52 protein-coding genes (2 of these 52 running past the window's edge) are annotated in these 57,671 nt (G+C 32.4%); 30 read left to right on the top strand and 22 right to left on the bottom strand.

Annotated elements, in window-relative coordinates; genetic code table 11:
• On the top strand, positions 1-1,009 hold the 3' portion of the coding sequence (gene dltD, locus KA856_RS09800; RefSeq protein WP_107386375.1) for a D-alanyl-lipoteichoic acid biosynthesis protein DltD. It extends 137 nt beyond the left edge of the window; only the last 1,009 of its 1,146 coding nucleotides appear in the window; the start codon falls outside the window, past its left edge; the stop codon is at positions 1,007-1,009.
• A gap of 364 nt (positions 1,010-1,373) precedes the next feature.
• On the opposite strand, the gene KA856_RS09795 is transcribed toward dltD, so the two are convergent.
• The gene (locus KA856_RS09795; RefSeq protein ID WP_019469675.1) at positions 1,374-1,616 is read right to left on the bottom strand and encodes a NifU family protein; all 243 of its coding nucleotides are present in this window, start codon (positions 1,614-1,616) and stop codon (positions 1,374-1,376) included.
• A gap of 106 nt (positions 1,617-1,722) precedes the next feature.
• Between KA856_RS09795 and KA856_RS09790 the strand changes: the two genes are divergently transcribed.
• A complete protein-coding gene (locus KA856_RS09790) occupies positions 1,723-2,034 on the top strand; it encodes a YuzD family protein (protein WP_107386374.1) in 312 nt (103 codons plus the stop codon).
• Positions 2,035-2,125: 91 nt separating this feature from the next.
• Here the strand turns inward: KA856_RS09790 and KA856_RS09785 are convergent, their stop codons facing one another.
• Complete coding sequence (locus KA856_RS09785) at positions 2,126-3,190, bottom strand: NAD(P)/FAD-dependent oxidoreductase (protein WP_107384599.1); 1,065 nt, start codon at positions 3,188-3,190, stop codon at positions 2,126-2,128.
• Positions 3,191-3,629: 439 nt separating this feature from the next.
• Between KA856_RS09785 and KA856_RS09780 the strand changes: the two genes are divergently transcribed.
• The 6 genes from KA856_RS09780 (at position 3,630) to KA856_RS09755 (ending at position 9,305) form a co-directional block, all read left to right on the top strand.
• Positions 3,630-3,866 (top strand): YuzB family protein, encoded by a 237-nt coding sequence (locus KA856_RS09780; protein ID WP_019469672.1) that lies wholly within the window; start codon positions 3,630-3,632, stop codon positions 3,864-3,866.
• 13 nt (positions 3,867-3,879) lie between these two features.
• Positions 3,880-4,239 (top strand): HesB/IscA family protein, encoded by a 360-nt coding sequence (locus tag KA856_RS09775; RefSeq protein ID WP_107384600.1) that lies wholly within the window; start codon positions 3,880-3,882, stop codon positions 4,237-4,239.
• A 236-nt stretch (positions 4,240-4,475) separates the two neighbouring features.
• The gene (locus tag KA856_RS09770; RefSeq protein WP_107384601.1) at positions 4,476-5,684 is read left to right on the top strand and encodes an NAD(P)/FAD-dependent oxidoreductase; all 1,209 of its coding nucleotides are present in this window, start codon (positions 4,476-4,478) and stop codon (positions 5,682-5,684) included.
• A 183-nt stretch (positions 5,685-5,867) separates the two neighbouring features.
• A complete protein-coding gene (locus KA856_RS09765; RefSeq protein ID WP_107386373.1) occupies positions 5,868-7,343 on the top strand; it encodes a M17 family metallopeptidase in 1,476 nt (491 codons plus the stop codon).
• Positions 7,344-7,577: 234 nt separating this feature from the next.
• Complete coding sequence (locus KA856_RS09760; RefSeq protein WP_019469668.1) at positions 7,578-8,894, top strand: Na+/H+ antiporter family protein; 1,317 nt, start codon at positions 7,578-7,580, stop codon at positions 8,892-8,894.
• Positions 8,895-8,924: 30 nt separating this feature from the next.
• Positions 8,925-9,305 (top strand): PaaI family thioesterase, encoded by a 381-nt coding sequence (locus KA856_RS09755; RefSeq protein ID WP_107384604.1) that lies wholly within the window; start codon positions 8,925-8,927, stop codon positions 9,303-9,305.
• A gap of 943 nt (positions 9,306-10,248) precedes the next feature.
• Here the strand turns inward: KA856_RS09755 and KA856_RS09750 are convergent.
• From KA856_RS09750 to kapB, 9 genes are all read right to left on the bottom strand, one after another.
• Positions 10,249-10,401 (bottom strand): hypothetical protein, encoded by a 153-nt coding sequence (locus KA856_RS09750; RefSeq protein WP_157947960.1) that lies wholly within the window; start codon positions 10,399-10,401, stop codon positions 10,249-10,251.
• A gap of 73 nt (positions 10,402-10,474) precedes the next feature.
• Positions 10,475-10,831 carry a Na+/H+ antiporter subunit G1 gene (locus tag KA856_RS09745; RefSeq protein ID WP_107386492.1) on the bottom strand — a complete coding sequence of 119 codons (357 nt, stop codon included), beginning with the start codon at positions 10,829-10,831 and terminating at the stop codon, positions 10,475-10,477.
• Positions 10,809-11,102: a Na(+)/H(+) antiporter subunit F1 gene (locus tag KA856_RS09740; protein ID WP_046208018.1), complete on the bottom strand. Its 294-nt coding sequence runs from the start codon at positions 11,100-11,102 to the stop codon at positions 10,809-10,811. Before KA856_RS09740 ends, KA856_RS09745 begins: the two co-directional genes overlap by 23 nt.
• Positions 11,102-11,581, bottom strand: a complete 480-nt coding sequence (locus tag KA856_RS09735; protein WP_107384606.1) for a Na+/H+ antiporter subunit E — start codon at positions 11,579-11,581, stop codon at positions 11,102-11,104. The genes KA856_RS09740 and KA856_RS09735 overlap by 1 nt, the downstream gene beginning before the upstream one ends.
• 1 nt (position 11,582) lies before the next feature.
• Positions 11,583-13,079, bottom strand: coding sequence for a Na+/H+ antiporter subunit D (locus tag KA856_RS09730; RefSeq protein ID WP_107386491.1), 1,497 nt, complete (start codon positions 13,077-13,079; stop codon positions 11,583-11,585).
• A complete protein-coding gene (mnhC1, locus tag KA856_RS09725; RefSeq protein ID WP_040030166.1) occupies positions 13,066-13,413 on the bottom strand; it encodes a Na+/H+ antiporter Mnh1 subunit C in 348 nt (115 codons plus the stop codon). Before mnhC1 ends, KA856_RS09730 begins: the two co-directional genes overlap by 14 nt.
• Complete coding sequence (locus KA856_RS09720) at positions 13,413-13,841, bottom strand: Na(+)/H(+) antiporter subunit B (RefSeq protein ID WP_080760407.1); 429 nt, start codon at positions 13,839-13,841, stop codon at positions 13,413-13,415. Before KA856_RS09720 ends, mnhC1 begins: the two co-directional genes overlap by 1 nt.
• Positions 13,822-16,239, bottom strand: a complete 2,418-nt coding sequence (locus KA856_RS09715; protein ID WP_107386490.1) for a Na+/H+ antiporter subunit A — start codon at positions 16,237-16,239, stop codon at positions 13,822-13,824. Before KA856_RS09715 ends, KA856_RS09720 begins: the two co-directional genes overlap by 20 nt.
• Positions 16,240-16,367: 128 nt before the next feature.
• On the bottom strand, positions 16,368-16,748 hold the full coding sequence (gene kapB, locus KA856_RS09710) for a sporulation phosphorelay system protein KapB (RefSeq protein ID WP_107386489.1): 381 nt from the start codon (positions 16,746-16,748) through the stop codon (positions 16,368-16,370).
• Between the two features lie 67 nt (positions 16,749-16,815).
• Between kapB and KA856_RS09705 the strand changes: the two genes are divergently transcribed.
• From KA856_RS09705 to KA856_RS09685, 5 genes are all read left to right on the top strand, one after another.
• A complete protein-coding gene (locus KA856_RS09705) occupies positions 16,816-17,412 on the top strand; it encodes a peptidylprolyl isomerase (protein WP_107386488.1) in 597 nt (198 codons plus the stop codon).
• Positions 17,413-17,843: 431 nt separating this feature from the next.
• The gene (gene ygs, locus KA856_RS09700; RefSeq protein WP_046208025.1) at positions 17,844-18,245 is read left to right on the top strand and encodes a S1 domain-containing post-transcriptional regulator Ygs; all 402 of its coding nucleotides are present in this window, start codon (positions 17,844-17,846) and stop codon (positions 18,243-18,245) included.
• Positions 18,246-18,431: 186 nt separating this feature from the next.
• A complete protein-coding gene (locus KA856_RS09695) occupies positions 18,432-19,565 on the top strand; it encodes an NADH-dependent flavin oxidoreductase (RefSeq protein ID WP_107386487.1) in 1,134 nt (377 codons plus the stop codon).
• A 562-nt stretch (positions 19,566-20,127) separates the two neighbouring features.
• Positions 20,128-21,318: an ornithine--oxo-acid transaminase gene (locus KA856_RS09690; RefSeq protein ID WP_210138653.1), complete on the top strand. Its 1,191-nt coding sequence runs from the start codon at positions 20,128-20,130 to the stop codon at positions 21,316-21,318.
• 107 nt (positions 21,319-21,425) lie between these two features.
• Entirely contained in the window at positions 21,426-22,670 is a 1,245-nt protein-coding gene (locus tag KA856_RS09685; protein WP_107384486.1) for a Glu/Leu/Phe/Val family dehydrogenase, read from the top strand.
• Between the two features lie 66 nt (positions 22,671-22,736).
• Here the strand turns inward: KA856_RS09685 and KA856_RS09680 are convergent, their stop codons facing one another.
• The 6 genes from KA856_RS09680 to KA856_RS09655 form a co-directional block, all read right to left on the bottom strand.
• Positions 22,737-23,720 (bottom strand): glycerophosphodiester phosphodiesterase, encoded by a 984-nt coding sequence (locus tag KA856_RS09680; protein ID WP_107386655.1) that lies wholly within the window; start codon positions 23,718-23,720, stop codon positions 22,737-22,739.
• A gap of 285 nt (positions 23,721-24,005) precedes the next feature.
• Complete coding sequence (gene arsC, locus KA856_RS09675; RefSeq protein ID WP_107384484.1) at positions 24,006-24,401, bottom strand: arsenate reductase (thioredoxin); 396 nt, start codon at positions 24,399-24,401, stop codon at positions 24,006-24,008.
• Positions 24,402-24,418: 17 nt separating this feature from the next.
• The gene (gene arsB / locus KA856_RS09670) at positions 24,419-25,708 is read right to left on the bottom strand and encodes an arsenite efflux transporter membrane subunit ArsB (protein WP_107384483.1); all 1,290 of its coding nucleotides are present in this window, start codon (positions 25,706-25,708) and stop codon (positions 24,419-24,421) included.
• 2 nt (positions 25,709-25,710) lie between these two features.
• Complete coding sequence (locus KA856_RS09665; RefSeq protein ID WP_107384482.1) at positions 25,711-26,025, bottom strand: ArsR/SmtB family transcription factor; 315 nt, start codon at positions 26,023-26,025, stop codon at positions 25,711-25,713.
• Positions 26,026-26,442: 417 nt separating this feature from the next.
• On the bottom strand, positions 26,443-27,825 hold the full coding sequence (gene argH / locus KA856_RS09660; RefSeq protein WP_107386632.1) for an argininosuccinate lyase: 1,383 nt from the start codon (positions 27,823-27,825) through the stop codon (positions 26,443-26,445).
• Entirely contained in the window at positions 27,818-29,020 is a 1,203-nt protein-coding gene (locus KA856_RS09655) for an argininosuccinate synthase (RefSeq protein ID WP_107384479.1), read from the bottom strand. Before KA856_RS09655 ends, argH begins: the two co-directional genes overlap by 8 nt.
• Before the next feature lie 354 nt (positions 29,021-29,374).
• On the opposite strand from KA856_RS09655, the gene KA856_RS09650 reads away from it, so the two are divergent.
• From KA856_RS09650 to KA856_RS09610, 9 genes are all read left to right on the top strand, one after another.
• Complete coding sequence (locus tag KA856_RS09650) at positions 29,375-30,706, top strand: glucose-6-phosphate isomerase (protein ID WP_107386134.1); 1,332 nt, start codon at positions 29,375-29,377, stop codon at positions 30,704-30,706.
• Between the two features lie 236 nt (positions 30,707-30,942).
• Complete coding sequence (locus KA856_RS09645; protein WP_107384477.1) at positions 30,943-31,518, top strand: TVP38/TMEM64 family protein; 576 nt, start codon at positions 30,943-30,945, stop codon at positions 31,516-31,518.
• A 4-nt stretch (positions 31,519-31,522) separates the two neighbouring features.
• A complete protein-coding gene (gene lepB, locus KA856_RS09640; RefSeq protein ID WP_107386135.1) occupies positions 31,523-32,041 on the top strand; it encodes a signal peptidase I in 519 nt (172 codons plus the stop codon).
• An 18-nt stretch (positions 32,042-32,059) separates the two neighbouring features.
• Positions 32,060-32,632 carry a signal peptidase I gene (lepB, locus tag KA856_RS09635; protein WP_107384475.1) on the top strand — a complete coding sequence of 191 codons (573 nt, stop codon included), beginning with the start codon at positions 32,060-32,062 and terminating at the stop codon, positions 32,630-32,632.
• 230 nt (positions 32,633-32,862) lie between these two features.
• Positions 32,863-36,327: a helicase-exonuclease AddAB subunit AddB gene (addB, locus tag KA856_RS09630; RefSeq protein ID WP_107386136.1), complete on the top strand. Its 3,465-nt coding sequence runs from the start codon at positions 32,863-32,865 to the stop codon at positions 36,325-36,327.
• The gene (gene addA, locus KA856_RS09625; protein ID WP_107386137.1) at positions 36,324-39,995 is read left to right on the top strand and encodes a helicase-exonuclease AddAB subunit AddA; all 3,672 of its coding nucleotides are present in this window, start codon (positions 36,324-36,326) and stop codon (positions 39,993-39,995) included. The genes addB and addA overlap by 4 nt, the downstream gene beginning before the upstream one ends.
• A 25-nt stretch (positions 39,996-40,020) precedes the next feature.
• Positions 40,021-41,160: a DUF418 domain-containing protein gene (locus KA856_RS09620; protein ID WP_210129395.1), complete on the top strand. Its 1,140-nt coding sequence runs from the start codon at positions 40,021-40,023 to the stop codon at positions 41,158-41,160.
• Positions 41,161-41,280: 120 nt separating this feature from the next.
• Positions 41,281-42,186, top strand: coding sequence for a fumarylacetoacetate hydrolase family protein (locus KA856_RS09615; RefSeq protein ID WP_107504543.1), 906 nt, complete (start codon positions 41,281-41,283; stop codon positions 42,184-42,186).
• A gap of 230 nt (positions 42,187-42,416) precedes the next feature.
• On the top strand, positions 42,417-42,806 hold the full coding sequence (locus KA856_RS09610) for a YisL family protein (protein ID WP_019469044.1): 390 nt from the start codon (positions 42,417-42,419) through the stop codon (positions 42,804-42,806).
• A 279-nt stretch (positions 42,807-43,085) separates the two neighbouring features.
• On the opposite strand, the gene KA856_RS09605 is transcribed toward KA856_RS09610, so the two are convergent.
• Together KA856_RS09605 and KA856_RS09600 are read right to left on the bottom strand one after the other, a co-directional pair.
• Positions 43,086-44,408 carry a CoA-disulfide reductase gene (locus tag KA856_RS09605; RefSeq protein ID WP_107386140.1) on the bottom strand — a complete coding sequence of 441 codons (1,323 nt, stop codon included), beginning with the start codon at positions 44,406-44,408 and terminating at the stop codon, positions 43,086-43,088.
• Positions 44,409-44,436: 28 nt separating this feature from the next.
• Positions 44,437-45,279 carry a Cof-type HAD-IIB family hydrolase gene (locus tag KA856_RS09600; RefSeq protein WP_107386141.1) on the bottom strand — a complete coding sequence of 281 codons (843 nt, stop codon included), beginning with the start codon at positions 45,277-45,279 and terminating at the stop codon, positions 44,437-44,439.
• Positions 45,280-45,392: 113 nt separating this feature from the next.
• On the opposite strand from KA856_RS09600, the gene KA856_RS09595 reads away from it, so the two are divergent.
• Together KA856_RS09595 and KA856_RS09590 are read left to right on the top strand one after the other, a co-directional pair.
• Positions 45,393-45,701 carry a metal-sulfur cluster assembly factor gene (locus KA856_RS09595; protein ID WP_019469047.1) on the top strand — a complete coding sequence of 103 codons (309 nt, stop codon included), beginning with the start codon at positions 45,393-45,395 and terminating at the stop codon, positions 45,699-45,701.
• 231 nt (positions 45,702-45,932) lie between these two features.
• Entirely contained in the window at positions 45,933-47,756 is a 1,824-nt protein-coding gene (locus tag KA856_RS09590; RefSeq protein ID WP_107386142.1) for an acyltransferase family protein, read from the top strand.
• Between the two features lie 275 nt (positions 47,757-48,031).
• Here KA856_RS09590 and KA856_RS09585 read toward each other — a convergent pair whose 3' ends face one another.
• Positions 48,032-48,451 carry a nuclear transport factor 2 family protein gene (locus tag KA856_RS09585; RefSeq protein WP_107504545.1) on the bottom strand — a complete coding sequence of 140 codons (420 nt, stop codon included), beginning with the start codon at positions 48,449-48,451 and terminating at the stop codon, positions 48,032-48,034.
• 317 nt (positions 48,452-48,768) lie between these two features.
• Between KA856_RS09585 and clpB the strand changes: the two genes are divergently transcribed.
• A complete protein-coding gene (clpB, locus tag KA856_RS09580; RefSeq protein ID WP_107386144.1) occupies positions 48,769-51,378 on the top strand; it encodes an ATP-dependent chaperone ClpB in 2,610 nt (869 codons plus the stop codon).
• A 272-nt stretch (positions 51,379-51,650) separates the two neighbouring features.
• Here the strand turns inward: clpB and KA856_RS09575 are convergent, their stop codons facing one another.
• Positions 51,651-51,845, bottom strand: coding sequence for a YjzD family protein (locus KA856_RS09575; protein WP_046208047.1), 195 nt, complete (start codon positions 51,843-51,845; stop codon positions 51,651-51,653).
• A 229-nt stretch (positions 51,846-52,074) separates the two neighbouring features.
• On the opposite strand from KA856_RS09575, the gene KA856_RS09570 reads away from it, so the two are divergent.
• From KA856_RS09570 to KA856_RS09560, 3 genes are all read left to right on the top strand, one after another.
• Positions 52,075-53,016 carry a beta-ketoacyl-ACP synthase III gene (locus tag KA856_RS09570; RefSeq protein WP_107384885.1) on the top strand — a complete coding sequence of 314 codons (942 nt, stop codon included), beginning with the start codon at positions 52,075-52,077 and terminating at the stop codon, positions 53,014-53,016.
• Between the two features lie 11 nt (positions 53,017-53,027).
• Positions 53,028-54,272: a beta-ketoacyl-ACP synthase II gene (gene fabF, locus KA856_RS09565; protein WP_107386145.1), complete on the top strand. Its 1,245-nt coding sequence runs from the start codon at positions 53,028-53,030 to the stop codon at positions 54,270-54,272.
• Between the two features lie 241 nt (positions 54,273-54,513).
• A complete protein-coding gene (locus KA856_RS09560) occupies positions 54,514-55,764 on the top strand; it encodes an MFS transporter (protein ID WP_107386146.1) in 1,251 nt (416 codons plus the stop codon).
• A 36-nt stretch (positions 55,765-55,800) separates the two neighbouring features.
• Here KA856_RS09560 and KA856_RS09555 read toward each other — a convergent pair whose 3' ends face one another.
• Complete coding sequence (locus KA856_RS09555) at positions 55,801-56,175, bottom strand: DUF3899 domain-containing protein (protein WP_107386147.1); 375 nt, start codon at positions 56,173-56,175, stop codon at positions 55,801-55,803.
• 244 nt (positions 56,176-56,419) lie between these two features.
• Here KA856_RS09555 and opp3b point away from each other — a divergent pair, with 244 nt between their 5' ends.
• Both opp3b and opp3C read left to right on the top strand, forming a co-directional pair.
• The gene (gene opp3b, locus KA856_RS09550) at positions 56,420-57,346 is read left to right on the top strand and encodes an oligopeptide ABC transporter permease (RefSeq protein ID WP_107384881.1); all 927 of its coding nucleotides are present in this window, start codon (positions 56,420-56,422) and stop codon (positions 57,344-57,346) included.
• Positions 57,346-57,671 carry the 5' portion of an oligopeptide ABC transporter permease gene (opp3C, locus tag KA856_RS09545; protein WP_107384880.1) on the top strand. It continues 742 nt past the right edge of the window, so only the first 326 of its 1,068 coding nucleotides appear in the window; the start codon lies at positions 57,346-57,348; its stop codon lies beyond the right edge, outside the window. The genes opp3b and opp3C overlap by 1 nt, the downstream gene beginning before the upstream one ends.

Raw genomic sequence — 57,671 nt, 5'->3', positions numbered from 1 at the left:
AGTGTTAAAAGGTACGTTAATACAAGATAAGATGTTTAAATCGAATCATTTTTATCCTATTTATGGTTCTAGTGAACTTGGAAAGGATGATCCGTTTAATCCATCTATGTTATTGCGCAACAAAAATACGTATGCTAAACAACCATTTCTAATTGGCACAGGTGGTTCTACAGATTTGATTAATGCTGTGGAATTAGCTTCACAATATGATCATTTAAAAGGAAAGAAAATGGCACTTATCATATCACCACAATGGTTTACGGACCATGGATTAACTAATAAAAATTTTGATGCACGTATATCTAAAGCACAATTGAATCGTTTATTTAATCAAAATTATTTAAGTCCAGAGCTTAAACAACGCTATGCAAAGCGTTTATTGAGATTTAAAAATGTAGAAAACCGAAAATATTTAGAAAAAGTAGCTAAAGGTAAAACCAACAATAAAGACCAATATTTATCACCGTTTAAAATGAATCAATTTGAAAAAATTGAAGCGATAAAGTCGAATTTCCCACTTTCAAATACTGAGCTAGAAGATATTAAACCAGTAACAGCTCAAGATGAAAGTTGGAAAATGCTTCTCAATAAATCTGAACAATATGGCGCTAAACATTCAAAATCAAATATGTTTAAAATTAGAGATGAGTATTGGCAATTAATAAAAAAACATAAGCGTAAAGTGAATAGAGATTATGAATTTAATAGTAATTCTCCAGAGTTTAAAGATTTGGAGTTATTGGTAGATACTATGCGAGAAGCTGGTGCTGATATAGAATATATCAGTCTTCCATCAAATGGAAAGTGGTACGATCATATAGGTGTAAATAAAGAAAAACGTCAGAAAGTATATAACAAAATTAGAGAAACTGTTGTTAATCGTGGTGGGAAAATTTATGATATGACAGATAAAGATTATGAACCTTATGTTATCAGTGATGCCGTCCATATAGGATGGAAAGGCTGGGTTTATATTAGTGAGCACATTGCGCAGCACATGCGTAAATAGTTATTTTAAAATTGAACGTGGATGATTTGAAAAATATATGAAATGTAGCATATGATAGGAAATCGCAACAATAGATTTCCTATCATTTTTTTATGGACGTGATTCATGAATCCAATCTTTACATAAGTCCAGACAGTATATTGTTCAGGAAAAAGATGACTTAAATAAAATTAACTAACAAAATCAAATGTATTTCACATCGTGCATACATCGATTTTATTACTGATTTGAATATAAAAATGCACCTTCATTGAACATGAAAGTGCATTTTGTTATGAATCGGTTATTATATAACAAATTCATAAACAAAGAATTCTATAAAATTTGACGCTTTTGTTGTTTAATTTATATTTAAGTTGATCAACTAGAATACTTGTTCTACTTCTACTACTCCAGGTACTTCTTCATGTAAAGCGCGTTCGATGCCTGCTTTTAATGTGATTGTTGAACTTGGGCATGTACCACATGCACCGTGCAATTGAAGCTTAACAATTCCATCTTCTACATCTACTAACGAGCAATCGCCGCCATCACGTAGTAAGAATGGACGTAGTTTTTCAATTACTTCTGCTACTTGATCAAACATTGTTACGTTTTCAGTTGGCATGGAAATGCCTCCTTTCAAGTATATTATTTCATTTTCTGTCTATCTTTTTATTATAATAGATATATAAAGAAAAATCTATCAATCAAGACAAAAGGGGATAGTTAAAATGAATAAAGTAAGTGTAGTCGTTTATGGTGCAGATGTTGTTTGTGCAAGCTGTGTTAATGCACCAACTGCTCGAAATACTTTTGATTGGCTGCAACCATTGCTCAAAAGAAAGTATCCAGATACACAATTTGAATTTACGTATATCGATATCGAGAAGGATACTGAAAATTTAACTGATCATGACCAACAATATATTGAGCGTATTCAGGAAGATGAATTGTTCTATCCACTTGTAACGATGAATGATGAATATGTTACTGATGGATATGTACAATTGAGAGATATTACTAAATTTATGGATGCGCATTAATTTAATCATTTAGAAAAAGACACGTTCATATACTTTTAACAGAAGTTAGTAAAGTATATGAAGACGTGTCTTTGTTATTTTTGTTTAAGATTTATCCATTGTGATATTTGTATAACCATAGCACACCAGATTTTAAGATTGAAGCTAAACGACCAGTAACTGTTCTGTCCATGATGTAGGCAAAACCTTTTTTATCGCCAAGAGAACCTAAGAAACCTTGAACTTTAAGTTCTGGCATTTTTTCTGGTAGAGGCTTGCCTTGCCATTGTAGTTTCATAACATCTGCAATTTGGTCTCCTTGAACCTCAGCAAGTTGTGCACTAGGTGCATGAGGCAAATCTGCACAGTCTCCTACTACGTAAACATTTTTATAGGTTGGAACTTGATGGTATTGGTTAAGGATGACACGGCCATCTCTACTAATATCAATTGGTAAATTTCTAACAATTTCCACAGGTTGAATTCCAGCTGTCCAAACGATTAAATCTAATGGTTCAGGTACATCATTATTGAAAATCTTACCAGGTTCCACACGATTAATATCAGAGTTTGGTACTACTGTTACATCGTTCTTTCTAAACCAATTTTCTATATAACGACTTAATTTTTCAGGGAAACGTCGCAAGATGCGTTCTCCACGATCATATAAGTATATTTGTAAGTCTTTACGACTTTCACGGAGTTCACTCGCTAATTCGATGCCACTTAAACCTGCACCTACAATACCTACTTTTGCTCCGTTGGGTAGTTCACTAATATGATGAAATGTTTCCCGTGAACTTGATAACGTTTGGATACTGTGAGTATATTCTGCAGCCCCTGGAACATTATGATATTTGTCTTCACAACCAAGTCCAATAACCAATTCATCATAATCTACTTTTGTGTTGCCAACTGAAATAATTTGATCTTCCAAATTAATATCATTAATTTCTCCATACACAATATTGATACGTTCTGAATCAGGGAAATTCATACGAATATCTTTGTCTGATTTAGTACCAGCAGCTAATTCATAGAATTCTGGTTTTAAACCATGATAAGGCATACGATCAATTAATGTAATAGAATAATTTTCAGGAAGTGCAGATGGTAAAATATGAGACATAATGCGCATATTTCCGTATCCGCCACCCAATAGAACTAAATTTTTCATTTATGATACCCCTTTAGTAAAAATGTATTGAGCAATTTGATAAAAATACAACTTATTTTCGTTAATAAATAATATCTTTATCTCTTGTCGTCAATGTAAGTCAATAAATATAATGTGGTTAAATCATATTCGTCTTCATTGAACGAAATACCATTTCATAATAAGCTTACTTAGATATATTATATGCTTTTTTATATACTTCTACAAATAAACATGATGAATTGTAATTTGTAAATATATATCTTTTAAATGCAATATGATTATAACAATATAAAAATATTGTGTGAATGACATTTCATACGAAAATAAGTTTTGTTTTAATTGATTTGTAACAAAAAACGGCAAAATAACTGAATAAATAATATAAGCTAGTCATTGGTCAAAAGCGGTGTGATTTTGTTATAATTGATAAACTGATAATTAATTGAGAGGGTGTAATATGAATCCAATAGTTGAGTTCTGCATTTCGAATTTAGCGAAAGGTGGAGATTATGTATATAATCAACTTGAAAATGATCCAGGTGTAGACGTTTTAGAATATGGTTGTCTACAAAATTGTGGTATTTGCTCAAGTGGCTTGTATGCATTAGTAAACGGTGATATTGTTGAAGGAGAATCACCAGACGACTTATTACAAAATATTTATTCACATATAGAAGAAACATGGATTTTTTAGGGAGGTAATTTTAATGGCAGTAGTTGAACTGACAGAAGCGGCAGCATACGAAGTTAAAGATATGATGGAACAAAATGATATGCCGAATGGCTTTTTGAAAATTAAAGTCAATGGTGGTGGCTGTACTGGATTAACGTATGGTATGTCTGCAGAAGCTGAACCTAGTGAGAATGATGAAATATTTGAATTTCACGGTGTGAAAGTGCTGATTGATAAATATGACATACCAGTATTGGAAGGTACAAAAATTGATTTTAAACAATCGTTAATGGGCGGTGGCTTCCAAATCGACAATCCAAATGCAATTGCATCTTGTGGTTGTGGTAGTTCATTCAGAACTGCAAAAGTTTCTGGGTCACCAGAAGATTGTTAATAATTGTAAATAGAGTTTTTATAGACTATAGTTCGACTAAGTGAGGTGAGAACTATAGTCTTTTATCTGTTTATGTGAAAAAACAAACAATATATGCGTTTCGGCTTGAAAATAAACTATAAAAACTATAAAATTAGTGTTGGATGAAAAATGTCTTTTTTGTGAATTTCTATGAAAATCAGTATATTAAAAAAGACGATCGCAACAAAAAAATTATGAAAGCTTAGGTGAATGAAATGGCTCAAGAACGTAAAAAAGTTTTAGTTTTAGGCGCTGGTTACGCTGGGTTACAAGCTATTACCAAATTACAAAAGCAACTTTCGGCTGATGAGGCTGAAATTACATTAATTAATAAGAATGATTATCACTATGAAGCGACTTGGTTACATGAAGCTTCAGCTGGAACAATTAGTTATGAAGATGTTTTATACCCAGTTGAAAGTGTGATCAATAAGAATAAAGTAAACTTCATCAAAGCAGAAGTTACAAAAATCGATCGCAATGCTAAAAAAGTAGAAACTGATGCGGGCATTTTTGATTTTGATATTTTAGTTGTTGCTTTAGGTTTCGAAAGTGAAACATTTGGTATTAAAGGTATGAAAGATCATGCTTTCCAAATCGAAAATGTTTTAACTGCTCGTAAATTAGCGCGTCACATTGAAGATAAATTTGCTAACTATGCTGCATCAAAAAATAAAGACGATAAAGATTTAGCTATTATCGTTGGTGGTGCAGGATTTACAGGTGTTGAATTCTTAGGTGAATTGACTGATCGTATCCCTGAGTTATGTAACAAATATGGTGTAGATCAAACAAAAGTTAAAATTACTTGTGTAGAAGCTGCTCCAAAAATGTTACCTCAATTCTCTGATGAATTAGTAAACCATGCAGTAAGTTATTTAGAAAGCAAAGGTGTTGAATTTAAAATTGCTACACCAATCGTTGCTGCAAATGAAAAAGGTTTCGTAGTTAAGGTTAACGATGAAGAACAACAATTAGAAGCGAATACAGTTGTATGGGCTGCTGGTGTTCGTGGTAGCAAATTAATGGAAGAATCATTTGAAGGTGTGAAACGTGGCCGTATCGTTACTAACCAAGATTTAACAATCGATGGATATAATGATATTTTTGTAATAGGTGATTGTTCTGCATTTATTCCAGCTGGGGAAGAACGTCCATTACCTACAACAGCACAAATTGCTATGCAAGAAGGCGAGCACACTGCTAAGAACATTAAAAATATCCTAGAAGGTCAACCAACTCAAGAGTTTGAATATGTTGATCGTGGTACAGTTTGTTCTTTAGGTGCTAACGATGGCGTTGGCGTTGTTTATGGTAAAGATATCCAAGGTAAAAAAGCTGCATTTATGAAAAAAGTTATCGATACACGTGCGGTATTCAAACTTGGTGGCGTAGGCTTAGCATTTAAAAAAGGTAAATTTTAATAACTGATAAATACTAGATGTATATCTAGTAGTATAAATATTGAGGCTGAGACTATTTTATGTCTCAGCCTCAATTATTATATGTATGTTTTTATAAGTATAGACTGTAAATCATTTTTAATAATGGATAGGGATTAATAAATGATACAATGTGACTGAATAAACTGAAATGAGGGATGATTGATGAAAGCAATTATAAATAACACTGCTAAGGTTGAACAAGATACAATCATTGTTGGTGTACCTGAACACTTAAATCAATTAGAGGCAATAAAAATAGGTGAAGAAGATTTAAAAGACTTATTATCACCTTTAAAGGAACATCAAGTCTTTAGCACAAATGTTGGAATAATATCGACTACATTTTTTAAAGTAGAAGAGAAAGCACATAAGTTGATTACTGTAGGATTAGGAAATACTAAGGAATTAGGATACAATGATTATTTAAAAATATTTGGTAATTTATTTCAAGCTTTAAATAGCAGTAGAATCACTGAAGCTTCACTGTTATTTAATTCATTTAAATCTCAAAAAGTCGAAAAGGAAATAATCGCTGAAATTCTTGGTCAGCAAAGTGAACAATCAATTTATCATTTTGATGGTTATAAATCCAATAAATCAGCGCCTTATCAATTAAAATTAGAGATACATACAGAAGAAGATGATATTGCAAAATCTATTGAAAATGGTGAAGCAATTGCAACTGCTGTTAATTTAGCTCGTGATTATAGTAATATACCACCTAATATATTAACACCTGCTTATTATGCAGAACTGATAGAAAACCAATTTAATGACACTAATGTATTTGTTGATATCAAAGATAATAAGACTTTACAAAAAGAAGGTTTTGGGTTAATTCATGCAGTTGGTAAAGGTTCTAAAAATGGACCACGTGTAATTACATTGACTTATAATGGTGGCAAACCAGGAGAAAATCCTATTGCACTTGTAGGTAAAGGCATTACTTATGATTCAGGTGGTTATTCAATTAAATCTAAAACAGGTATGCAGACCATGAAATTTGATATGTGTGGCTCAGCAAATGTAATAGGAATGATCGAAGCTGCTCGTAAATTAGCGCTGCCATTAAATATTGTTGGTATTATTGCTGCTGCTGAAAATATGGTGAATGAAGAAGCGATGAAACCAGATGATGTTTACACAGCGCTAAGTGGGGAGTCTGTAGAGGTTTTAAATACAGATGCAGAAGGACGTCTTGTTTTAGGTGACGCTGTATTCTATGCTAATCAATTTCAGCCAAATATAATATTAGATTTTGCAACTTTAACTGGTGCTGCTGTAGCTGCGTTAGGTGAAGATAAAGCTGCCGTTTTTAATCAAAATGCTGAAGACACTTTAAAATCTATTCTAAGTCAAGCAGAAATTATGGATGAAAAAGTCTTTGAATTACCGATTACTGCTACAGAACAAGGACTGATAAGAAAAAGTGAGGTAGCTGATTTAGTCAACCATACCAATGGTCAAGGTAAAGCATTGTTTGCGGCAACATTTATCAATCATTTTGCAGGTAATACACCACATTTACATTTTGATATCGCAGGGCCTGCTACTACGAATAAACCAAGTTATAAGGGGCCAGTTGGGCCTACAGGTTATCTAATATCAACAATCGTACAATGGTTACGTAACCTGTAAAATAAACAATATTGAAGTTAAGAAAACATATGCTTCAAGTTAATTTTTAGTAGATTAACTTGAAGCTTTTTTAACTTATATAAAAAGGTTGGCAAGTTTATGAAGCATGTCTCATTTTAGTATAAAGTTTTGAATAAATATATCTAAAGATAGGATTGACAATTTGATAAGCAATTGTTATTATAAATCTCGTGATACTTTAGTTCGATAACGTAATAAAGGAGTTGTGCTTTTGTGATAAATGCAGTTGTTATAGCAGTGGTACTGATGATTGTACTCTGTTTATGTAGATTAAATGTTGTTATAAGCTTATTTATCAGTGCACTAGTTGGTGGCTTAATCGCAGGTATGAGCGTCACAGACATTGTATCTGTATTTGGTAAAAATATTGTTGATGGTGCTGAAGTAGCATTAAGTTATGCTTTATTAGGTGGATTTGCTGCGTTGATTTCTTATAGTGGTATTACAGACTATTTAGTAAATAAGATTATCAATGCGATTCATGCAGAAAACAGTAAAATGTCACGTATTAAAGTTAAAGTTATTATTATCGGTGCACTATTAATTATGAGTGTAATGAGTCAAAACTTAATACCTGTACATATTGCATTTATCCCAATTGTAATACCTCCATTAATAAGTTTGTTTAATGAACTTAATATAGATAGAAGACAAATTGCAATAATTATTGGATTTGGTTTATGTTGGCCATATGTTTTATTACCATATGGTTTCGGTCAGATTTTCCACCAAATCATTCAAAGTGGATTCTCTAAAGCAGATCATCCAATTGAAATGGGTATGATATGGAAAGCAATGCTGATTCCATCATTAGGCTATATTGTTGGCTTAATCGCAGGTATTTATTATTATAGAAAACCTAGAAAATACTCTGAACATAAAGACATTAAAGATATGAGTGAAATTGAAATTAGACCTTATGTTCTCGTAGTAACGATTATTTCTATTATTGCTACTTTTTTAGTACAGATGTTCACTGATTCTATGATATTTGGGGCTTTAGCCGGCGTACTTGTTTTCTTCATTTCACGTGCTTATAAGTGGACTGAGTTAGATCAAAAATTTGTAGATGGTATTAAAATCATGTCATTTATAGGTGTTGTGATTTTATCAGCAAATGGTTTTGCAGGTGTAATGAATGAAACAGGAGATATAGGTAATTTAGTAAGTGGGCTTAGTGGTGTTATTGGAGAAAATAAATTAGTTAGTATTATTGTAATGTACATTATTGGTTTGGTCGTGACTTTAGGAATTGGCTCATCATTTGCAACAATACCTATTATTGCAACGTTGTTTGTGCCATTAGGTGAATCTTTGGGACTAAGTACCATGGCATTAATTGCTTTGATAGGAACGGCGAGTGCATTAGGAGATTCGGGGTCACCTGCGAGCGATTCAACATTAGGTCCTACAGCAGGTTTAGATGTTGATGGTCAACATGATCACATTCGTGATACATGTATTCCAAACTTTGTTTTTTATAATATTCCTCTAATCATTTTTGGCACTATTGCGGCTATGATATTATAGACCTAAGAATAAGAAAAAGAGGTGTCTTCAATGGCAAATATGCTTGATGCTTTAAAAATAAAGGTAGAGCGACAAGAACATGGACTTATGGTTATGTCTATGCCAGTCACAGATGAAGTAAAACAACCATTTGGCTTTTTACATGGTGGTGCGAGCTTAGCGCTTGGAGAAACAGCATGCTCAATGGGAGCTGCTGACATTATTGACACAGAGCATTTTATTCCTTTAGGTCTCGAAATGAATGCAAATCATATAGGTTCGACGACTGAAGGAACGATATTTGCGACTGCTACAATCATTCATGAAGGTAGTACAACCCAAGTTTGGAACATAGATATCAAAGATCAAAATGATAGACTGATATGTGTTATGAGAGGTACAATTGCCATTAAACCACGTAAACGACAGTAAGGCATTGAAGTATTAGATTAATGATATTTACTTTAATGAAATCAGATTTTTAAATGCTAATTAAGTCTTAAAATAAATCATATAAAAAGGACTCATTCACAGTTAGCGGATGAGTCCTTTCAGAAAGTAGACAAACCCTTCGCATTAATTTGCGAAGGGTTTGTATATTTTCTATTTATATCGTTTTTTCAAATAGGACTTTTCCCCTTGAACTAATCTTTATTCGTTAATTTCATTATTTAATGCTTCTTGAAAATGGAGTGTGTCCTTCTCAGCTAATTCAGTAGTATACTTATTCTTATTTGCATTTGCTTTAATATGCGTAGCATCAATAAATAAAGATGACTGATCTATTAAATTATTTTTAATATTTTCTTAAATATTTGTCTTCGACAAGTTCATATACAAATTTCAAATCTAATATCGGATCGACTTTACGCAATAAATGATTATTAAGGACTCATTAAGAGATAGAAATCATTTCATATTGATCTCTTTTATCAATTGATTTATTCAACACAATAAACACCACCACTGCTTAATTTACATATATTATAATATTGGCAGTGATTTATGCCGACCCCTGCGGGAATAGCACTAGTCGAAGACTACAGGCTAAGGCAGTGCCCGCGGAAAGCGTGCACAAAGAAACTGCCAACAAAGTCAGAGACTTTGTCGACAGTCTTAGCCATTTCAATTTTTAGAAATTCAAATCAATGAGACAAGATAGTCTCTGAATTAGTAGTATTTTAGTGTGATATTGGCAGTGATTTATGCCGACTCCTGCGGGAATAGCACTAGCCGAAGACTACAGGCTAAGGCAGTGCCCGCGGAAAGCGTGCACAAAGAAACTGCCAACAAAGTCAGAGACTTTGTCAACAGTCCTTTTTGATAACATAGTATTTGAAATTTTTGATGCTGCTTCACAGGCACCCATGATATTTCATTCAAAAGGGCTGAGTTTTAAGTCGGCTAGACCACCCGATACAAATAAATAGGGTAACCATTCTAAATGAGCAGAAGTAGAAGGCAGCCCTGAATCTGACACAGATGCGTCATCATTTGTAATGATTTGTTTGATAATCAGCTGTTGCATTAATGTATCTTTGAAACCTGTTATGGAATAAAAAATACGCATTCCTGATATTGGAATGCGTAATTAAATGATATTACAATTTTGTGTCTTTTAAGTCTTTTTGTATGTCATCACGTTTTGTTCTTTTTGAAGCGGGTGTCTTCAAATTATATGCTGATTTAATAATAAGGTGACTTGCTAACGGCCCCGTGATCAAAATGAATAATATACCGATAAGTAATTGCATATTTACATAACCTTCACGACCTATGAAATATAAGAAAACACCACTTATAAGTAACATTGCTCCTAATGTAGCAGCTTTACCAGCAGCATGCGCACGTGCATATACATCATCTAAACGTAAGAGGCCAATCGCAGCTAGTGCACTTATGAGTGAGCCAAGGATAACCAAAATAAGAGCTATACTAATGATGATCGTTGTTATCATGCTCAATCACCTTACCTTTATCCATATATTTTGCAAACACTGCAGTTCCTAAAAACGCTAAAATACCAATTAATAAAATGGCAACCATCATATATTTAGTACCCAAGAAAATACTAAATAGTGCTACAATCGCCATCAGTTGGATACCCATTGCATCAAGTGCCACAACCCTATCAGCAAGAGAAGGGCCGATAATGACACGAACAAGCATACCAAACATTGACAATGTTACAATAACTAATGCCACGATTAATATCACGTTGTAGTTCATTAATACTCGCCTACCTCTCTTACCACTTTTTCAAGTGATGATTTAATACTTTCTATTTCTTCTTCTTTAGTACTGAAATCAATACTGTGAATATATATTTGTTTGCGATCATCACTGATACCTAGAACAATCGTACCAGGTGTGAGTGTAATCAAGTTTGATAACAACACAATTTGCCAATCTTTTTTCAAATCTGTTGGATACGTAAAAAAGGCGGGTTCATTGTTAATTTTAGGTTTAGTAACGATTCTAATAACATCAATATTTGCTTTAACCAATTCTACTAAAAAGACGATAAATAATTTTATAATTTTATAAATAGTAATAATATAAAATCTACCGGGTAAGACACCACGCATCAGGAATACTAACAATAGACCAAATATATAACCTAATAGGAAATTATTAAATGTATAGCTACCTGTTACAAATAGCCAAAACACTGATAAAATTAAATTTACTAATATTTGAATTGCCATATTATTTGCCCCCCAATACGCTGTCTATATAAACACTAGGATTATAGAATGTTTCGGCAGCATCTTTTATGATTGGTTGTAAAAAGTCAGCGGATAGGCCAAATATTACTGATATAGCAACTGCAATAACAGCTACTGTTAAAATACCTTTGTATTGCAGTTTAGGATTGACTTCATAACCTTCAGATTCTCCGAAGAAACCTTTTAAGAAAATACGAATAACTGAGTAAAGTACAACTAAACTAGATAATAAAACAATCATACCACTTAAATAAAATCCTTTTTCGAAAGTAGCTTGAACAATGTAATATTTTCCATAAAAACCGCTTAACGGTGGTATACCGGCTAAACTCAAAGCAGCGATAAAGAAAGACCAGCCTAATACAGGGTAATGTTTGATTAAACCACCATACTTACGTAAATCGTGTGTCTTGGTGATTTTATACATGACACCAATTAAGAAAAATAGTGCTGCTTTAATCAACATGTCATGTAATGTATAATAAATTGCTCCCATCATACCGGCCTGATTCATCATTGCTACACCTACTAAAATGACACCAACAGCAATCATAATATTATAAATTATGATTTTTTTAGTATCAAAGTAGCTAACTGCGCCTACACAACCAAAAATAATTGTAAGTAAGGCTAAGAATAAAATGGTGTACAGTGAAAAGTTAGAAGAATCACCAAAGAATAAGCTTGCTGTTCTAGCTATTGCGTAAACGCCAACTTTTGTTAACAATGCACCAAAGAAGGCAATAATTGCTATAGGTGGCGCATAATAAGCGCCTGGTAGCCAGATATACATTGGGAACACACCAGCTTTTGTAGCAAAGACAAAGATAAACATAATAAATATAATACTGATAATTCCTTTATCTTGTGTTGACAGTTGACTTAATTTTTCACTAATATCTGCTAAATTCAATGTGCCTACAACAGAATAAAGCATTGCGACGGCTATAACAAAGAAAGCAGAAGATGTCACATTCACAAGTACATATTTTATCGTTTCACTCAATTGAACTTGTGTGCCACCAATAACTAATAAAATATAAGATGCCATTAAAAATACTTCAAAGAATACGAAAAGGTTGAAAATATCACCAGTTATAAATGACCCTATAACACCAGTGAGCATAAACATTATGGCAAAATAATAGTAATATGTTTCACGCTCGATACCTACAGATTGATATGAATATAAAATAATCAACATCGTTACAATTAAACTTGTAATCACAAGTAAAATACTAAAAATATCTGTAACAAAAACAATACTATATGGTGCATCCCATGAACCAAGTTCGAGTTTTATAGGTCCGTCTCTGAGAATATTTTTTAAATTTATAAAAGCAAAAATTAATGTAATTGCAGTACCTGTTAATGCAACGTAGCGTTTAATTTTAGGGCGTTTACCAATAAAAATTAATGCAATAATTGTTAACATTGGTATGACGAGTAATGAAATAATAAGATTACTCTCTATCATTATCTAGCACCCCTTTCATACTTTCTACGTTGTCTGTACCTAGTTCTTTATAGCTTCTAAAAGCCAATACTAAGAAAAAGGCTGTTACAGAAAATGAAATTACTATTGCTGTTAATATGAGTGCTTGTGGAATTGGATCCACATATGAAGTGAACCCTTTTTCATAAATAGGGACTTCACCTTTCTTAAGACCACCCATAGTTATTAAGAATAAATTAGCTGTATGTGTTTGTAATGTAGTCCCAATAATGATGCGTATCAAACTTTTAGAAAGAATGAGATAGACGCTCATTGCAGTGAGAATACCACAAACAAAAATCATCACTATTTCCATTACTCATTCTCTCCAATCGCTAATATTATAGTCATTATTGTGCCAACAACCGCACATAAAACACCTAAATCGAAAAATGTGGCAGTGTGCATTTCTATAGGTTTTAAAATACCTAATGGAATCTCAAATGGCGTATGCGTAAAGAAGTTTTTATTGTATAGCCAACTCGCCATAGGTGTAGCTAAACAAAAGAATAACCCGATACCAATGAGTTTCTTGAAGTCCCATGGGTATATTTTACGCATAGTCTTAATATCGTAAGCCACTGCTACAATCACAAGTGAACTTGATAGTAGTAGGCCACCGACGAAACCGCCACCAGGTGTATAATGTCCTGTTAAAAATAGGTGTAAACCAAACATAACGATTAAGAAGAAAATCACGATAGCTGAGTATTGGAAAATTAAATTATTTTTCTGTCTTTTCAATGTGAGTTCCTCCTTCATCATTTGGTTTGTTTTTATAACGAAGTTTAATCATTGTGTAAACACCTAAACCTGCAATACCTAGTACAGAGGATTCGAATAAAGTATCGGTACCACGGAAATCAACTAGAATAACGTTGACCATGTTTGTACCATGTGCTAAATCATATACATGCGCTTTATAAAATTCTCCAATTGAGCCAAAGTGTCTATTACCGTAAGTGATTAAACCTAATACTGTTACAACGGTACCAGCACCGATGGCAATAATAATGTTCAGCCATTTATATGAAGTTGATTCGTTGTGTCGATTTAAATTTGGCAAATGATAGAAACATAATAAGAACAATGCAGTAGAAATAGATTCTACAACAAATTGCGTCAATGCTAAGTCTGGTGCACCAAAGAAAATAAAGAAGATCGCTACTGCATATCCTACTGCACTTGCCATGATGATACTGAATAGGCGAGAGCGTGCAAATATAATCATAGATGCTGCTGTAATGATAATGACTACGATGATCAATTCAAATGGTCTGATTTCACTAACATCTTTGAAGTTAACACTGAATGGTGTTACTAATAATGTCACAAGTGTGATTACGATTAAAGACGCGAAGATGATTAATAAGTTATTACGAGTAAACCCAGTAACGTAAGTGTTAGTAAATTGACTTGAATAGCCTGGGAATACCGTTCCAAATTTATCATACCAATAATTGATTGTTAGTTTTGTAGGTTGTGCTTTTAATAAGCTAATCCAATAACCAAAGCTAAGTATTAACAAAATTCCAGCGATATAAATGCCTAATGTTGAGAAAAAGGCTGGTGTAAATCCATGGAACATATGAAACTCAGCTGTTGCGTTAGTATTATGACTGATTGCGTTTACTGCTGGTTCAATGATTGTCCCAGTCAATATTGAAGGGAAGAACCCAAAAACAATGACGAGTATTGCTAATATACCTGGAGAAATTAGCATTAATTTTGAAACTTCATGAGCTGATTTTGGTAAATTATTTGGTTTATAGCTACCTAAGAATATTTGACCAATAAACCTAACAGCATAGACAAAAGTGAATACGCTACCTAAAATTGCCACGATTGGTATGAGTATACCAATACTATTTAAACTGAAGATATTAGCGTGCGTAACTTCAATCATACTTTCAAGAAATTTCTCTTTTGATAAGAAACCATTAAATGGAGGAATACCTGCCATACTCAATGATGTAATTAACGTAATGGTAAAAGAAATTGGCATGATGGTTACTAAGCCACCCAATTTATTGACATCACGTGTTCCCGTACTGTGATCAATCGCACCAGTTACCATAAATAATGCACCTTTAAAAGTAGCATGATTTATAAGGTGAAACACAGCTGCCGTAAAGGCAGCAACGTAAATTTGACTGTCTGAGCCTTCGAAATGATAACTAACTGCTCCGATACCTAACATTGACATAATCATGCCAAGTTGTGAGACAGTTGAAAAAGCTAAGATACCTTTTAAGTCTTGTTGCTTTGTTGCATTTAACGATGCCCAAAACAGAGTGATTAACCCCACTGCAGTAATCGTCCAAATCCAACCTTGTGAAAGCGCGAATATTGGTGTCATACGTGCAACTAAATAAAGACCAGCTTTAACCATTGTTGCTGAATGCAAGTAAGCACTAACTGGCGTTGGCGCTTCCATTGCATCTGGTAACCAAACATAGAATGGAAACTGAGCTGATTTAGTCATCGCTCCTATGATTACAAAGATCATAGACAATATAAAGTAAGGGCTTGTTTGGATTTCAGACGCATGATTAATGAGCGTTTGAATACTAGTAGAATTACCTGCAAGTGATAGTAAAATAAGTCCACCTAGCAGAGAAAGACCACCCAACACAGTTATGAGCATTGATTTTTGTGCACCATAAATAGATGCTTGTTTTGTTCTCCAAAATGAAATGAGTAGAAAACTTGAAAAGGAAGTTAACTCCCAAAACAGATATAAGATAATGATATTATCTGATAATACGACCCCTAACATGGCACCCATAAAAAGCAAAAGGTAACAATAAAAATGACCTAATTGCTCTTGTCGACTTAAATAACTAATGGAATATAATACAACCAAGCTTCCGATACCAGTTATTAGTAAACTGAATAATAAGCCTAAGCCATCAACGTATAAATCGAAATTCATGCCAAAATGAGGCATCCAATTTACTTTATGTACTACGCTTTTGCCTGACATTGTTGTCGAAATGAGTGATAGAAAATATATAAATAAGACGACGGGGATAGGTAACACAAACCATCCTAAATGTATACGCTTATGTATGCGATATACAATTGGAATAATGAGTGCAAATATTAACGGTAATAATACCGCTATATGTATCAAACTCATTATTTTATCCTCCTTTTTAAAATAGTATAAGGTCATTATACATGAATAAGACTATTCTGAAAAACCACGTTAACCCTTGTGGAGCTTTAATTTAAAGTTTGTTTTAAATAAGAAGAAACACGGTATTTTTATTCAAAATTTTGTTTATATTGAATTGAATAATCTTTTTTTAATTGTGCTAAATTAGCAAGTGAGCAATTAGCATATTCAGTATTTTCTTCTTTTAATTTATTCTCTAAATTTGTAATTGCAATTTGTAAAGATTGTATATAATCCAGTTCTTCTACATTAAATGGTCTAAGTTTGGATTTTGACGTATAACGTTTTTCAAATTGACTTAAAGCTTTGCGCTCGTGAAAAAATACATTCTTAGTTTCATTTGGATGGTGCAAGTCACCTTGCTTTGGATGTTTAATGACCTGTTCAATTTGAACAAGTACTTGATTGTCATCCTCTTCTATAACAGATACACCATAACTTCCAGTTTTATGTGCAAAACGATATAACATAATTCAATACACCCCTCATTTTATGTTAGAATACATATATCATCTTAACATGAAATGGAGAATAAAAATGTCGAACTATCCTCAGCTAAATTCAGAAGTAAACGAAAATGAAATAAAAATGGTTATGCATACGAATAAGGGTGATATGGCTTTCAAATTATTACCTAATATTGCACCTAAAACAGTAGAGAACTTTGTTACACATGCGAAAAATGGCTACTATGATGGTATTTCTTTCCATCGTGTCATCAATGACTTCATGGTACAAGGAGGCGACCCAACTGCAACTGGTATGGGTGGTGAAAGTATTTATGGAGGTCCGTTTGAAGATGAATTTTCACTTGAAGCATTCAATCTATACGGTGCTTTATCAATGGCAAATTCTGGTCCGAATACTAACGGTTCACAATTCTTTATTGTTCAAATGAAGGAAGTACCAGAATCTATGCTTAGCCAACTTGCAGATGGTGGTTGGCCGGAACCAATTGTCAAAGCTTATGGTGAAAAGGGTGGTACACCTTGGTTAGATCAAAAACATACTGTTTTTGGTCAATTATTAGAAGGTGAATCTACGTTAGAAGATATTGCTGCAACAAAGGTAGGACCGCAAGATAAACCTTTACATGATATCACGATTGATTCGATAGACATTATTGAAAAATAATATAAAACGTAGTTTGAACGGTAGTAAGTAAAACGATCTTTTATCGTTTTGAATTTTAATGAAACATTAATCGATTATATTAAAAATATAGAGAAGTCTAAGAGGCTGGGACAAATTAATTGTTCCAGCCTCTTACTATTATATTGATATTTTTTAGTTATCTTTGTCAGAACATGGCGATGCAAACACATTAAATAAAATCACTTTCTGACCAATCATTTGATATTTTTTATTTTGAAAGGATTGAATCAAGTAACATTCTTAGGAGTTGTTCAAATACCTTTGTATAATGAGATGCAATCCCAATTCAAGCAAGTATTGTATAACTGAATTTTGAAAAATCGTGAAATTTTTCTAGGTAATATTAGTACCATTGAATGATTTATGCTATTATGAACATGTTAAGTAAAACGAAATAAGGGGTTATCACGTTGAATAATCACTATAAAGTAGGTCAACATATCAAAGTTCGTGTGACTGGTATTCAACCGTATGGCGCTTTTGTAGAAACCCCTGACAATACTGAAGGATTAATCCATATTTCTGAAATTATGGATGATTACGTCCATAATTTAAAAAAGTTTTTATCGGAAGGACAAATTGTCAAAGCGAAAGTCATTTCAATTGATAAAGAAGGAAAGTTAAATCTTTCTTTAAAAGATAACGACTATTTTAAAAATTATGAACGTAAAAAAGAAAAGCAATCAGTATTAGATGAAATTAAAGAAACCGAAAAGTATGGGTTTCAAACAATTAAAGAACGCTTACCGGTTTGGATTAAACAGTCCAAAAACGCGATAAAAGATGAACAATCATCTTTTAAAAAACACTAACATCTTATTTTAAGATGTTAGTGTTTTTTATTTGTAAGGTAAATTTGTAAGTTAAGATAACACTATAAAACTATATGCGTGAGCATATAGTTTTATATTTAAAATCAGGAAAGTTAGAATTAAAATCGCTTAAAGTGATTATGCAATGACACTTAAGTATATTGTATATTAGGAGGATTTAATTTAATGGACAAAAAATTTCAACCGTTATTTGAAAAATTAAAATTACCAAATCAAGTTGTTTTAGATAATCGATTTGTACTAGCCCCATTAACGCATGTTTCATCTAATGATGATGGTACGATTTCTAATGAAGAGGTTGTGTACATGGAACAACGTTCTAAAGATGTTGGTTTAGCAATTTCAGCAGCAAGCAATGTTACAGATTTAGGTAAAGCTTTTCCTGGGCAACCTTCAGTAGCGCATGATTCTAATTTAGAAGGCTTAAAACGTTTGGCAAAAGCTATGAAGAAAAATGGTGCGAAAGCGGTTGTCCAAATACATCACGGTGGTGCACAATCTTTACCTAATTTAACGCCTGATGGTGATGTTGCGGCACCAAGCCCTATATCATTAAAAAGTTTCGGTGAGCAAGAAGCCCATCAAGCACGTGAAATTACTAATGATGAAATTGAATCAACAATAAAAGCATTTGGTGAAGCAACTCGCAGAGTCATTGAAGCTGGCTTTGATGGTGTTGAAATTCACGGTGCAAACCATTATTTAATCCATCAATTTGTATCTCCATATTATAATCGTCGTAATGATGAATGGGGAGAAGACCGTTATAAATTTGCTACAAGTGTAGTAGACGAAGTAACTGAAACTGTTAAAAAATATGGTAGTAAAGATTTTATCGTTGGATATAGATTTTCTCCTGAAGAAGCTGAATCTCCGGGTATAAGCATGGAAATTACAAAAGAACTAATTGAGCTATTAATAGAAAAACCTTTAGATTACTTACATGTTTCATTAATGGATATTCACTCTCAAACACGTGAAGGCCAGTACAAAGGGCAAGAACGTATTAAACTCATTTTAGAGTGGATTAATGGACGCATGCCACTAATAGGTATAGGATCTATCTTTTCGGCTGAACAGGCTATTGAAGCAATTGAATCAACAGGTGTAGAACTCGTCGCATTAGGACGAGAAATCTTGTTGGATCATAATTTTGTAAGTAAAATTAAAGATGGAAAAGAAGATGAAATTCTATCTCACTTTGATCCACAAAGAGCAGATAAACACCATCTGCCACCAAAATTATGGGAACAATTTAATAAAGGCTTTTACCCATTACCCAGAACAGACAATAAATAAAATCTTTGAATATGAAGATGTTTATAGTATTTAACACCACTATATTTTCATAATGAAGGTAAGTATAAACATTTTACTAATGAAGCAACGTCAATTTCTATTGAATATATATAGAAATTGACGTTTTTTGTTTGTATAAAATTTTGATGAACGTTAAAGTAACCTTTTATATTTATAACAGTCAATGGTTGTTGCTGCTGACGTTTTTTAGGCAGATATAGCATATATCGGAGATATTTAACGATTTTTATATAAAATATTATAAATTTCAGACACTAAAATTAGCATAAATCTTGTGATAGTGATTTTAATCAAGAAGAATTAATAAATTTATTAAAATTGGCTTGTGTAAACAGTCGGGAATGTGTCATTATATTAATGTAAAGGCTTACATTTTGATAGCTATATTCTAAATTTAATATTTAAAAGTTGCTATGTGAGTTCTGTATCTACGATTTTATAGTATTTTCGGAAAATAGTTTTCGTAAGTGAATAAATACGTTATGCTATGAATGAGTATTGCCAATAAATTATTATATAATTCATACAAAGGGGAGATATTATGTCAAGATCTGAAGAAATCATTGAATTAACAAATCATTACGGTGCGCACAATTATGTGCCGCTTCCAATTGTAATTTCAGAAGCTGAAGGTGTATGGGTTAAAGATCCTGAAGGAAATAAATATATGGATCTGCTATCTGCTTATTCTGCAGTAAACCAGGGTCACAGACATCCTAAAATTATTCAGGCTTTAAAAGATCAAGCTGACAAAGTGACTTTAGTATCACGTGCATTTCATAGTGATAACTTAGGAGCATGGTATGAAAAAATATGTAAGTTAGCTGGTAAAGACAAAGCCTTACCTATGAATACAGGTGCAGAAGCAGTTGAAACAGCATTGAAAGCTGCGCGACGTTGGGCTTATGATGTGAAAGATATTGCACCTGATCAAGCTGAAATTATTGCATTCAATGGTAACTTCCATGGTCGAACAATGGCGCCAGTATCATTGTCATCTGAACCAGAATATCAACGAGGCTATGGTCCATTATTAGATGGGTTCCGAAAAGTCGATTTTGGTAACATAGATGCTGTTAAAGAAGCAATCAATGAAAATACAGCTGCTATTTTAATTGAACCTATTCAAGGAGAAGCAGGAATCAATGTCCCACCAGAAGGTTATTTAAAAGAAATTAGAGAATTATGTGATGAACATAATGTATTATTTATTGCTGATGAAATTCAAGCAGGACTTGGACGTTCAGGAAAATTATTTGCTACTGATTGGGATGATGTAAAACCAGACGTATATATTTTAGGTAAAGCTCTAGGCGGTGGTGTATTCCCAATATCAGTTGTATTAGCTGATGAAGAAGTATTGGGCGTATTTACGCCTGGTTCACACGGATCAACGTTTGGTGGTAATCCATTAGCGTGTGCTGTATCAATTGCAGCCTTAGATGTATTAGTTGATGAAGATTTAGCAGGACGTTCTTTAGAATTAGGTGAGTACTTTAAATCAGAACTTGAAAAAATCAATCATCCAGCAATTAAAGAAGTACGTGGTCGTGGATTATTTATTGGTATAGAACTAAATGAAAATGCTAGACCTTATTGTGAAAAGTTAAAAGAAGAAGGTTTATTATGTAAAGAAACACATGATACAGTAATTAGATTTGCACCACCTCTTATTATTTCCAAAGAAGAATTAGACTTTGCATTGGATAAAGTAAGAAATGTTTTTAAATAAAAATGTTCTGTAACTTAAGTTTTGAAAACCCTTTAAAAAGCAAAATCTTATGTTACAATTATCGTGAAAGCGAAATCATTAGTAACGAAAAAGAGGCGAAATGAATCATGACTGAGAATAATAATTTAGTTACTTCTACGCAACAAATTATTAAAGAAGCATTGCATAAATTGGGATTTGATGATGGGATGTATGATTTAGTAAAGGAACCATTAAGATTCCTTGAAGTACGCATTCCTGTACGTATGGATGATGGTACTGTTCAAACATTTAAAGGTTATCGTGCTCAACATAATGATGCTGTTGGACCAACAAAAGGTGGGGTACGTTTCCATCCAGACGTTGACGTTGAGGAAGTTAAAGCATTATCTATGTGGATGACATTAAAATGTGGTATCGTCGACTTGCCATATGGTGGCGGTAAAGGTGGCATCATCTGTGATCCTAGACAAATGAGTATACATGAAGTTGAACGTTTATCTCGTGGTTATGTGCGTGCGATATCTCAATTTGTTGGACCTACAAAAGATATCCCAGCACCAGACGTATTTACTAACTCACAAATCATGGCTTGGATGATGGATGAGTATAGTTCATTAGATAAATTTAATTCACCAGGGTTTATTACTGGTAAACCGATTGTATTAGGTGGATCACAAGGCAGAGATCGCTCTACAGCACTAGGTGTAGTAATTGCAATAGAACAAGCTGCTAAAAGAAGAGGTCTAGAATTGAAAGGTGCACGTATCGTTATTCAAGGATTTGGTAACGCGGGTAGTTTCTTATCTAAATTCCTATATGATATGGGAGCAAAAATTGTTGGTATTTCAGATGCTTACGGTGCATTACATGACCCAGATGGTCTTGATATCGACTATCTTTTAGATAGAAGAGATAGCTTTGGTACTGTAACAAATCTATTCGAGGAAACAATTTCTAATAAAGAATTGTTTGAACTTGATTGTGATATTCTTGTACCTGCAGCGATTGCTAATCAAATCACTGAAGACAATGCAAATGAAATTAAGGCTGATATAGTTGTTGAAGCGGCTAATGGCCCAACAACACCAGCTGGCACACGTATTTTAACTGAACGTGGTAAATTGCTTGTACCTGATGTGTTAGCAAGTGCAGGCGGCGTAACAGTTTCTTACTTCGAATGGGTACAAAATAATCAAGGTTATTATTGGACAGAAGAAGAAGTAAATACAAAATTGCGTGAAAAACTTATCACAGCCTTCGATACAATTTATGAGTTATCACAAAATAGAAAAATTGATATGCGCTTAGCAGCCTATATTGTGGGTATTAAACGTACTGCTGAAGCTGCACGTTATCGTGGTTGGGCTTAATTAAATATTTTAATTTGTAGAAAAAGAAGAAGTTCTTGTACGCAAGAACTTCTTCTTCTTTTTATTTTATTTATTTTTTTGTTCATCATCTTGAATCACTTGTTTATATAAATCAGGGTAATTTGTGAAAACACCATCTACCCCATATTGATTTAAGCGGTGCATATCAGCTTCATTATTAACGGTGAAAGGATGTACGAGCAGACCAGCCCTTTTAAGATTTTTAACATTTTGTTTTGTTAAATCTGTATATTCAGGGCCGACACCAATTGCGTATTGACGAATTTGATTAAAATCCTGTTGGGTTAAAGAGAGTAATTCACCTTTATCTAATAATCTGATTAACGGGACATTGCTATTTAACTGATGCAATTTACTTAAGCTTTCAGGTGAAAATGATTGTAATAAGACATGTCCTTGATTCAGTGATTGTTCATTAAGCATATTGTGGTTGTTTAGTGTTTTTAATACTGCTTCTTCCATCCCTGGGTAAACATCTGGTGATTTAGTTTCAATATAATAATTTGCATTTGTACCATAGCGTTCTAATATTTCATCTAATGTAGGGATTTTAGCACCTACATAATTTGAATTAGCATACTGAGGATTTGCGGCATTAAATTTACTTCCAGCATCTAATTGTTTCAGTTCCTTTAGTGTATATGAATCAACTCTACCAGTACCGTTTGTTGTTCTATCTACAGTTTCATCATGCATTGCAACTAGATGACCATCTTTAGTCATCTGAAGATCGATTTCGATATAAGAAGCACCCATAGCATTATGGCTTTTATCATATGAATAAAAAGTATGTTCTGGCGCATAGCCACTTGCACCTCTATGCGCGACCGTTGTATATTTCTCGCCCGTTAGATTTTGTGCTCTATTTGGATTATGTGAGTTATTATCCTTTTGGTTTGATGGTGTGGCATGTTGTTGTGTTTGAACATTGTGGTTATTTTCGTTAGCTGATGTTATAGATGTCGTTCCAATTAAAGTTAAAGATAACATTGCTATACTCGTGAATAGTACTTTTTTAAAATTTTGCAAGAATGGGTCACTCCTCGATATGTATTTACATATCAACCCTACAAAATAAAAGTGTGTTTGAGAATGACATTTACAGGATTAAAATTTAAGTTTTATAAAGTTAATATTTTTATAACAATATATTAAAACAATTAAAACCTTTCTAGTATAAATATAATAGGAAATATTATTTTTTGTATCACGCTATCTTCATATAAGACTCCAAATCAACAAAATAAACGTCAATTTCTATAGAAATTGACGTTTACATGTAGTTAAAGTTACTATGTTGGTGATTTAATTGTTTTATCTTTTTTTAAAATTTTCAATAGCTAACTTAATCTCATCTCTAACACGTTGGAATTCTGACCACGATTTACCAGCTGGATCATCAAAACCCCAATGTTCTTTTTTGACATTTGGCGGTAATATTGGACAATTCTTATCTGCATCACTACATAATGTTACGACCAAATCTGCTTGCGCTAAGATCTCATTATCTATCAAATCTGATGTATGATTTGAAATATCAATATCTACTTCTTTCATAGCTTCTACAGCTTTAGAGTTGACACCATGTGTTTCAATACCAGCAGAATAGACATGCCACGTTTCACCTAATATATGCTTTCCCCAACCCTCAGCCATTTGGCTACGACATGAGTTTCCTGTACATATAAAATAAATTGTTTGTTTGTCCATTATAAATACCTCTTTTCTTAAAATATGATGAGTGTAAGGTATAAACCTAACAATGTTACAAATAATACTGGAATGGTAATGATAATACCTGTTCTAAAATATGTTCCCCATGAAATTTTTACACCTTTTTGTGTTAAAACATGTAGCCATAATAACGTTGCTAAAGAACCGATAGGAGTGATTTTAGGACCTAAGTCAGACCCTATAACATTCGCATAAATCATGCCTTCTTTCATCGTTCCTATTACATTAGATTGGCCAATAGCGATAGCATCTATTAATACAGTAGGCATATTGTTCATAATTGATGATAAAAAGGCTGATATAAAGCCCATACCCATGATACTGCTAAATAATCCATAACTTGAAACGTTGGATAATATATCTGCTAAAATTGTGGTGATACCAACGTTTTTTAATCCAAACACTACTAAATACATACCAATAGAAAATAGCACAATGTTCCAAGGTGCGCCTTTAATCACTTGCTTGGTATGAACTGCTTTAGATTTACGAGCTAAGAGCACAAAGATAAAAGCAATGATACCAGCAATAATTGATACAGGGATATGAATAAATTCACTTACAAGATAGCCAACGAGCAATATGGCTAATACAATCCATGAAATTTTGAATAATTTGGGATCTTTAATTGCATCTCTAGGCGTTGTAAGATTTTCAGTATCGAATGTTTTTGGTATAGATTTTCTAAAATAAAGCCACAACACGAGGATGCTAGCTATTAAAGAAAATATATTAGGGATTATCATACGACTAAAATATTCAATAAAGCCAATATCAAAGTAATCAGCAGAAACAATATTTACTAAATTACTTACAATTAAGGGCAATGATGTTGTATCAGCAATAAAACCACTGGCGATAATAAAAGGGAAAATCACTTTTTTATTAAATCCTAAATTTCTTACCATTGCTAATACGATAGGTGTTAAAATTAAAGCTGCGCCATCGTTGGCGAAAAATGCTGCTACTATGGACCCTAACAACATGATGAAAACAAACATTTTTAAGCCATTACCTTTTGAAGCTTTAACCATATGTATTGCAGACCATTCAAAAAATCCAATTTCATCTAATATTAATGAAATAAGAATAACAGCAACAAATGTTAATGTGGCGTTCCAAACAATGCCAGTTACTTCTATTACATCGGAAAAACTAACTACACCTGTAATAATAGCTATGATAGCCCCAGCCAAAGCCGTAATACCAATATCTAATCCTTTAGGTTGCCATATGACAAAAGTTAATGTTAAAAGAAAAATTATAATTGCTAAAATAGTCATGTTTAACACTCACCTGATTTCATATTTTTGCATACGCAGTGTTGGTTAGATGTGTTAATCATATTGAGACTTTGATTGATATCATCTAAAATAGCATGATTAAGCTGGTACATACGTTTATTGCCATTTTTGCGTGTATTTACTAACTCGTGATCTACTAATGACTTCATATGATGACTTAGTGTAGGTTGTGAGAATTGAAAATGTTCCAACAAATCACATGCACATAATTCACCACAAGAAAGTAAATCTAATATTTCTAATCTGCTTGAATCGGATAAAACTTTAAGCAATGCTGAAAGTCTTTTATAAGACATAAGTATACCTCCTAAACAATAAATAGATTAACATCTATATAGAAATTCGTCTATATAGTTTTGAGCTAAATAGTAAAGGGGGGTTATTGATTTTATTCAAAAATAGGTGATGTTGAATAATTTATTAAACTTATATAATGGTATATCGAGTGAAGTAAGTGAAATGTAATAAAGCGAAGTGGTTTGGATAGTGTAAAAAAGAGTCTGCGACAAAAAGTTTTGAACAAATGTGACGTATTTTGGCGAGACTCTTGTGGGAATAGGGCAAGCTGAAGACTACAGGCTGAAGCTGTCCCTTAAGAAAGCGAGCCAACAATAAGAAGTATTGAATAAAAAGGAGCACTCAGATGAATTGAATTAAATCATCTGAGTGCTATTTTTCTGAGATTTATGTCTCATATTCTGTTATAAAGTTATTTAATTTGTATCTTGTTGCTGCTTAATGACTGATAATTGGTGTTCCACAGCTGCTTGTCCAGTTGAGCCATAACTAATTCTACGGCTAACACAATTTTCTGGTTTTAAGAAATCATAAATATCTGCATCGATACTTGTATGCGCATTTTGATATTCTTCCAATGGCACATCTAATAAATAGACATTATGTTGAATTGACCATAGTACGATTTTCCCTACAATTTCATGTGCTGTTCTAAACGGAACTCCTTTATTGACTAGGTAATCTGCCAGTTCAGTAGCATTTGAAAAATCATTATAAACAGTTTGATGTAGACGATCGACATTCACAGTCATTGTATCTATCATACCTGCAAAAATACGCAAGGAACCTTTTATCGTGTGAACAGCATCAAACAAGCCTTCTTTGTCTTCTTGCATATCTTTGTTATATGCTAAGGGTAAACCTTTGAGCGTCATTAATATGCTCATTAGGTTTCCTGTCGTACGTCCTACTTTACCTCTTATTAACTCTGCCATGTCAGGGTTTTTCTTTTGTGGCATGATCGACGAACCTGTTGAAAACGCATCCGATAAAGTTACAAAATTGGCTTCTGCTGATGACCAAAAGATAATTTCTTCAGCAAAACGCGATAAATGTATCATTGTTAATGATATGTTATGCAATGTTTCTACAATATAATCTCTATCGCTTACAGCATCTATACTGTTTTCGTAAACAGAATTGAAATTCAATAAAGATTGCGTTTCATGACGATCGATTGGATAAGTCGTTCCACTTAGTGCAGCAGCGCCAAGTGGGGAAATATCGATACGCTTCAAACTATCCTGAAAACGCGATTTATCTCTATCTAACATCCAGTAATAAGTTAGTATATGGTGTGCAAATGAAATGGGCTGCGCTCTTTGTAAATGCGTATAACCTGGCATAATTGTATTGACATGTTGTTCTGCGATATTGACGATGGTTTGTTGCAATTCATTGACGAGCTCAATAATCTGAGTAACTTCATCTTTTGTATATAAGTGCATATCAGTAGCGACTTGATCATTTCTGCTACGTCCTGTATGCAATCTACCGCCTGCATCACCGATACGTTTAATTAATTCATGTTCGATGTTGAGATGAATATCTTCTAAAGAAACATCGAACGTTAAATTACCTTGTTCATAATCATTTAAAATCGCTGTTAAACCATTAACTATTTGCTTACAGTCTTCATCAGTTATGATATCTTGTTTGGCTAGCATTTTAGCGTGAGCAATACTTCCTTGCACATCATATTGAATGAGTGTTTTATCAAAGTGAATGGAGGCATTAAATTCATCGACCCAATCTTCGGGCTGCTCACTAAATCTTCCTCCCCAAGCTTTATTACTCATCTAAGTAACCACCATGTAACATAGAATTAACTTTTGTAGGTAAACCAAAGATATCAATAAAACCGACTGCAGATTCTTGATTAAATGCATCTTCCTTAGTATAAGTAGCTAATTTTTCGTTATATAGTGTATGAGGTGATTTTCTGCCGTTTACAACAGCACTGCCTTTAAATAATTTAATACGTACATCACCAGAAACGAATTTTTGTGTACTATCCACAAAAGCTTTTAAGCTATCTGTTAGTGGAGAGAACCAAAGACCATTGTATGTTTGTTCCGAAAATTGTTTTTCAATAACAGGTTTAAAATGAGCTACATCTTTAGTTAAAGTAATCGTTTCAAGTGCTTTGTGTGCTTTCATTATGACTTCTGCTGCAGGCGTTTCGTATACTTCTCTTGATTTAATACCAACGAGTCTATTTTCCACATGATCAATTCTACCAATGCCATGTTTACCAGCTAATTTGTTTAAATCTAAAATTAATTGACTTAATTTATAAGATTTACCATTTAAAGCGATAGGTAAGCCTTGTTCGAACGTAAGTACGATCTCATCAGCTTCGTCAGGTGTATCTTCAATTTCATTTGTTAAGTCAAATGCATCTTTAGGTGGTGCGGCATATGGATCTTCTAAAATACCACATTCATTACTTCTTCCCCATAGATTTTGATCAATAGAATACGGAGAATCATGTTGGATAGGTACCGGAATATTATGTTTGATTGCATAATCAATTTCTTCTTCACGGCTCCAAGCCCATTCTCTCACTGGAGCAAATACTTTTAACTCTGGGTCTAACGCTTTTATCGCGACTTCAAAACGAACTTGGTCATTACCTTTTCCGGTACAACCATGTGCAATACCTACTGCATTTGTTTTACTTGCAATTTCAACCAATTTTTTTGAAATTAAAGGTCTTGATAATGCGGAGACTAGGGGATATGTGCCTTCATACATCAAATTGCCTTTGATTGCATATGAAACAAAATCTTCACTGAATTCTTCAGTGGCATCAATAATATGACATTCAATTGCTCCCATATCTAAAGCTTTTTGATGAACTAGGTCTAAGTCCTTACCTTCACCAACATCCAAGCAGCAAGCAACGATATCATAGCCTTTATCTATCAACCATTTTACTGCCACACTTGTATCTAAACCGCCGGAATATGCTAAAACTATTTTTTCCTTCATATATTACACCTCAATTGAATTTTTTAATATGTTGTTTATAAATTTGATATTAGTAAGTATAGCAGAAGAATTATGAAAATAAAACCATTTTTATACATAATTATGCAAATTGTAGAAATTTCTTACAATTTAAATTTTACTTATAGTACTTATTTATAGGTTTGTTTGAGATTTTGTCGGATTTATAGAAATGTATATATTTATGAATATATAATTAGATGTTCTGTTTGTTATATAATAAAAGAATAAGCTAAAATATTTATAAAAAATCTTGTTTTATAGGCTAGTTGTTTGAATAGTCAAAATAAACTTAGTAAAATATATATGAAATCAAAAACACTGGAGGCAATTTAGATGACTCATATTCAATTAGATTATGGTAAAACTTTAGAATTTTTCGGCGAACATGAATTACAGCAACAAAAAGATATTGTTAAATCAATTCATAATACAATTCATGAAGGAACAGGTGCTGGTAGTGACTTCTTAGGTTGGATTGATTTACCTATTAATTATGATAGAGAAGAGTTTTCACGTATTTTAGAAGCTTCTAAACGTGTTAAAAAAAATTCAGATGTATTTGTAGTGATTGGTATTGGTGGTTCATATTTAGGTGCACGTGCTGCAATTGAAATGTTAACACCAGCTTTTAGAAATAGTGATGAATATCCTGAAATTGTCTTTGTAGGTAATCATTTATCTTCGACATATACACAAGAACTAATTCATTATTTAGACGGTAAAGATTTTTCAGTTAATGTTATTTCTAAATCTGGTACAACAACAGAACCAGCAGTTTCATTCAGACTATTTAAACAAATCTTAGAAAATAAATATGGTAAAGAAGAGGCCAAACAGCGTATTTTTGCAACTACTGATAAAGAAAAAGGTGCTTTAAAACAATTAGCAACAAATGAAGGCTATGAAACGTTTGTAGTTCCTGATGATATTGGTGGTCGTTACTCCGTTTTAACAGCAGTAGGCTTATTACCAATAGCTGTTGCAGGTATTGATATTGAAGCTATGATGGGCGGTGCTGCTAAAGCTAGAGAAGAGCTTTCTTCTGAAAACCTAGAAGATAATATTGCTTATCAATACGCCAGTATTCGTAATATTTTATATGCAAAAGGCTATGACACTGAAATGTTAATAAACTATGAACCTTCAATGCAATATTTCAACGAGTGGTGGAAACAATTATTTGGTGAATCAGAAGGTAAAGATTACAAGGGCATCTATCCATCCAGTGCAAACTATACAACTGATTTACACTCACTTGGACAATATGTACAAGAGGGCCGTCGTTTCTTATTCGAAACGGTTGTCAAAGTAAATACACCGAAACATAACATTACTATTGAAGAAGATAGTGAAAACTTAGATGGATTAAATTATTTAGCAGGCAAAACAATTGATGAAGTGAACACTAAAGCCTTTGAAGGTACTTTATTAGCACATACTGATGGAGGCGTACCGAATGTAGTGATTAATGTTCCTCAATTAGATGAAGAAACATTTGGTTATCTTGTTTATTTCTTTGAAATGGCTTGTGCGATGAGTGGCTACCAACTTGGAGTCAATCCGTTTAACCAACCAGGCGTAGAAGCATATAAACAAAATATGTTCGCGTTATTAGGTAAGCCAGGTTTTGAAGATAAAAAAGAAGCATTAGAAAAACGTTTATAATTTTATCTATTTATTAATTTAAAAAATGACTGACAAAATGATTTCCGCACTAATCAGGCGGGAATCATTTTTTGTATGTGCCTTATTTTATCAATGCACATCATCATTTCTGTGAGATGTCATTAACCTTTTTGGTACTTGAGACTGATATTTGTACAAAAGCATACATAATTGTTTTAAAATCGCTATAATACACTTATAATTATCGTTGACTAACAATGGTAGGGACTGATGAAATGACTCAAGAACAAGTGCAGTATTGGTTTGATTTATTTGGCAGTTTAGGTTATATCGTAGGGTTTTTATTGCCTTTTATTGAAGCTTTTATCCCAGTACTACCTATTATTGTATTTGTGATTGTTAATGTGAATGCGTTCGGATTGTGGATGGGAACATTATTAGCATGGTTGGGTACTGTTTTAGGGAGCTATCTTGTATTTTTAGGCTTCCGCAGATTGAACCATACACGTTATATGAAAAAGCTACAGCAACGTACCTCAGTTCAGAGGTTAATTCATTTTATAGATAGAAAAGGGGTTATCCCTATTTTTATCCTATTATGTTTTCCATTTACACCAAGTGCATTAGTGAACTTGGTAGTAAGCCTGTCGCATATCAGAGCACACGTTTATCTTGTAGTATTGTTCAGTTCGAAATTGGTAATGATCGGTTTGATTGGATGGTTAGGTAATGATATTACGACACTATTTACAGAGCCGTTAAGGTTGATTATCATTATTATTGTTATTATTGTCGTTTGGTTTATAGGTAGAAAACTTGAACGATATTTTATGCATTCTCCAGAGGAGTGACAATTTGGGTAAGATAGTAAAACATTTGATTTCTATAATATTTGCGATTATTATTGTAATATTGATTCAGACTTTTATTATTACAGGAGCAGATATACAAGATAAAAGTATGACGCCGACGTTGAAACAAAACGATCGTGTGATTGTTAATAAAATCAAAACAACTTTTAACATGTTAAAGCTAAACGATATCATCATGTACCATAAAGGTGACGATGTACATATTGGTAGAATTATCGGGAAGCCCGGCCAATCTATAACCTTTAAAAATAATCAATTGTATAGAGATGACAGACAAGTAGATGAAAGGTATACTGAGTCAAGTATTGATGATTTGTCCCTCAGAAATATTAAAGGTTCTGAAGGAGATGTTATTCCACCAGACGAATACTTTGTACTGAATGATAATCGTGAAATAAAAAATGATTCTAGAACAGAAGGCTTTGTTCGACAAGAAGACATTATTGGTGATGTAAGTTTAAGGTATTACCCTTTAAGCAACTTCACAGTAAACTTTAAATAAATAGACGAGGTGTAAAAAGTGAAAAAAGAAATACTAGAATGGATTGTGTCAATTGTTGTCGCAGTAGCGTTAGTATTATTGATTACAAATTTTGTTGCAAAATCATACACAGTCAAAGGGGATTCTATGGATCCAACCTTAAAAGATGGTGAACGTGTAGTTGTAAATATGATTGGTCAAAAACTAGGACATTTAGAAAAGGGAAATGTCATTGTATTCCACGCTAATAAAGAACAAGATTATGTAAAACGTATCATTGGTACGTCTGGAGATAACATTGAATATAAAAAAGACCAATTATATGTTAATGGTAAAAAAGTTGATGAACCTTATTTAGATTACAATGAAAAACATAAACTAGGTGAATATATTACAGGTACTTATAAAACAAAAGAAATCAATCAAGTTGATGGTAAAAACAAAATTCCAGAAGGGAAATTGTTAGTATTAGGTGATAATCGTGAAGTAAGTAAAGATAGTCGTTCATTTGGTTTGATTGATGAAGATAAGGTAGTAGGTAAAGTTTCGTTTAGATATTGGCCACTAAATAAAATGACATTTGGATTTAATCCAGATGTCAGTTATGAATAGATAATATATGCATATATCCTGAGACATACAAATGTCTCAGGTTTTTTCTATATAGAACGATTGTACAATTTGTGGTTTGTTAACCGTTTGAGAAATGTTTTATAAACATGAAAACAATACAGTACTTAATTAATATATATGAACTTAAATGTAGGTAAATCACATAGACTAATAAACAAAGTACAATGCTTAATATGTTAAAATATAAACCAAAGGAGTTGTTGTATGCAATGGAATTCAATGCTTATATTGGGAGAGCTGGCACTGGTAAATCATACAGTGTAATAGAAGAAATAAAAACGAAAATGAAACAAAATCCGTTAGGGGATCCTATTATATTAATCGCACCTACCCAAAACACTTTTCAGTTAGAACAAGCTTTCGTAAACGATCCATTATTATATGGTAGTTTGAGAACTGAAGTGCTCCATTTTGAACGATTAAGTCATCGTGTTTTTCAAGAAGTTGGAGGATTAACAGAACAACAGTTATCCAAAGTTGGTACTGAAATGATGATTTATGACATTATTCAACAACATCAGTCACAGTTAAAATTGTATCAATCACAAGTGAAATACTATGGTTTCAGTGAAAAATTATATGAACAAATACAAGATTTTAAGAAATATGCGGTTTCACCACAACATATTGAAGAGTATATAGCAACCAATCATTTACAAACGAGAACTAAGCATAAATTAGAAGACATTGCATTAATATATAAACAATTGGAAGATAGAATTCGTGGTGAATATGTTTCTACTGAGGATAGTTTGCAACGATTTATTGAGGTGATGAATCAGTCTGAATGGTTGCAACGTGCTGAGATTTACATTGATGGATTTCATAACTTTTCTACAATCGAATATCAAATCATTCGGTCATTAGTTCAAAATGCTAAAAAAGTTACGGTTGCTTTAACTACTGATGGAGATAAAGATGTTTTTAGTTTATTTAGAAAGCCGTCAGAATCTTTAACACATATGCAAGATATCGCAAGTGAATTAAATATTGATTTAAATATTAAGCAATTTTATCAACAACAAAGATTCATTCACGATGATTTAAAACATTTGGAACAAAACTTTAATGCATTGCAATTTGAACCCATTGTGTCAAAAGGACACATCTCTATCATAGAATCATCAGTGATGCGAGAAGAAATAAATGAAGTTGCAAGACGTATTCTAAAAGAAAATCGTGAATTGGGTAGACGGTTTCAAGATATTGCTATTTTATATAGAGATGAGACATACGCATATTTAATGGAATCTATTTTACCCCAATATGACATCCCGTATAATATTGACGTCAAGTCATCAATGACACATCATCCTATAATGGAAATGTTCCGTTCATTAATTGAAGTACTTCAGACAAATTGGAACTTTGAACCGCTCATGCGTTTGTTTAAAACAAATATTTTAACTAAAAAATTTAAAGACAGCCAATACTTAATTGATATTTTAGAAAATTTTGTATTAGAACGTGGTATTTATGGAAAACGTTGGATAGATGATAAATATTTCCAAATTGAACAATTTAGAAAAATGGGTTTAAAACGACAACCTTTAACAGAAGAAGAACGTGAAACATTTGAGAGGGTCATCCAATTAAAAGTAGATGTGATAGATAAAATTATGCGCTTTGAAAATCAAATGGTTAATGCAACAACAGCTGTTGATTTTGCAACGGCATTTTACGAAGCAATCGAATCATTTGATTTACCGAGCCAGTTAATGACAGAACGTGATACGTTAGACGCTGAAGGCGAACACCGTAAAGCAGAAGAAATTGATCAAATATGGCACGGTTTTATTCAAACATTAGATGATTTAGTGACAGTATTTGGTACTCAAGATTTAACAAAAAGTAGATTTTTAGAGTTGTTAGATATTGGTTTGGATCAATTGGAATTTGTAATGATTCCTCAAACACTTGATCAAGTTAGCATTGGTACCATGGACCTAGCAAAAGTTGATAATAAGCAGCATGTGTATTTAGTTGGTGTAAATGACGGTATTTTACCTCAGACTGTTAGTGCTTCAGGCTTAATTACAGATGAAGAGAAAAAATACTTCGAAGAACAATCTGCGATTGAATTAAGTCCAACATCAGACATATTACAAATGGATGAAGCATTTGTATGCTATATTGCTATGACGAGAGGACGTTCAGAAGTGACATTCTCGTATTCATTAATGGGCGCAAGTGGAGATGAAAAAGAAGCAAGTCCATTTTTAAGTCAAATTCAGCAACTGTTTACAAATCTTGAAGTACAAAACATCCATCGTCAACATCAAGCAAATCCACTAACATTAATGGAACATCCACATCAAACAAAAATTGCATTATTTGAATCACTCAAAGCGTGGCTTGATGAAGAAATTGTCGCAGATACATGGTTAGATACATATCAAGTTATGAGAGATGATGAGAAATTAAATACGGGACTTAGTTATTTATTATCAGCACTCACTTACGATAATAAAACAGTACAATTAAGTGAAGCATTATCAAAAGATTTATATGGTACGACCATTAATGCTAGCGTATCACGTTTTGAAGGGTATCAATCATGTCCATTCAAACACTTTGCTTCACATGGTTTACGACTTAATGAACGTACAAAATATAAACTAGAAAACTTTGATTTAGGTGATATATTCCATCAAGTATTAAAATTTATCTCTGAAAAAATTAATGGTGACTTCAAAAATTTAAACGTAAAGCAAATTCAAAAATTAACGAGTGACGCATTATCTGAAATTCTCCCAGAGATACAATTTAATTTATTAAATTCAACAGCTTATTATCGCTATTTGTCACAGCGCATAGGTTCAATAGTAGAAACAACTTTAACTGCGTTAAAATATCAAGGTAGTTACAGTAAATTTACGCCGCAACGCTTTGAAGCTAGCTTCAGAAAAAAACCAAGGGACAATCAAGAGCTATATGCTCAGCCTTTACAAACAACACAAGGGGTTCCTATCAATATTCGAGGACAAATTGACCGGATAGATACGTATAACCATGGAGATGAAAGTTTTGTAAATATTATTGATTATAAATCATCAAAATATAGTGGAACTTTAGATTTAACAAAAGTCTATTATGGTATGCAAATGCAAATGATGACCTATATGGATATTGTATTACAAAATAAATCTAGACTCGGGCTAACTAATATGACTAAACCAGGTGGGTTATTGTATTTTCATGTTCATGAACCACGTATAAAACTTGCTTGGAATGAATTAAATGAGACGAAAAGAGATTTAGAATTTATTCAATCTTTTAAATTAAGTGGCTTATTAAATAGTGATGAAGCAGTATTAGACGCTTTCGATACTCGAATAGAACCAAGCTATAATTCAGATATTGTACCTTTAGGTTTGAAAAAAGACGGTGGTATTAAGTCTAATAGTAAAGTTGCGGACGAAAAGACTATTTACAAATTAATCCAGCATAATAAACAAAATTTTATAGAAACAGCATCTAATATTATGGACGGTCATACAGAAGTAGCACCCATGAAATATAATCAAACACTGCCATGTGATTTCTGTAGCTATAAACCAGTCTGTCATGTTGATGGCATGATTGATAGTAAACGCTATAGAACTGTAGATGAAACAATTAACCCAATTGAAGCGATACAAAATTTGGAGTTAGAAAGTGAGGAAGAAGAATGATAAGTGAGATTCCTGTAAAACCAGCTGATACAAGGTGGACCGATAATCAGTGGAAAAGTATCTTTGCAAAAGATCAAGATATACTTGTAGCAGCAGCTGCAGGCTCTGGTAAAACAGCGGTCTTAGTTGAACGTATCATTCAACGCATTCTTAGAGATAAAATCGACGTAGATCGTTTATTAGTCGTAACATTTACTAATGCTAGTGCAAGAGAAATGAAGCAACGCGTAGACCAACGTATTCAAGAAGCATTTATTGAATCACCTGATAATACACATCTAAAGAATCAACGCATTAAAATTCATCAAGCTCAAATTTCTACACTTCACAGTTTTTGTTTAAAGTTAATTCAGCAACATTACGATGTATTAGATATTGATCCAAACTTTAAAACAAGTGGTGAAGCGGAAAATATTTTGCTACTTGAACAAACCATTGATGAAGTTTTAGAACAACATTACGATATATTAGATCCTCATTTTGTTGATTTGACTGAACAATTGTCTTCAGATAGAAATGATGAGCAACTTAGAGATATTGTAAAAAAAATGTATTTCTTTAGTGTTGCTAATCCCGATCCTTTGAATTGGTTAAGTCATCTTTCAACACCATATAAAGATAAAGCACAACAGGAAGCATTATTAAAATTGCTTAATGAGTTGGCTATGATATTTATGGAGTCAGCGTTAGAGTCATTAAATAAAAGTTATGATTTATTTATGATGCTTGAGCAAGTAGATAAGCAAATTGCAGTTATCGAAAAAGAACAACAATTTTTAGCTAAAGCTATGGAAAATGGCCATATAAATCATGAAACAATCGTGCAACACGAATTCGAAAAAACATTTCCTCGAAAAGATAAAAAGATTAAAGAAGCGAATGAAATGATGATAGATGCTTATGACGATGGTAAAGCATATTATGATAATTATAAAAAATTAGTGTCAAAAGTTAAAAATGATTATTTTTCAAGATCTTCAGAAAATCTAAAAGCAGATATGCAACGTTTAGCACCTAGAGTAGCTTATCTTAGTCTTATTACCAAAGATGTCATAACACTTTTTAATCAAAAAAAACGCAGTCGAAATATTTTAGATTTCTCAGATTATGAACATTTTGCTTTGAAAATTTTAACAAATGATGATGGTTCACCTTCAATCATTGCACAAGCTTATCGTGAACAGTTCGAAGAAATATTAGTAGATGAATATCAAGACACAAACAGAGTACAAGAAAAGATTTTGTCTTGTATTAAACGTGGTGCAGAACATGATGGCAACTTATTTATGGTAGGGGACGTAAAACAGTCGATCTATAAATTTAGACAAGCAGATCCTAGTTTGTTTATCGAAAAATATAATCGCTTTACTGAAGATGGTTCATCATATGGTTTACGTATAGATTTATCTCAAAATTTCCGTTCAAGATTAGAAGTGTTAACAACAACTAATTACTTATTTAAACATATGATGGATGAATCTGTAGGAGAGATTAACTATGATGATGCAGCACAATTGTATTATGGAGCTCCCTTTGACAACAAGCCACATGATGTGAATTTAAATATGTTAGTAGAAGATGCATCTTCTGATTTAAATGGTTCAGAACAAGAAGCAGAATACATTGTGCAACAAGTTGAAAAAATAATGAATAATCATGAAATCTATGATATTAAAACACAACAATATCGAAAGCCTAATTACAAAGATATCGTTATTTTAGAAAGGTCATATGGGCAAGCGCGAAAAATACAACAAGCATTTAAAGATCATAATATTCCGTTTCATGTGAATAGTAAGGAAGGCTATTTTGAACAAACAGAAGTACAATTGATATTGTCCTTTTTAAGAACAATTGACAACCCGTTACAAGATATTTATTTAGTTGGTTTAATGCGTTCCGTTATTTATCAATTTACAGAAGATGAATTATCAAACATTAGAGTGTTTAGTCCTCATGATGATTATTTTTACCAATCTATACAACATTATATGGATAATGATGTTGCCAATAAAAAACTAGTCAAAAAATTAAAATCATTTTTAAATGATATAGCTATGTATCAAGACTACAGTCAAAATCATCCTGTATATCAACTTATTGATAAATTTTACAATGATCATTATGTTATTCAATATTTTAGTGGACTTATTGGCGGCAAAGGTCGACGTGCGAATTTATATGGATTGTTTAATAAAGCAGTAGAATTTGAAAATTCTAGTTTTCGCGGCTTATATCAATTTATTCGGTTTATTGATGAACTTATGGATCGCGGAAAAGATTTCGGCGAAGAAAATATTATAGGTCCTAATGACGATGTTGTGCGAATGATGACAATTCATAGTAGTAAAGGGTTAGAGTTTCCATTTGTTATTTACTCTGGTTTATCACGTAAATTTAGAAGAGACGATTTACACAAACCTGTAATTCTAAACCAAAATTATGGACTTGGTATGACGTATTACGATGTTGAGTCAAATTTAGCGTATCCGTCATTATCTTCAGTCACTTTGAAAGCAATCGCAGAAAAAGAAATGGTTTCAGAAGAGATGAGATTGATTTATGTGGCATTGACGCGTGCTAAGGAACAATTATTTTTGATCGGTCGTGTTAAAGATGAGAAAGAATTAACACAACTTGAGCAGGTTTCTGTCTCGGAAACACATTTACCAGTAAGTTATAGAATTACAGCTCAAAGACCGATTGATATGATATATCCAATATTAGCAAAATATCAATCATCGTCATTACCAAGTGAAATGCGATTCGAGCAATCGATAGATGATATTGATGCTACGATGAAACCTTATGTGAAATTGACTACAGAATTTTATGAAGATGTTGCTTCAGAACAAGTTATTTCAGATAGTGAACAGCGAACTGTTAGTGACATTGAGAATATGAATAGTGGCAATGACACCTTAAAAACACAAATACATCAACAATTAAGTTACGTCTATCCATATCAGGAAGCCATGGTAAAACCTTCAAAACAGTCTGTTTCTGAATTAAAACGACAATTAGAAACGGAACAAGCGGATACAAATTATGATAGAGTTCGACAGTATCGTATTGGTACTACTGCATACGAAAGACCTGCATTTTTAAGTCATCAAACTAAAAGAAAAGCAAATGAAGTTGGGACATTAATGCATACAGTAATGCAGCATTTGCCTTTTAAACAAGAAAGGTTAACTTCAGAAGAAATTGAAGCATTGGTTGAGCAGTTAATTGTTAAATCTATCATTCCTAAAGATGCAAAAGCTGATATTCAATTTGAAGATATTCATAAATTTGTTGAAAGCGATTTGTATCTTACGATAGCGCAAAGTGATTATATTTATCGAGAATTACCTTTCGTTGTTAATCAAGCAAAGGTAGACCAGTTGCAAGATGTAGAAACAGATGCATCAATTATTCAAGGGATGATTGATTTGATTTTTATTACAGATGATCAATATTACTTCGTTGATTATAAAACAGATGCTTTTAATAGACGTTTGCATATGTCAGATGAAGAAGTCGGAAATCAATTACGCACCCGTTATAAAATACAAATGGAATATTATAGAAACACCTTACAGACCATCCTTGGTGAATCTGTTAAAGGCTATCTATATTTCTTTAAGTTTGGTCAACTTTCAATAGATGATAAGTCGATAAAATAATGCTTTGATAAAGGAGCGCTAAACAGTGTCGACACAGCAGAGAATATTTGAATTGGATGTTTTACGTGGGTTCAGTTTGTTAGGCATTGTATTGATGAATATTTTGACTTTTAGTCTGCCATATGAAGAATCATTTCTTCCTGATTTAGTGAAGGGTATAGATGAAAGTTTATTAAGAGGTGTTACGCTTTTTGTAATTAGTTCTTTTTATCCCATTTTCACTTTTTTATTTGGTTATGGTTTAGCCATAATGTATAAGCATAGTCTAAAAAGGTCAATGAAATACTATCCTTTTATTTATAGGAGATTAATATTTTTATTAATATTAGGTGCATTACACGGTTTTTTACTTTTTTCAGGTGATATTTTATTCAGCTATGCATTTACTGGGATGATTGCAGTATTATTTATTAAAAAAAATGCAAAGCAACTTTTTAAGATAGGAATTGTTTTGTATGTAATAAAAGTATTTATCTTGATTTTACCTACTTTTTTAGTGACACTCTTCGATGATCCATACAGTACTATTAACATAAGCGGATATAATGTTTCTGAAATCGTCAACTTAAAGCAAAGTGGTGAATATTTTAACTATTTAAAAATAAATGTTGCTGAAAATATCTATAATATTATAGATACAGTAACTTTTTCTGCATATTTTGAATTTTTACCGTATGTGTTCTTAGGAATAGCAGCACAAAAATACAACTTGATTGAAAAAGTACAATCCAATCAAAGTCGTCATCGTCATATTTTATACGTATTTGTTATGTTAGTTGTAGGATATGCTTTTAAAATGCCATATGTAATTGATTATGGAAACCAAGCTTTTGCTATCATTAGCGCTATGATTGGTGGTCCGCTTGTAGCATTTAGTTACATATTATTGTTTATTTATTGTTGTCAATTTAACCAGTTTTCTAAAGTAGTGCGTATTTTTAAGTATCCAGGAAAATTAAGTTTAACAGTATACTTAATGCAAAGTTTTATTTTTACATTTATTTTTGTAGGCTTAGGTTTTTATAATAAGCTGCCACTTTATGAATCTTATATTATCGTATTTATTGTATACAGTTTGCAACTTATTTTCTGTTATATGTATCTGAAATTTTATAGATATGGACCTATTGAATGGTTGTGGCGTAAAGTGACTTATTTAAAATAATGATGCGATATCCAAGACGGTGTTTATTGAATTTTTTGAAAATAATGGGTATTTATTTGTGATTTGTTACTAAATATAGTTATAATATGTAATAAGATATAGATGAGGAGCTGATATTGAATGAAATTTTTATCATTCAGACATAATGAACAGACATCTTATGGTGTGAAAGTTAAAAGAGAAGAAGCTGCTTGGGACTTGAAAAAAGTCTTTGCAGATTTTGCGGAAGGAGACTTTCATCCTAAGACATTATTGAATGGTCTTCAACAAAACCAAATATTAGATTTCCAAGAACAAGTACGTAAAGCAGTCGTAGCGGCAGAAGATAGCGGCAGAGCTGAAGAATATAAAGTTGCATTTACAGATATTGAGTTTTTACCTCCAGTAACGCCAACAAATAATGTGATTGCTTTTGGACGTAACTATCAAGACCACGCAAGTGAATTGAATCATGAGGTACAACGTTTATACGTCTTCACAAAGGCAGCTTCATCGTTAACGGGTGATAATAGTGTAATACCAAACCATAAAGATATTACAGATCAGTTAGATTATGAAGGTGAGCTAGGTATTGTAATAGGTAAATCAGGTGAAAAAATTCCTAAAGCTTTAGCACTTGACTATGTATATGGCTATACAATTATTAATGACATTACTGACCGTAAAGCTCAAAACGAACAGGACCAAGCATTCTTATCTAAAAGTTTAACTGGTGGTTGCCCAGTTGGTCCATATATTGTAACAAAAGATGAATTACCAACACCTGAAGATGTAAATATTGTAACCAAAGTAAATAATGAAATTCGTCAAGATGGTAATACAGGAGAAATGATTCTTAAAATCGATGAATTGATTGAAGAGATTTCAAAATATGTAGCATTACATCCTGGTGATATTATTGCTACTGGTACACCAGCTGGTGTGGGTGCAGGTATGGCACCTCCTAAGTTCTTACAGCCAGGTGATGAAGTGAAAGTAACGATTGATAATATTGGTACTTTAACAAATTTCATATCAGAAAAATAAAAATAAACGAATTAGGCTAATGATAATAAAGTTAGCCTAATTTTTTTGAAATAAAGTAGTGATATTGCTTTAAATTGAAATTAAAGATAAAATGTGAAGTGCAGAACTTTTTTTGAAAAACATATACTTTTTCAGTATGATTAGAGAAGTACGCTTTTAGTTTTGTAATTAAAAGCAATTATGTATTTATATTTTTTATAAAAAGTAAAAATAGTGTGGGGGTATCATATATGTTACATATGCATATTGCAAGTTGGGTATTATTAATTATCTTGTTTTTCGCAGCTTACTTTAATTTCTCAGAAAAACAAGGTGCAACACCTTATTTTAAACCAATTCATATGCTATTAAGATTATTCATGGTTTTAGTCTTGATTTCAGGATTTTGGATTTGGATTCAAGCATTTGGTGATGGAAATTCAGGCGGACACATGTTATTAACATTGAAAATGATATGTGGTGTTGCTGTAGTTGCGTTAATGGAAGTTACAGTTACAAAACGAAAAAAAGGACAATCAAGCAATGGTATGATGTGGGGCACGATTGCATTAATTATAATTACTATGATTATTGGTGTTATTTTACCGCAAGGCCCAATCACTCAAATGTTTGGTATGTAAAAAAAACGGAGACATTAAATTGTCTCCGCTCAGACTGTCGACCAAGTCTCTGACTTTGTTGGCAGTTTTTTTGTGCACGCTTTCCACGGGCACTGCCTTAGCCTGTAGTCTTCGGCTAGTGCGTTTCCAGCATGAGACGGCCCAAATCACTGCCACCATTAATCTGAAAATAGTATAATATATATATTATACAGTGGTGGTGTTTATTATATTGAATAAATCAATTAACAAAATAGATCAATATGAAGTGATTTCTATCTCTGAATTAGTTCCTAAAAATCATTTATTGCGCGCCTTATAGCCTATCATATTGATAATATCTTTTGGTCGACTATAAGGTGGAGCATAAGAAACTTCGAACTCAGTAAGTTCATCAATGGTTAATTTATGCAACATGCCCATAGATAAAACATCTATACGTTTATCAGCGCCATTTTTTCCTACAGCAGCAGCACGAATGATTCGTCTGCTAGATTTATCGAAATAGACACGTAAATGTAACTTAGTATTTCCTGGGTAATAACCTGCATGTTCTCCTTGGTTAGCTTCTACTATTTCATAATCAAAGTTATCTAATTCTTGTGGCGTTACGCCAACACTGGCAAAGGTATAATCAAAGAATTTTACAATATTTGCGCCTAAATAACCCTTAAAGTGTACAGAAGTATTTCCTGCTAGTTGTTCTGCTATAATACTTGCTGCTCTATGAGCACCCCATGCTAAAGGTACATGTGCATTTAAGTCTACATGACGATAATGAGAAGTAATAATATCACCTAAAGCATAAATGTTTTCGATGTTCGTTTGGAACTGATCGTTTACTGGAATGTAACCTTTACTGTCCAAAGTTACATTTGATGATTGAATGAATTCTGAATTAGGTTTAACGCCAATCCCTTCAATAATCAAATCATAGTGTTCAACTTTACCAGATTTAAAATGAACTTCATGACCATTCACTTTTACAATTTCTTCATTTAAACGATAGTTGATATCTCTTGCTTTCATTTCATCAAAAATGGGTTGATTCATATCACTATCCATTAATTTGTTCACATGAGTTGAACGATGTATTAATGTGCTATCAATCCCTCTATGATGTAAATTATCTAATATTTCTAATCCAATATATCCCGCACCAACGACAAGTGCTGTTTTAACGTTTTGTCGCTCGATAAAGTTTTCAATGGCATCAGTATCTTCCATATTTCTTAATGTAAAACTGATATCACTGTTTAAGTTTAAAGAATTCGCGCTACAGCCAGGGCTTAAAATTAAAGTGTCATAGTCTTCTTTAAACGTCGTCTTGTCTTGTTTGTTAAAAACGGTAATTGTTTGAGTTTTGTCGTTAATTGCAGTTACTTCGTGATAGGGCTTAACAACAATCTTTTTAGAATCATAGAAAGACTCTGGCGTTGCTTCTAATACTTTGTCTCTAGAATCTACGACATTTCCTAAATAATAAGGCAGTGCACAGTTAGCAAAACTCATATCTCTATCTTTTTCAAAGACGGTGATTTCACTCTCTTTGTCTAATCTTCTGATTTGGCTAGCAACGGTTGCACCTCCAGCAACAGCCCCAACCACTACAATTTTATTCATAGTATATAGCCCCCTATAAATTTAATGATTAAATATGTGATTCTACTACTGTTTCATAAGATAAATTTAAATGGAAAAAATCATTTAAATAGCGACCAATACCATCGTCATTATTTGAATAAGTTACATGATTTGCGACATGTTTTAGTTCATCTAAACCATTTTCCATAGCGATGCCATGTTTGGCATATTTTATCATTTCTAAGTCATTATCTTCATCACCAAATGCAATAATATGATTTCTATCCACATCTAAATAGGATTTTACATAATCTATACCTCTTGCTTTACTAATACCTTGTTTTACGATTTCAATAACTGGGAAAGGTGAGCCCCATCTTCGGTGTTCAATGTTTTCAGCATAGAAACGTGTAAGCATTTGCTTAATTCTAGGAATCATAAACTCTTCAGCTTCGACTAAAATTGAAGTAGGTGATTCACTTAAAGAATTAAGTAAATCGCCGGTTTCTATTTTAGGGTTTCCCATTGAAAAACCATCAAATAATTTTTGGTCAAAATTATTTAAAAAGACATAATCTTTTACTTCAGCAATAATATTGGAAACACCAAAGTTGTTTAGTGACTGAATAATCTCATGTGATAAGTCTAAATCTAGTACTTCATGTTTATTTTTAAAATGATCATCTTTTGGATGATGCACGAAAGCACCATTAAAATTAACTACAGGTGTATTCATATTTAGTTCATGATAATAAATTTGACTGGCTCTGTATGGTCTGCCAGTTGCTATCATTAGTTTGTGTCCTTGCTTTTGTAATGTAGTTAAAACCTTTTTAGTATAAGGTGTAATTTTCTTGTCATCATTTAACAGTGTTCCGTCTAAGTCTAAACAAATTAAATAAGAACTCATGTAAATCTCCTTTAAATTTAATAAATGATGTATGAATATCATAGCATTTTATTGGCGTTTTGTAAGATATTTGATATATTGTTAGTATGATTAAATACGAAGAGGTGAAATGTATGGATGAAGGATTAAAAGATAGCATACTAAATGCTTTAGAGATGGTAATTGACCCTGAGTTAGGAATCGATATCGTAAACTTAGGTTTAGTATATAATGTAGATGTTGATGATGAAGGCTTATGTACAGTGGAAATGACATTAACTTCTATGGGTTGTCCGCTTGGACCACAGATTATGAACCAAGTAAAAATGGTCTTAGCAGAAATTCCTGAGATTTCAGATACAGAAGTAAATATTGTTTGGAGTCCGCCATGGAGTAAAGAAATGATGTCACGTTATGCTAAAATTGCGCTTGGCATAGGTTAATAAAAGATAGATAACTAGTTTAAGTAACAATACGTTTGAATATGTATTGCTAACTTAAGCTAGTTTTTTTAATTTTAGAAAACATGTGGACGCTTTATGTCAGGCTATTTTAAAATTTTTTATTTCTATCGTTCAATTCATTAAAATAATTGCAGTTGTATTACATTAATATTACAATAGCTAGGTGAATAAATTAGATGTTTACGTAATTTTAGGAAAGTTTGTGGGGAAATGAACAATAATCTTGAAAATAATCGTGTGAAACGTAACACGCGCTATATGCCTGGTTTAGATGGTTTAAGAGCAATTGCAGTAATTGGTATTATTATTTACCATTTAAATAAGCAATGGTTAACTGGTGGATTTTTAGGTGTTGATACATTTTTTGTTATTTCTGGATATTTAATTACTAGCTTACTTTTAAAAGAATATGAAGAAACAGGGATAATTAATTTAAAAAACTTTTGGGTACGACGTTTCAAAAGATTGATACCTGCAGTACTAACTTTAGTATTTGTTGTAGTAGTAGCAACATTGGTATTAAAACCAGAAGAAATTGTTAATATAAAAAAGGATGCAATAGCAGCAATTTTTTATTTTTCTAATTGGTGGTACATCGCTTCAGATGTAAATTATTTTGAACAATTTGCTTTTATGCCATTAAAACATTTATGGTCCTTAGCAATTGAAGAACAATTTTACATTGTATTCCCAATCCTTTTTATATTCCTTTTATTAGCATTAAAAAAATACCGCAATGTTGTTTTGATATTTTGGATAATTTCATTAATTTCTTTACTTGTGATGATTATCATTTCACAACCGCATATGTCTCATTCTCGAGTTTATTTTGGTACAGATACGAGACTTCAAACAATGTTATTGGGTGTTATACTAGCGTTTTTATGGCCGCCATTTAAGTTGAAGAAAAATCCTCAAAAGACACTAACGCATATCATAGATGGTATTGGTGTTTTTGGTATTTTTATCTTACTTTTACTTTTTTATAAAGTTAATGATAATAGTGATTGGATTTATAACGGTGGATTTTATTTAATATCTGCAATGACGTTATTTGTCATAATGAGTGCTGTTCATCCATCAGGTTATTTTGCTAAAGTTATCGGTAATCCTATTTTTGTTATTATTGGTAAGAGATCTTATAGTTTGTATTTATGGCATTTTCCAGTTATTAGTTTTGTACATTCATATTATGTTGCTGGGCAATTACCGAATTATGTGTACTTTTTAGATATCATATTGACAATCATTTTAGCTGAACTCTCGTATCGCTATATTGAAACACCTTTTAGAAAAGAAGGTTTTAAAGCATTTTCTATAAAATTAAATAAAAAATTACCATTAGTAAGAACAGCTATTTTGTTAATATTTATGATTCCAAGCCTATTTGTTTTAGCTGGTAGCTTTGATAAATTAGGGAAAGATATGATTACGGATAAAAAAACAACGTTTAAAACAGATGAATTTGATAAACAATTAGTGCGGCCTATACCAATTGATGAAGTAAACTTTTTTGATAAATCAAATTCTAAAAAAACAACAAAATCAGAAGTATATACAAATATTAAACCATTGCTTATTGGAGACTCAGTGATGGTTGATATAGGTGAAAATTTTAAAAAAAGGGTGCCCAACGCAAAAATTGATGGTGAGGTTGGACGTAATTTATATGATGTTGCACCACTTGTAGAAAAACACTATCAATCATATAATAAAAGTTCCGATAAAATTGTGCTAGAACTAGGTACAAATGGTGACTTTAGTAAAGAACAATTAGATACGTTAATCAATAAATTCGGAAATGCACAAATTTATTTAGTGAATACACGCGTTCCGAGAAGTTATGAAGGTCACGTGAATAAATTGATGGCAGATGCCGCTAAAGCACATAAAAATGTAACGCTTATTGATTGGTACAAACGCTCTGAAGATCATACAGAATATTTTGCGCCAGATGGTATTCATTTAGAAACAAAAGGTGTAGAGGCATTAACAGATGAGATTTTAAAACATATAGCAAACGATTCAAAATAAATCAGAAGGTTAGAGAAACACGATATTATTGTAGTTTGATCATACACAAACGCCAATTTCAATTGAAATTGGCGTTTGCTTTGTTATTGATACAATTTTTCGAAAAACTTTCGCTTGAATTTATTTGTGTTTTAAATGAAAATTCACAATCGTCTTTATGCGTTTTGAAACGATATTACTAACCTTGTACTATGTCTGTACTCATATTAAGTTGAGAATATATTAAATGACAAGTATTTATTATTTATGAGTTGCAATTGTTAGGTAAAGTGAACTCAATATTTTCTATCACGCTCATTGATTGGGTAATCATTTGCACTCATATCTCTTCTCGTCATGAGGCCATTATTATTAAATTCCCAATGTTCATTGCCGTGTGTACGCATCCATTGATTTGTAGAGGCATCATACCATTCATACTCAAATCTAACTGAAATACGGTTGTCGGTGTAACACCATAATTCTTTCATCAACTTGTAGTGAAGTTCTTTGCGCCATTTTCTATATAAAAAGGATTTGATTGCTTCTCGACCTTCAAAAAACTCACTACGATTTCTCCATTGTGAATCTTGTGTATAAGCAAGACATACTTTTTCAGGATCTCTGGTATTCCATGCATCTTGCGCTAATTTCACTTTTTCTAAAGCTGTCTGTTTATTAAACGGCGGCGTTGGTCTTTTGATTACATTATTCATATATTTAACCTCCATTGTTGTATATTTACAATAATGCTAACATAACTTTAACGTAATGAGATATGTGCTATCGTTGGAAGTAAAAAAATCGCTGTTAATTTAACAGTTTTTATGTAATCTATATGGATGTTTTAACAAATGTATGTTGGGCAAATGTTATGATATGGTAAGCGTTCAAAACTTTAAAAAATAATTGAAAAACTAACCCTTTATTGTTGATTCTTGTCAAGAAGCGTAATATAATATAGATAAGGTCAAAGAAAGTCAAAGTCAAACTTACTTTATTGATCAATCATTAAATGGTGAGGTGAATCAATTTGGATATAAATCAAATGACCTATGCAGTTCAAAGTGCATTACAGAATGCAATTGAATTAGCTAAAACAAATGAAAATCAAAATATTGAAATTGAAGCTGTGTTATCAGCAGCATTAACAGAAAATGAAAGTTTATTTAAAAGTATTTTCGATAGAGCGCATATTGATACAGAAAAATTAGATCAATCATATAAAGAAAAACTTAAAAAATATCCATCGGTCCAAGGGGATAATATTCAATATGGTCAATATATAAGTCAAAATGCTAACAATTTATTAAATAAAGCTGAAACTTATATGAAAAAATATGAAGATGAATATATATCCATGGAACATATCGTATTAGCTGCTATGGATATAGATGATACGACCAAACAATTTGTAGAAAATAAAAAAGAAGTAATAGAGGAAATTATAAAAAAAGTTAGAGGAGGCAATCGCGTGACATCACAAAATCCAGAAGCAAATTATGAAGCATTAGAAAAATACGGGCGTGATTTAGTTGAAGAAGTTCGTCAAGGTAATATGGACCCTGTCATTGGGCGTGACGAAGAAATTCGTAATTCAATCCGTATATTAAGTAGAAAAACCAAAAATAACCCGGTCTTAATAGGTGAGCCTGGTGTCGGTAAAACAGCAATTGTCGAAGGATTGGCGCAGCGTATCGTACGTAAAGACGTGCCAGAATCACTGTTAGATAAAACAATTTTTGAACTTGACTTAAGCGCACTTGTAGCAGGTGCAAAATATCGTGGAGAATTCGAAGAAAGATTGAAAGCAGTACTTAAAGAAGTCAAAGAATCAGACGGAAGAATTATTTTGTTTATTGATGAAATTCATATGCTTGTAGGTGCTGGTAAAACTGAAGGTGCTATGGATGCAGGTAATATGCTTAAACCAATGTTGGCTCGTGGGGAGCTACATTGTATTGGTGCGACAACTTTAAATGAATATAGAGAATATATTGAAAAAGATTCAGCTTTAGAACGTCGTTTTCAAAAAGTAAATGTATCTGAACCTAATGTAGAAGATACTATTTCTATTTTACGTGGTTTAAAAGAACGTTACGAAGTATATCACGGTGTTCGTATACAGGATAAAGCATTGGTAGCAGCAGCTGAATTATCAGACCGTTATATTACTGATCGATTTTTACCAGATAAGGCAATAGATTTAGTAGACCAAGCATGTGCGACGATACGTACTGAAATGGGCTCAAATCCAACAGAATTGGATCAAGTGAATCGTCGTGTTATGCAGTTAGAAATTGAAGAGTCAGCATTGAAAAATGAATCTGATAATGCCAGTAAACAACGTTTGCAAGAGTTACAAGAGGAACTAGCAAACGAAAAGGAAAAACAAAGTTCTATTCAATCACGTGTTGAAGAAGAAAAAGAAAAAATAGCTAAACTGCAAGAGAAACGTTCAGAATTAGATGAAAATCGAAAAGCTTTAGAAGATGCTGAAAATAACTACAATTTAGAAAAAGCTGCTGAATTACAGCACGGTAAAATTCCACAACTAGAAAAAGAATTACGTGAATTAGAAGACGCTTTCCAAAATGAACAAAGTGAAGACAATGATCGCATCATTCGTGAAATTGTTACTGATGAAGAAATAGGCGATATTGTTAGTTCTTGGACAGGTATTCCAGTATCAAAATTAGTTGAAACCGAAAGAGAGAAACTCCTAAACTTATCTGATATACTTCATGAACGTGTTGTAGGTCAAGATAAAGCTGTAGATCTAGTTGCTGATGCAGTTGTCAGAGCGCGTGCTGGAATTAAAGATCCTAATAGACCAATTGGTAGTTTCTTATTCTTAGGTCCAACAGGTGTAGGTAAAACAGAATTAGCGAAATCATTAGCATCAACTTTATTTGATTCAGAAAAACATATGATTCGTATTGATATGAGTGAATATATGGAAAAACACTCTATCTCTCGCTTAATAGGTGCCCCTCCCGGCTATGTTGGACATGAAGAGGGTGGACAACTGACAGAATCAGTTCGTCGTAATCCTTATTCAGTTATTTTGTTAGACGAAATAGAAAAAGCACATTCAGATGTGTTTAATGTGTTGTTACAAATATTAGAAGAAGGTCGTTTAACTGATTCACAAGGACGAGAAGTAGACTTCAAAAATACTATTATTATCATGACAAGTAATATTGGTTCACAAATATTATTAGAAAATGTAAAAGATACAGGCGTGATTACTGAATCAACAGAAAAAGCAGTAATGAATAGTTTAAACCAATACTTCAAACCAGAAATCATAAATCGTATGGATGATATCGTATTATTTAAACCATTATCCGTAAATGATATGAGTTTAATTGTTGATAAAATTTTAACACAATTAAACATTAGATTGATGGAACAACGTATTTCCATTGACGTTTCTGATAAAGCTAAAGCATGGTTAGGTGAGGAAGCATATGAACCTCAATTTGGTGCAAGACCACTAAAAAGATTTGTTCAAAGACAAATTGAAACACCACTTGCACGCAAAATGATTAGAGAGAATTTACCAGAAGGTACGTTAATAAAAATAGATTTATCAGATGATGGTTTAACATTTGAAGAAATCAGACCAGAAATAATATAAACTGAAAATAAATAGTACTTGAGATATCAACTCTCATAAAATAAGCCCGTAAGTGAACTAAGCAGTTCTTTTACGGGCTGTTATTATAATAATTCAGAATTTTGAATGTTCAGAGTGCTAATTAACAAATAGTATCAATGCAAAACCGTCATGACATATAGGTCATTTGAGATAGGATGTAGTAACAAAAAATGACAATNNAGAAATTGTCATTTTTTGTTAGTTCGAGGTATTTTACGTTCTGAACTTTTTTATTTGTATGTGATAAAAATTTAATGTTGTTCTTTCGTCTCATGCTTTGAAGGTTTAATAATCAAGTCAAATAATACGACAATGATTGTAAATACAATAGCACCAATAATAGGGGTAATTAAATTAAGTGCGCCCCCACCTGAAAGACTGTTAAGTACGAAATTTACCATTTGTAATAAGACAATAGACCAAAATAACACTGCGAGGTATTTCATTATGTAATGCCTCCAATTTAATATATATACATTCATTATAAATAAGAAAGCAGTATTTGTATAGTAGTAACTTAATAAAGTATAGATTTTAATTGTGCTAACATTTACGATAAACTATAATAAATAATGTGATTTTAATGAGTATACTAGGTGAAGTTCTTGTATTGGAAATATGTATTATGTTAAATTAATACCTGGTATTAAAAAATTATTAAGAAGGTGTACAACCATGAACGTGGGTATTAAAGGTTTCGGTGCATATGCGCCTGAAAAAGTAGTAGAGAATGCCTATTTTGAATCATTTTTAGAAACTTCAGATGAGTGGATTTCAAAAATGACAGGTATTAAAGAAAGAAGATGGGCTGATGAAGATGAAGAGACGTCTGATTTAGCTTATCAAGCAAGTGTTAAAGCTATCAATGATGCTGGTATAGAACCAACTGATATAGACATGATTATTGTTGCAACATCTACAGGAGATTTTCCGTTTCCAACTGTAGCTAATATATTACAAGATAGACTTGGAATCGGAAAAGTTGCTTCTATGGATCAGTTAGCTGCATGTAGTGGTTTCATGTATGCAATGATCAATGCTAAACAATTCGTACAATCAGGTGATTATAAAAATATTTTAGTTGTAGGAGCAGATAAATTATCTAAGATCACGGATTACACTGATCGTTCAACAGCTATATTATTTGGTGATGGTGCTGGTGCAGTAGTTATCGGTGAAGTGTCTGAAGGCCGAGGCATTTTAAGTTATGAACTTGGGTCAGACGGTTCTGGAGGAGAATATTTATATTTAAATCCAGAAAATGGTAAGATATTTATGAATGGACGAGAAGTGTTTAAATTTGCTGTTAGAATCATGGGTGAAGCTTCAAATAATGCAGTTGCAAAAGCAAATTTAGAACCAAAAGATATCGATATGTTTGTACCACATCAAGCTAATATTAGAATTATGGAATCTGCAAGAGAAAGATTAGGTATACCAAAAGAAAAAATGAGCGTCTCAGTTGATAAATTTGGTAATACTTCTGCAGCTTCAATTCCTTTAAGTATCGCACAAGAATTAGAAAATGGTAAAATTAAAGATGATGATGTTTTAGTACTTGTAGGATTCGGTGGTGGTCTTACTTGGGGTGCTGTAACTATAAGATGGGGAAAATAGGAGGATAATTTATGAGCAAGGAACATCGCGTTGTAATTACTGGTATGGGTGTTTTATCTCCAATCGGTAATGATGCAAAAACTTCATGGAAAAATGCACTAAATGGTGTTAGTGGTATAGACGAAATAACACGTTTAGATACATCAGCATATAAAGTTCATTTAGCTGGTGAATTAAAAGACTTTGATATTGAAGATTATATAGATAAAAAAGAAGCGCGTCGTATGGATCGATTCACACAGTATGCTGTAGTTGCTGCAAGAGAAGCGGTCAAAGATGCAAAACTAGAAATTAATGAAAATACTGCTGATAGAATTGGTGTTTGGATTGGCTCTGGTATCGGAGGCATGGAAACATTTGAATTATCACATAGTCAATTGCTAGAGCGTGGTCCTAGACGTGTGAGTCCTTTCTTTGTACCGATGTTAATTCCAGATATGGCTACTGGCCAAGTATCTATTGATTTAGGTGCAAAAGGTCCTAATGGTGCTACTGTTACAGCATGTGCAACAGGTACAAACTCTATTGGAGAAGCTTTCAAGATTATCCAACGTGGTGACGCTGATGCTATGGTTACTGGAGGTACAGAAGCACCAATCACACATATGGCTATAGCAGGTTTTAGTGCAAGCCGTGCCTTAACAACGAATGAAGATAAGGAAACAGCTTGTCGACCATTCCAAGAAGGTCGTGATGGCTTTGTGATGGGTGAAGGTGCAGGTATTGTTGTACTTGAATCATTAGAATCAGCAAAAGCGCGTGGTGCAGAAATTTATGCCGAAGTAGTTGGATATGGTTCAACAGGTGACGCTTATCATATTACTGCGCCAGCACCAGAAGGTGAAGGCGGCTCACGTGCAATGCAAGCTGCGATTGATGATGCTGGCATTGAGGCCAAAGATATACAATATTTAAATGCACATGGCACAAGTACGCCAGTAGGTGATTTAACTGAAATTCAAGCGATTAAAAATACATTTGGTGAAGCAGCTAAAAACTTAAAAATTAGCTCTACAAAATCAATGACTGGTCACTTATTAGGTGCAACTGGTGGCTTAGAAGCAATCTTTTCTGCCTTATCTATTAGAGATGGACGTATCGCACCAACCATCCATGCTGAATCTCCAGACCCAGAATGTGATTTAGACATCGTTCCTAATAAAGCTGAAGATTTAGATATTACTTATGCAATGAGTAATAGTCTAGGATTTGGTGGCCATAACGCCGTGCTTGTTTTGAAAAAATTTAACGACTAAAATAATATGTAATGTTAAAGGCTGAGACAATTTATTTGTCCAGCCTTATTTATTTTTGGCTAAATTTATTTAACAGATACGGAAATTTTATAAATAAGCTTTGGATAGTATAAAGTATGAAAAATTAATAATGCAGATAATTAATAGTAAAATACATGATTAATTTTGATATTTTGTATATTTATGACGTACACCTAATGTATAATGTGCTTTATATTTAGGTTAAAAGGAGGCAGTCAAGATGAAACGCTTCTCATCTTTATCAACAACTTTGAAAACACGAATGATTGCAGATTTTATCTTGATTATTGCAAGTCAAGCAATCATGCCTTTTATTGCACTTTATTTAACGAGTAAAGTGAACGCAGTTTTTGCAGGGACATTTTTAATTGTTAATATTGTGGTGAGTTTTATTGTGTCTTTCCTAGGTGGATATTTAGGCGATAATTATAATAGGAAGAAAATAGTGAATTATATCCATTTTTTATACGCAATTTGCTTAATTATTCTAAGTATTACGGTTACTATGAATGGCATCGGCTTACTAATTTTTTGCATTGCTGTGTTTATCTTTCAATTATTGTTTGCTGCAAGTGAACCAATATTTGAAGCGGCAATTATGGATGCTATATATGAAGATGTTAGAGAATATGTATACCAATTAAATTATTGGATGTTCAATATTGGTACAGCTATCGGTATGGCACTAGGTGCGTTGTTATACTTGGGACATAAACATTTATTATTTATCCTCTTCTTTATCGCAATGTTAGTGAGTTGGTATTTATTTGAAAAGTATTATAATGTTGAACAAATCATTAACAAAAAGGGAGATTTAACGACTAAGTTTAAACATTTTTTTGATAGTTATCGAGATGTAGTTAAAGACAAGTATTATATGATGCTAAATTTAGGTTATATGATGGTCATTATGGCTGAATTAAGTTTAAATTCTTATGTCGTGGTAAGATTGAAAGATGCTTTTGAACCATTATCTATTTTAGGTTTTTATATAGATGGTGTCAGAATGTTCACGGTCATTATGATTATTAACACAGTAGTAGTTGCAACTTTAACTTTTACTGTCAACAGAATTGTTGCAGCGACTTCAACTAGAATTGCATTTATGATTGGGATTGTCTTGTATACATTAGGATACAGTATTTTGACATCTGCAACATCGTTTTGGATTCTATGTTTGTTTTCAATTGTAGCGACGATAGGAGAATTAATATATTCACCTATCCAAAATGCACAAAGATTCTTAATGATTCCTGAAGATAAACGTAGTACGTATAGCACATTTGCGATGGTATCATTTTACGGTGGAAATATTTTAGCACGTTTTGGGCTTATTATTGGCGCATTTATATTGCCATGGATGATGTCAATCTATGTGGCAGTCATTGTTTTATTAGGATTTGTCTTACTTTATTATGCACTTTTCTGCAATCCCAACATTGATAATCGTAAACAAAAAAGGCTGGATTAGTTATTGTTATTAAATACAATTTCTAATCCAGTCTTTTTATATAGCAAATGATATGAAAATAGAAATAATGACATAAATAAGATTACAAAGAAAAGCAATTTTTACCCAAGAAGAGACAATATAAACATCTTTTTTAGGTTGAGTAGGTTTAAAAAATTCATCATTTTCAAACGCACTTCTATGTTTCTTTTTTGTCAATTGGTATTTTAGCCTTCTAAAACCAAAACTCGTGGGATCTAAAATGCCTTCTTGTACAATCAAAATGATAAAAAAGACAATTGCTAAGAGCATAGAGACATAAAATAAAGTATTAATAAAGTTTATCCAAGTATGGTTTGAAAATAGCCATAAAATAAATGAAATTATGGGTGTAAAAAGTAAAAAAATTACTAGGTGCTTTAAAAATTTCATGTTGGCGCCCCCTAAAAAGAATTAAATTAATTGTAACTTAAGTTAACTAAAAAATGAATAAAAATTACTATAAATTCGTTAACAACAGTATTTAATTAGAAGTTTAAAATTAAATAATTTTTAATTTCTTTAATAAAGTAAAGCAATAGAATATTGATTAAAATCTTAACTAAACGTATAATGTTATTAAATATTCTGAATATTGTGAAGGGAATGTTTAATTCGATTCAAAGGGGGATACGATATGCTTAAATATGTTTTAAAGCGACTGGGTTATATGATTTTGTCATTATTCATTATCATTACCATTACATTTTTCTTGATGAAACTTATGCCAGGTTCACCGTTTAACGATGAAAAATTAAATGAAGAACAAAAGCAAATTCTTAACGAAAAATATGGTTTAAACGATCCAGTACCAGTTCAGTATGCGAGTTATTTAAAGAATGTTGTTACGGGGGACTTTGGTAACTCATTCCAATATGATAACCAACCAGTTTGGGAATTAATCAAACCAAGATTATTACCATCTTTAGAAATGGGTTTAACAGCGATGGTGATTGGTGTCATACTCGGTTTAATTTTAGGGGTTATTGCAGCAGTCCGGCAAAACACTTGGGCTGACTATACAGCTACTGTAATTTCAGTTATAGCGGTTTCGGTACCATCATTCGTATTAGCTGTTTTATTACAATATGTATTTTCAGTAAGGTTGCAATGGTTCCCAGTAGCAGGTTGGGAAGGTGTTTCAACAGCAGTTTTACCATCTTTAGCACTATCAGCAGCAGTTTTAGCGACGGTAGCAAGATACATAAGAGCAGAAATGATAGAAGTGTTAAGTTCAGATTATATTTTACTTGCACGTGCCAAAGGTAATTCAACAATGAGAGTATTATTTGGACACGCATTAAGAAATGCTCTGATTCCAGTAATTACAATTATTGTGCCAATGTTGGCAAGTATATTAACAGGTACTTTGACAATTGAGAATATTTTTGGTGTACCAGGGTTAGGGGACCAATTCGTAAGATCGATTACCACGAATGATTTCCCAGTAATTATGGCGACAACCATTTTATTCAGTACACTATTTATAGTTTCTATATTCCTTGTAGATATATTATATGGTGTTATTGACCCACGTATACGTGTACAAGGAGGTAAAAAATAATGGCTGATAATAAAAATGAAAATTTAAATCAAGATTATTCAAATGCAGTTATGTCACATACCTCAGAAGGAATTCCAGCATCAGACTTTATTAGAAGTAACAATGACATTGAAAAAGAGCCAGAAATACAAAGAGAGAGTAAAAACTTTTGGCAGGATGCATGGTCACAACTAAAGCGTAATAAATTAGCGGTAGTTGGTATGATAGGGTTAATTATTATCATTATTTTAGCGTTAATTGGCCCTTTATTTAGTGCACATGACTATGCTGAACAAGATGTTGAAAGACGTAACTTGCCAGCAAAAATACCTGTTCTAGATCAAAT

The sequence above is a fragment of the Staphylococcus sp. GDB9P120P genome, assembly GCF_017893435.1.
Taxonomy (GTDB): domain Bacteria; phylum Bacillota; class Bacilli; order Staphylococcales; family Staphylococcaceae; genus Staphylococcus; species Staphylococcus cohnii.
This window is presented reverse-complemented; position numbering and strand designations above follow the sequence as displayed.

Bases quoted from the DNA above. Each gene is read 5' to 3' on its own strand.
- KA856_RS09605 (WP_107386140.1), bottom strand. From the start codon at position 44,408: ATGAATAAAATTGTAGTGGTTGGGGCTGTTGCTGGAGGTGCAACCGTT.
- KA856_RS09615 (WP_107504543.1), top strand. From the start codon at position 41,281: ATGAAATTTTTATCATTCAGACATAATGAACAGACATCTTATGGTGTG.
- mnhC1 (WP_040030166.1), bottom strand. From the start codon at position 13,413: ATGGAAATAGTGATGATTTTTGTTTGTGGTATTCTCACTGCAATGAGC.
- KA856_RS09745 (WP_107386492.1), bottom strand. From the start codon at position 10,831: ATGATAACAACGATCATCATTAGTATAGCTCTTATTTTGGTTATCCTT.
- KA856_RS09780 (WP_019469672.1), top strand. From the start codon at position 3,630: ATGAATCCAATAGTTGAGTTCTGCATTTCGAATTTAGCGAAAGGTGGA.
- KA856_RS09735 (WP_107384606.1), bottom strand. From the start codon at position 11,581: ATGGCAATTCAAATATTAGTAAATTTAATTTTATCAGTGTTTTGGCTA.
- KA856_RS09595 (WP_019469047.1), top strand. From the start codon at position 45,393: ATGGATGAAGGATTAAAAGATAGCATACTAAATGCTTTAGAGATGGTA.
- KA856_RS09665 (WP_107384482.1), bottom strand. From the start codon at position 26,025: ATGTCTTATAAAAGACTTTCAGCATTGCTTAAAGTTTTATCCGATTCA.
- KA856_RS09795 (WP_019469675.1), bottom strand. From the start codon at position 1,616: ATGCCAACTGAAAACGTAACAATGTTTGATCAAGTAGCAGAAGTAATT.
- opp3b (WP_107384881.1), top strand. From the start codon at position 56,420: ATGCTTAAATATGTTTTAAAGCGACTGGGTTATATGATTTTGTCATTA.
- KA856_RS09645 (WP_107384477.1), top strand. From the start codon at position 30,943: ATGACTCAAGAACAAGTGCAGTATTGGTTTGATTTATTTGGCAGTTTA.
- KA856_RS09790 (WP_107386374.1), top strand. From the start codon at position 1,723: ATGAATAAAGTAAGTGTAGTCGTTTATGGTGCAGATGTTGTTTGTGCA.
- KA856_RS09650 (WP_107386134.1), top strand. From the start codon at position 29,375: ATGACTCATATTCAATTAGATTATGGTAAAACTTTAGAATTTTTCGGC.
- KA856_RS09750 (WP_157947960.1), bottom strand. From the start codon at position 10,401: ATGCAACAGCTGATTATCAAACAAATCATTACAAATGATGACGCATCT.
- KA856_RS09685 (WP_107384486.1), top strand. From the start codon at position 21,426: ATGACTGAGAATAATAATTTAGTTACTTCTACGCAACAAATTATTAAA.
- arsC (WP_107384484.1), bottom strand. From the start codon at position 24,401: ATGGACAAACAAACAATTTATTTTATATGTACAGGAAACTCATGTCGT.
- KA856_RS09600 (WP_107386141.1), bottom strand. From the start codon at position 45,279: ATGAGTTCTTATTTAATTTGTTTAGACTTAGACGGAACACTGTTAAAT.
- KA856_RS09555 (WP_107386147.1), bottom strand. From the start codon at position 56,175: ATGAAATTTTTAAAGCACCTAGTAATTTTTTTACTTTTTACACCCATA.
- KA856_RS09740 (WP_046208018.1), bottom strand. From the start codon at position 11,102: ATGAACTACAACGTGATATTAATCGTGGCATTAGTTATTGTAACATTG.
- KA856_RS09755 (WP_107384604.1), top strand. From the start codon at position 8,925: ATGGCAAATATGCTTGATGCTTTAAAAATAAAGGTAGAGCGACAAGAA.
- argH (WP_107386632.1), bottom strand. From the start codon at position 27,825: ATGAGTAATAAAGCTTGGGGAGGAAGATTTAGTGAGCAGCCCGAAGAT.
- fabF (WP_107386145.1), top strand. From the start codon at position 53,028: ATGAGCAAGGAACATCGCGTTGTAATTACTGGTATGGGTGTTTTATCT.
- addB (WP_107386136.1), top strand. From the start codon at position 32,863: ATGGAATTCAATGCTTATATTGGGAGAGCTGGCACTGGTAAATCATAC.
- KA856_RS09575 (WP_046208047.1), bottom strand. From the start codon at position 51,845: ATGAAATACCTCGCAGTGTTATTTTGGTCTATTGTCTTATTACAAATG.
- KA856_RS09570 (WP_107384885.1), top strand. From the start codon at position 52,075: ATGAACGTGGGTATTAAAGGTTTCGGTGCATATGCGCCTGAAAAAGTA.
- kapB (WP_107386489.1), bottom strand. From the start codon at position 16,748: ATGTTATATCGTTTTGCACATAAAACTGGAAGTTATGGTGTATCTGTT.
- KA856_RS09770 (WP_107384601.1), top strand. From the start codon at position 4,476: ATGGCTCAAGAACGTAAAAAAGTTTTAGTTTTAGGCGCTGGTTACGCT.
- KA856_RS09585 (WP_107504545.1), bottom strand. From the start codon at position 48,451: ATGAATAATGTAATCAAAAGACCAACGCCGCCGTTTAATAAACAGACA.
- KA856_RS09610 (WP_019469044.1), top strand. From the start codon at position 42,417: ATGTTACATATGCATATTGCAAGTTGGGTATTATTAATTATCTTGTTT.
- KA856_RS09705 (WP_107386488.1), top strand. From the start codon at position 16,816: ATGTCGAACTATCCTCAGCTAAATTCAGAAGTAAACGAAAATGAAATA.
- KA856_RS09695 (WP_107386487.1), top strand. From the start codon at position 18,432: ATGGACAAAAAATTTCAACCGTTATTTGAAAAATTAAAATTACCAAAT.
- addA (WP_107386137.1), top strand. From the start codon at position 36,324: ATGATAAGTGAGATTCCTGTAAAACCAGCTGATACAAGGTGGACCGAT.
- KA856_RS09715 (WP_107386490.1), bottom strand. From the start codon at position 16,239: ATGAGTTTGATACATATAGCGGTATTATTACCGTTAATATTTGCACTC.
- KA856_RS09560 (WP_107386146.1), top strand. From the start codon at position 54,514: ATGAAACGCTTCTCATCTTTATCAACAACTTTGAAAACACGAATGATT.
- KA856_RS09590 (WP_107386142.1), top strand. From the start codon at position 45,933: ATGAACAATAATCTTGAAAATAATCGTGTGAAACGTAACACGCGCTAT.
- KA856_RS09785 (WP_107384599.1), bottom strand. From the start codon at position 3,190: ATGAAAAATTTAGTTCTATTGGGTGGCGGATACGGAAATATGCGCATT.
- KA856_RS09655 (WP_107384479.1), bottom strand. From the start codon at position 29,020: ATGAAGGAAAAAATAGTTTTAGCATATTCCGGCGGTTTAGATACAAGT.
- KA856_RS09690 (WP_210138653.1), top strand. From the start codon at position 20,128: ATGTCAAGATCTGAAGAAATCATTGAATTAACAAATCATTACGGTGCG.
- KA856_RS09765 (WP_107386373.1), top strand. From the start codon at position 5,868: ATGAAAGCAATTATAAATAACACTGCTAAGGTTGAACAAGATACAATC.
- KA856_RS09775 (WP_107384600.1), top strand. From the start codon at position 3,880: ATGGCAGTAGTTGAACTGACAGAAGCGGCAGCATACGAAGTTAAAGAT.
- KA856_RS09730 (WP_107386491.1), bottom strand. From the start codon at position 13,079: ATGATAGAGAGTAATCTTATTATTTCATTACTCGTCATACCAATGTTA.
- arsB (WP_107384483.1), bottom strand. From the start codon at position 25,708: ATGACTATTTTAGCAATTATAATTTTTCTTTTAACATTAACTTTTGTC.